The sequence below is a fragment of the Anabaena sp. FACHB-83 genome, from assembly GCF_014697485.1.
In the GTDB taxonomy this organism is placed as follows: Bacteria; Cyanobacteriota; Cyanobacteriia; order Cyanobacteriales; family Nostocaceae; genus Nostoc_B.
In genome coordinates this window covers 1-57671 of record NZ_JACJRY010000032.1, presented here as the reverse complement: position 1 = coordinate 57671, position 57671 = coordinate 1, and the positions used below count along the sequence as shown (strand labels likewise).

At 41.7% G+C, this 57671-nt stretch carries 46 protein-coding genes; 21 read left to right on the top strand and 25 right to left on the bottom strand.

The window, feature by feature from the left end:
• Positions 1–357 precede the first annotated feature (357 nt).
• The 6 genes from ccsB to H6G79_RS26545 all read right to left on the bottom strand — a co-directional run bounded on the left by ccsB (position 358) and on the right by H6G79_RS26545 (position 8732).
• Entirely contained in the window at positions 358–1413 is a 1056-nt protein-coding gene (ccsB, locus tag H6G79_RS26570; protein WP_190593037.1) for a c-type cytochrome biogenesis protein CcsB, read from the bottom strand.
• Between the two features lie 198 nt (positions 1414–1611).
• The gene (locus H6G79_RS26565; RefSeq protein ID WP_190593036.1) at positions 1612–3783 is read right to left on the bottom strand and encodes a tyrosine-protein kinase domain-containing protein; all 2172 of its coding nucleotides are present in this window, start codon (positions 3781–3783) and stop codon (positions 1612–1614) included.
• 66 nt (positions 3784–3849) lie between these two features.
• Positions 3850–5259 carry a polysaccharide biosynthesis/export family protein gene (locus tag H6G79_RS26560; RefSeq protein ID WP_190593035.1) on the bottom strand — a complete coding sequence of 470 codons (1410 nt, stop codon included), beginning with the start codon at positions 5257–5259 and terminating at the stop codon, positions 3850–3852.
• 360 nt (positions 5260–5619) lie between these two features.
• On the bottom strand, positions 5620–6357 hold the full coding sequence (locus tag H6G79_RS26555) for a cyanoexosortase B system-associated protein (protein ID WP_190593034.1): 738 nt from the start codon (positions 6355–6357) through the stop codon (positions 5620–5622).
• Positions 6358–6431: 74 nt separating this feature from the next.
• A complete protein-coding gene (gene crtB, locus H6G79_RS26550) occupies positions 6432–7331 on the bottom strand; it encodes a cyanoexosortase B (protein ID WP_190593033.1) in 900 nt (299 codons plus the stop codon).
• Positions 7332–7562: 231 nt separating this feature from the next.
• Positions 7563–8732, bottom strand: coding sequence for a DegT/DnrJ/EryC1/StrS aminotransferase family protein (locus tag H6G79_RS26545; RefSeq protein WP_190593032.1), 1170 nt, complete (start codon positions 8730–8732; stop codon positions 7563–7565).
• 667 nt (positions 8733–9399) lie between these two features.
• Between H6G79_RS26545 and H6G79_RS26540 the strand changes: the two genes are divergently transcribed.
• Both H6G79_RS26540 and H6G79_RS26535 read left to right on the top strand, forming a co-directional pair.
• On the top strand, positions 9400–10953 hold the full coding sequence (locus H6G79_RS26540; protein ID WP_190593031.1) for a GAF domain-containing sensor histidine kinase: 1554 nt from the start codon (positions 9400–9402) through the stop codon (positions 10951–10953).
• 373 nt (positions 10954–11326) lie between these two features.
• The gene (locus tag H6G79_RS26535) at positions 11327–12751 is read left to right on the top strand and encodes an IctB family putative bicarbonate transporter (RefSeq protein ID WP_190593030.1); all 1425 of its coding nucleotides are present in this window, start codon (positions 11327–11329) and stop codon (positions 12749–12751) included.
• A gap of 298 nt (positions 12752–13049) precedes the next feature.
• Here the strand turns inward: H6G79_RS26535 and H6G79_RS26530 are convergent, their stop codons facing one another.
• Together H6G79_RS26530 and smpB are read right to left on the bottom strand one after the other, a co-directional pair.
• Positions 13050–13328: a WGxxGxxG family protein gene (locus H6G79_RS26530; protein WP_190593048.1), complete on the bottom strand. Its 279-nt coding sequence runs from the start codon at positions 13326–13328 to the stop codon at positions 13050–13052.
• 248 nt (positions 13329–13576) lie between these two features.
• Positions 13577–14044 carry an SsrA-binding protein SmpB gene (smpB, locus tag H6G79_RS26525; RefSeq protein WP_190593029.1) on the bottom strand — a complete coding sequence of 156 codons (468 nt, stop codon included), beginning with the start codon at positions 14042–14044 and terminating at the stop codon, positions 13577–13579.
• Between the two features lie 477 nt (positions 14045–14521).
• Here smpB and H6G79_RS26520 point away from each other — a divergent pair, with 477 nt between their 5' ends.
• On the top strand, positions 14522–15205 hold the full coding sequence (locus tag H6G79_RS26520; RefSeq protein WP_190593028.1) for a response regulator transcription factor: 684 nt from the start codon (positions 14522–14524) through the stop codon (positions 15203–15205).
• 120 nt (positions 15206–15325) lie between these two features.
• On the opposite strand, the gene H6G79_RS26515 is transcribed toward H6G79_RS26520, so the two are convergent.
• The 4 genes from H6G79_RS26515 to murC all read right to left on the bottom strand — a co-directional run bounded on the left by H6G79_RS26515 (position 15326) and on the right by murC (position 19053).
• Positions 15326–15811: a low molecular weight protein-tyrosine-phosphatase gene (locus H6G79_RS26515; protein WP_190593027.1), complete on the bottom strand. Its 486-nt coding sequence runs from the start codon at positions 15809–15811 to the stop codon at positions 15326–15328.
• A gap of 95 nt (positions 15812–15906) precedes the next feature.
• Entirely contained in the window at positions 15907–16254 is a 348-nt protein-coding gene (locus H6G79_RS26510) for a YbaB/EbfC family nucleoid-associated protein (RefSeq protein ID WP_190593026.1), read from the bottom strand.
• Between the two features lie 199 nt (positions 16255–16453).
• A complete protein-coding gene (gene murB, locus H6G79_RS26505; RefSeq protein ID WP_190593025.1) occupies positions 16454–17503 on the bottom strand; it encodes a UDP-N-acetylmuramate dehydrogenase in 1050 nt (349 codons plus the stop codon).
• A gap of 89 nt (positions 17504–17592) precedes the next feature.
• Positions 17593–19053, bottom strand: a complete 1461-nt coding sequence (gene murC, locus H6G79_RS26500; RefSeq protein ID WP_190593024.1) for a UDP-N-acetylmuramate--L-alanine ligase — start codon at positions 19051–19053, stop codon at positions 17593–17595.
• Positions 19054–19451: 398 nt separating this feature from the next.
• Between murC and nadD the strand changes: the two genes are divergently transcribed.
• Positions 19452–20075 carry a nicotinate (nicotinamide) nucleotide adenylyltransferase gene (gene nadD / locus H6G79_RS26495; RefSeq protein ID WP_190593023.1) on the top strand — a complete coding sequence of 208 codons (624 nt, stop codon included), beginning with the start codon at positions 19452–19454 and terminating at the stop codon, positions 20073–20075.
• A gap of 116 nt (positions 20076–20191) precedes the next feature.
• Entirely contained in the window at positions 20192–21205 is a 1014-nt protein-coding gene (locus H6G79_RS26490) for a type I glyceraldehyde-3-phosphate dehydrogenase (RefSeq protein ID WP_190593022.1), read from the top strand.
• A gap of 69 nt (positions 21206–21274) precedes the next feature.
• On the opposite strand, the gene thiL is transcribed toward H6G79_RS26490, so the two are convergent.
• Positions 21275–22273 (bottom strand): thiamine-phosphate kinase, encoded by a 999-nt coding sequence (gene thiL, locus H6G79_RS26485; protein WP_190593021.1) that lies wholly within the window; start codon positions 22271–22273, stop codon positions 21275–21277.
• Positions 22274–22414: 141 nt separating this feature from the next.
• Here thiL and H6G79_RS26480 point away from each other — a divergent pair, with 141 nt between their 5' ends.
• Complete coding sequence (locus tag H6G79_RS26480) at positions 22415–22984, top strand: Uma2 family endonuclease (protein WP_190593020.1); 570 nt, start codon at positions 22415–22417, stop codon at positions 22982–22984.
• Positions 22985–23027: 43 nt separating this feature from the next.
• On the opposite strand, the gene H6G79_RS26475 is transcribed toward H6G79_RS26480, so the two are convergent.
• Positions 23028–24134: a peptidylprolyl isomerase gene (locus tag H6G79_RS26475; protein ID WP_190593019.1), complete on the bottom strand. Its 1107-nt coding sequence runs from the start codon at positions 24132–24134 to the stop codon at positions 23028–23030.
• Between the two features lie 237 nt (positions 24135–24371).
• Here H6G79_RS26475 and efp point away from each other — a divergent pair, with 237 nt between their 5' ends.
• The 3 genes from efp (at position 24372) to H6G79_RS26460 (ending at position 26075) form a co-directional block, all read left to right on the top strand.
• Entirely contained in the window at positions 24372–24929 is a 558-nt protein-coding gene (gene efp, locus H6G79_RS26470; RefSeq protein ID WP_190593018.1) for an elongation factor P, read from the top strand.
• A gap of 214 nt (positions 24930–25143) precedes the next feature.
• Positions 25144–25665, top strand: a complete 522-nt coding sequence (gene accB, locus H6G79_RS26465; RefSeq protein ID WP_190593017.1) for an acetyl-CoA carboxylase biotin carboxyl carrier protein — start codon at positions 25144–25146, stop codon at positions 25663–25665.
• Between the two features lie 62 nt (positions 25666–25727).
• Entirely contained in the window at positions 25728–26075 is a 348-nt protein-coding gene (locus tag H6G79_RS26460; RefSeq protein WP_062289993.1) for a helix-turn-helix transcriptional regulator, read from the top strand.
• 49 nt (positions 26076–26124) lie between these two features.
• On the opposite strand, the gene H6G79_RS26455 is transcribed toward H6G79_RS26460, so the two are convergent.
• Both H6G79_RS26455 and H6G79_RS26450 read right to left on the bottom strand, forming a co-directional pair.
• Complete coding sequence (locus H6G79_RS26455; protein WP_190593016.1) at positions 26125–26745, bottom strand: GerMN domain-containing protein; 621 nt, start codon at positions 26743–26745, stop codon at positions 26125–26127.
• A 539-nt stretch (positions 26746–27284) separates the two neighbouring features.
• On the bottom strand, positions 27285–29099 hold the full coding sequence (locus H6G79_RS26450; RefSeq protein ID WP_190593015.1) for a proline--tRNA ligase: 1815 nt from the start codon (positions 29097–29099) through the stop codon (positions 27285–27287).
• A gap of 203 nt (positions 29100–29302) precedes the next feature.
• On the opposite strand from H6G79_RS26450, the gene H6G79_RS26445 reads away from it, so the two are divergent.
• The gene (locus H6G79_RS26445) at positions 29303–30694 is read left to right on the top strand and encodes a 1-acyl-sn-glycerol-3-phosphate acyltransferase (protein WP_190593047.1); all 1392 of its coding nucleotides are present in this window, start codon (positions 29303–29305) and stop codon (positions 30692–30694) included.
• Between the two features lie 152 nt (positions 30695–30846).
• Here H6G79_RS26445 and H6G79_RS26440 read toward each other — a convergent pair whose 3' ends face one another.
• The 4 genes from H6G79_RS26440 to H6G79_RS26425 form a co-directional block, all read right to left on the bottom strand.
• The gene (locus tag H6G79_RS26440) at positions 30847–31548 is read right to left on the bottom strand and encodes a hypothetical protein (RefSeq protein ID WP_190593014.1); all 702 of its coding nucleotides are present in this window, start codon (positions 31546–31548) and stop codon (positions 30847–30849) included.
• Between the two features lie 23 nt (positions 31549–31571).
• Positions 31572–32150, bottom strand: a complete 579-nt coding sequence (locus H6G79_RS26435) for a Uma2 family endonuclease (RefSeq protein ID WP_190593013.1) — start codon at positions 32148–32150, stop codon at positions 31572–31574.
• Positions 32151–32186: 36 nt separating this feature from the next.
• The gene (locus tag H6G79_RS26430) at positions 32187–33398 is read right to left on the bottom strand and encodes a HEAT repeat domain-containing protein (RefSeq protein WP_190593012.1); all 1212 of its coding nucleotides are present in this window, start codon (positions 33396–33398) and stop codon (positions 32187–32189) included.
• A gap of 260 nt (positions 33399–33658) precedes the next feature.
• Positions 33659–34081 (bottom strand): ubiquinol-cytochrome c reductase iron-sulfur subunit, encoded by a 423-nt coding sequence (locus tag H6G79_RS26425; protein ID WP_190593011.1) that lies wholly within the window; start codon positions 34079–34081, stop codon positions 33659–33661.
• Between the two features lie 545 nt (positions 34082–34626).
• Here H6G79_RS26425 and H6G79_RS26420 point away from each other — a divergent pair.
• The 10 genes from H6G79_RS26420 to H6G79_RS26375 all read left to right on the top strand — a co-directional run bounded on the left by H6G79_RS26420 (position 34627) and on the right by H6G79_RS26375 (position 48420).
• Positions 34627–36186, top strand: coding sequence for a ferredoxin--nitrite reductase (locus H6G79_RS26420; protein ID WP_190593010.1), 1560 nt, complete (start codon positions 34627–34629; stop codon positions 36184–36186).
• 146 nt (positions 36187–36332) lie between these two features.
• On the top strand, positions 36333–37646 hold the full coding sequence (locus H6G79_RS26415; protein ID WP_190593046.1) for a CmpA/NrtA family ABC transporter substrate-binding protein: 1314 nt from the start codon (positions 36333–36335) through the stop codon (positions 37644–37646).
• A 63-nt stretch (positions 37647–37709) separates the two neighbouring features.
• Positions 37710–38549 carry a nitrate ABC transporter permease gene (gene ntrB, locus H6G79_RS26410; RefSeq protein WP_190593009.1) on the top strand — a complete coding sequence of 280 codons (840 nt, stop codon included), beginning with the start codon at positions 37710–37712 and terminating at the stop codon, positions 38547–38549.
• 165 nt (positions 38550–38714) lie between these two features.
• Complete coding sequence (locus H6G79_RS26405) at positions 38715–40700, top strand: nitrate ABC transporter ATP-binding protein (RefSeq protein ID WP_190593008.1); 1986 nt, start codon at positions 38715–38717, stop codon at positions 40698–40700.
• An 84-nt stretch (positions 40701–40784) separates the two neighbouring features.
• On the top strand, positions 40785–41615 hold the full coding sequence (locus H6G79_RS26400; protein ID WP_190593007.1) for a nitrate ABC transporter ATP-binding protein: 831 nt from the start codon (positions 40785–40787) through the stop codon (positions 41613–41615).
• Between the two features lie 239 nt (positions 41616–41854).
• Positions 41855–44107, top strand: coding sequence for a molybdopterin oxidoreductase family protein (locus H6G79_RS26395; RefSeq protein ID WP_190593006.1), 2253 nt, complete (start codon positions 41855–41857; stop codon positions 44105–44107).
• A 203-nt stretch (positions 44108–44310) separates the two neighbouring features.
• On the top strand, positions 44311–44769 hold the full coding sequence (locus tag H6G79_RS26390; RefSeq protein ID WP_190593005.1) for a phosphate-starvation-inducible PsiE family protein: 459 nt from the start codon (positions 44311–44313) through the stop codon (positions 44767–44769).
• A 92-nt stretch (positions 44770–44861) separates the two neighbouring features.
• Positions 44862–45314 carry a nitrate reductase associated protein gene (locus H6G79_RS26385; RefSeq protein WP_190593004.1) on the top strand — a complete coding sequence of 151 codons (453 nt, stop codon included), beginning with the start codon at positions 44862–44864 and terminating at the stop codon, positions 45312–45314.
• A 283-nt stretch (positions 45315–45597) separates the two neighbouring features.
• Positions 45598–46197, top strand: coding sequence for a DJ-1/PfpI family protein (locus H6G79_RS26380; RefSeq protein ID WP_190593003.1), 600 nt, complete (start codon positions 45598–45600; stop codon positions 46195–46197).
• Positions 46198–47043: 846 nt separating this feature from the next.
• Entirely contained in the window at positions 47044–48420 is a 1377-nt protein-coding gene (locus H6G79_RS26375) for a PrsW family glutamic-type intramembrane protease (RefSeq protein WP_190593002.1), read from the top strand.
• A 231-nt stretch (positions 48421–48651) separates the two neighbouring features.
• Here H6G79_RS26375 and H6G79_RS26370 read toward each other — a convergent pair whose 3' ends face one another.
• The 4 genes from H6G79_RS26370 to H6G79_RS26355 form a co-directional block, all read right to left on the bottom strand.
• A complete protein-coding gene (locus H6G79_RS26370; protein ID WP_190593001.1) occupies positions 48652–49299 on the bottom strand; it encodes a hypothetical protein in 648 nt (215 codons plus the stop codon).
• A gap of 174 nt (positions 49300–49473) precedes the next feature.
• Complete coding sequence (locus H6G79_RS26365; RefSeq protein WP_190593000.1) at positions 49474–51051, bottom strand: CHAT domain-containing protein; 1578 nt, start codon at positions 51049–51051, stop codon at positions 49474–49476.
• Between the two features lie 166 nt (positions 51052–51217).
• Complete coding sequence (locus H6G79_RS26360) at positions 51218–53401, bottom strand: protein phosphatase 2C domain-containing protein (protein ID WP_190592999.1); 2184 nt, start codon at positions 53399–53401, stop codon at positions 51218–51220.
• A 979-nt stretch (positions 53402–54380) separates the two neighbouring features.
• A complete protein-coding gene (locus tag H6G79_RS26355; protein WP_190592998.1) occupies positions 54381–54737 on the bottom strand; it encodes an NAD(P)H-quinone oxidoreductase subunit M in 357 nt (118 codons plus the stop codon).
• A 916-nt stretch (positions 54738–55653) separates the two neighbouring features.
• On the opposite strand from H6G79_RS26355, the gene H6G79_RS26350 reads away from it, so the two are divergent.
• Complete coding sequence (locus tag H6G79_RS26350) at positions 55654–55935, top strand: Npun_R1517 family heterocyst differentiation transcriptional regulator (RefSeq protein WP_062289935.1); 282 nt, start codon at positions 55654–55656, stop codon at positions 55933–55935.
• A 677-nt stretch (positions 55936–56612) separates the two neighbouring features.
• Here the strand turns inward: H6G79_RS26350 and H6G79_RS26345 are convergent.
• On the bottom strand, positions 56613–57308 hold the full coding sequence (locus H6G79_RS26345) for a response regulator transcription factor (protein ID WP_190592997.1): 696 nt from the start codon (positions 57306–57308) through the stop codon (positions 56613–56615).
• Between the last annotated feature and the right edge of the window lie 363 nt (positions 57309–57671).

Below are 57671 nucleotides of genomic sequence, written 5' to 3'. Positions count from 1 at the left end.
ACGCAGATAATTGATAATTTTATCCGCGTGATCTGTCTTGAAAAGTTTGCTCAAGTCGGCAGAGCCGCCCACGCAACGCCAGTGAGGGAGTCGGGGAACCCGCCCAACGCACTGGCTCAACTTTTCGCTGCGTACATCTGCGGTTTCAAAACATAGAATCTATTCACAAAATATCAAAGTATATAGCGGTAGTCAGAGATGTTAGGACAATTTCAAAGCTTGAATACAAGGAATGGTAAGACTTTTTCTCCTGCCTGATTGGTGAGCGAACTTGTACTGAGCGCAGTCGAAGTAGCCAAACCACTGCCTTCTGCTCTAATTTCACCCCTCTCCACTTATGAAGAGGGGCTAAAGCTATTAAAAAAACCAACCGTACGAATGTAAACCTTTGCCTAAAAGATTCACACCCAGATAACAAATCCAAACGACAACAAAGCCACTGGCGGCTAAAATTGCGGGGCGACGACCTTGCCAACCACGGGTAATTCTAGCGTGGAGGTAAGCTGCAAAAACTAACCAAGTAATTAACGCCCAAGTTTCTTTCGGGTCCCAACTCCAGTAAGAACCCCAAGCTTCATTCGCCCAAACTCCGCCAGCGATAATCCCAATTGTCAGCAGGGGAAAGCCTAAGCCAATGATGCGATAGCTAATATTATCTAGGGTGTCGGCAAGACTGAGACGCTGGGGTGAAAGAACTGCGGCGGTTGCTGTAGCTTCTGATGGTGCAGTTGTGACCAAGTTTAAAACGGCGGTGTTACCGTTGTTAGTATTGGTTTCAAACCGACGAGCAGAACCGTTATTTTCAGCTAGATTTGTTGCTGGTTGAGTAACTAATTCACCGGCTTTGTGTAGGCGATAACCATTACTGCGGTAGCCACCAGTACCAACAGAACTACCTTGTAACTCGATTTTTTGACCGCGTGTTACAACCAGAAAAGCGATCGCTAATATTGAACCTACCATTAATGCAGAGTAGCTCAACATCATCACACTAACGTGCATCATCAGCCAGTTAGACTTTAATGCAGGCACTAATGGTTCTGCTGCTTGCATTGTTGAGGGTAAAGTCAGGGCAGCAAAGGCAGTTATCCCCATTGCCACAGGTGTAGTAAAAACCCCCACTAAGCGGCTACGGGTGCCATTTTCCGCAATTAAATGAACTGCTGTAATTCCCCAAGTCAAAAAAAACAGTGATTCATACAAGTTACTCAGGGGAAAATAACCTGCTTCTATCCATCTTGCGCCTAAAAGGGTGGCGATACACAAATTAGCGATCGCCATTCCAGCTGTTCCTAAAGCGCCCAATGCTGGTAGCTTGGGAAAAGCTGCACCTCCCCAGTAAACCAACATGGTGAGGAATAACACCGCAAAGGAGGCATTATCTAGCCAGTTCTGGAGTCCAACCAGATTCATACAGTATTCTCCACCGTTATTGCTTAAAGTTGCGATTCTAACTATTTTGATCCTAACTTGAGTTTAATTAGAGACTCAGCGTAGATAGAATAAATTAATGTCGTAATTATTAATCAGCTCGCATAATCAAGATTACGAATTTCTGTGTCTCAATCTCCGTTCTTCACTTCGATTGGCTCTGTGACATCAGCGTATTACTTACCCTACGGAAACTTGGTCAACTTCTTCCACAATTGCTGATTCTGATGCAGAGGTTGGTAATGGTTCTTTCGTTTCTGGTAAAGCAACTTCAATATCAGCACCATTGATAATCACACCCAGTAGCCCCAATTCAGCTTCTTGTAATTGATCGATTGCTTCACCTAACAAACTTTCTTGTGTATAGTTCGGTCGGGCGACCATGACTATACCATCACTGTAGGGTTGAATCAACAAAGGATCATTGGAATAACTTAAAGGACTAGTATCTAAAATCACTAAATCATAACGCTCACGGGCATCTTCCATCAGCCGCCGCATTTCGCTAGATTCGATGATAGCTGGAGATTGACGAACAGGGCCAGGACTAGGAATAATGTATAAATTTTCTATATCTGGTACTAAGCGAATACAATCACTCAAGCTGGCATAGTAACGCAAAGGTTCAATAGTCGCGTCGGGGTCGAGATTAACTTTTAGGGATGCAGCCCGCGAAGGCGATCGCAAATCAGTTTCAATAATCAAAGTACGTTTCCCCGCACGAGCGCAAGCCACACCCAAATTGTAAGCACTCACTGTTTTGCCTTCTTGAGCGCCAGTACTAGCAATGAGGAGTATTTTTACATCTTTACCAGCCAAACGGCGTAAATTACTGCGGAATTTTTCATAAAACTCTAAATAGGGCGAATCGGGTGAAAATACTACTGGTACTGTGTCTGGAGGTAAATTCTCCACTGACATTAAAGGTATTTCGCCCAGTAACACCACCTCTCGTTGTTTGAGGCTGTCGCGGATATCTTCTTGAGTTTTGAATGTCCCTTCTAAAGCACCCAGTAAAAATATCACACCACCACCCACCAACAAGCCCAAGAAACCACCAACCCCTAGAGTAGCTGGTACGCTTTTGGCTTTCGTGGGTTCGGGAATAATCAATGGTGAGCGGGCAATAGTTAAGCTACTAACAGTTTCTGCCTCGGCGGTTTTAGAATCAGTAAGTTTGGCTTGCATTTGGTCATAAACCGCTTTTTTCAAGGCAACTTCCTGTTCTAAGCGCGATCGCTCTAATTGTTTGTTGGGTATTAAAGAATACTCCTGCCTGAGTCTGACTTCCTCGCGGATTTGCTGTGCCAACTGTTGTTGTAGAGTATCGCGTTGGGTTTGCAAAGTCACCATTTGATTCGCTAACCCTTGTCTGGCTGGGTCTAAATTACTTTGAGCGCGAATCCCCGAAATATTTCCCGCCAACGGTGCAGCCGCGCCACCGCCACCAATCACTTCATTAGCACGTTGTTGGATTAGTTGTTCAGTGGCTTCTTTTTGGCGATACAACTGAATCATCGTTGGATGTTCCGGGCGTAAATCTTTCCGCAGCAAAGCGATTTGCGATTCTGTTTGATATAGCTGTGTTCGCAAATTGGTCAAAATTGGGTCAGCACTCAAAGCTGAGGAAACATAAGCTTGATTGACATCTAAACCTAACTTGGTGCGTAAACTGAGAATTTGAGCGTCAATCCCTGCAATATTTAATTGAATTTGTCGCTGTTGATTTTGACTGTTAGTAATTGCTGCTAATAAACTACCATTTTCTGCTGATAATATTGCTGGACGCTCCCGGCGATCGTATTGTTCTAATCTTTTCTCCGCCGTTTGTAATTCTGCTTTCGCCTGGGGTATGCGTTCTTCAATTTTTTGAATAATTGCTCTTAATCGCCCTGTATTAATCTCGCCACTCAGCTTGATCATTGCTTGCATCAATTCCTGAAGCACCTCTTGAGCGCGTTTCGGATCAGTATCTTTATATTTCAGATCAATCACTGTCGATACAGCTTCTCCCGCCTTAGCAGCTTTTTCGGGTAACTTCAAAGCCACATTTGTACCAAGAGTTTTGGGCTTAACATTAACCTTGGTTGCAACTGCTTCAATAATTTGATCTGACAGTAAAGCCCCCTCACTTAAGTCTTGTCCTTGCTGCTGGATTTCATTTCCCGTCAGCGAAAATGAAACCGGTGGACGATTATAAGTCAGTGCTGCATTTGCTATGTAACTTATTGGTGGATCTGGTTGTACCGCCACCACTGTTGACCCGACAACCACTAGCCCAAAACCAGCTAGTCCAATCCACTTGTACTTCTCGAAGGCAATTAGATAGCGTTTAACAATTGGTGGGGTCATAGCAGAGACACATAGAAATAAGCGAGAGAATGGTGGTCAAGAATGATTTACCAAGCCAGAGATGTTTTAATTTGAGCCACCGCCAAAAAATTGGAAGAAGCGGATAAAACTTTGAACATCAAAGAACGGCCGAGTAATTGTACTAAAGATATTGGTGATTCTCGTAATCAAGTTGCGACCAACAACAATAACATCATTATCTTGTAACGGGACATTTTGAGATATATCACCAGAAAGTGCTTTTTTGGCATCAAGCCTTTGCGTAACTGCGCGGCCCCGTTCTGGATCGAATCGAATTAAAGCAATATCTCGGAGGTTTGCTGTATCTAAATTAATTCCCCCCAAAGCATCTACAAAAGTACTGCCATTTGGTAGGGTTTGTGTCACCAGTCCTCCAGCAGCGTAGTTTAACAACCGGACACGAATTTGTGGTACAGCTAAAGATGAACGAGCAATTAAATTGCGATCATAACCATCATCATTACCCACCTCCCGACGGGGGATAATCACTGCATCGCCATCTTGCAAGCGTAAATTCGGCACGGAAGCACCATTTTGCAATGCAGCATACAAATCAATATTTTGCGAAATCACAGAACCATCCATTAATGTCCGCCGTACTTGCACTTGACGCAGATCAGCACCCATTGTAGAACCACCAGCTATCAGTAAAGCATCAGCAACTCTTGGGGTTGCAGAGGTGACAGAATAAATACCTGGGCGAAAAACTTCACCACTAATCGTAATTTGTACAGGTCTTGTGGCAGATAGAGATACAGAAATCATCGGATCAACCATAACCCGACTTAAACTTAAGCGAATTTTTTCTTGAGCTTCTGCTAAACTCAAACCTTGTATAGATAATATTCCCACTTGTGGTACAACAATATTGCCTTCAGGACTAATTGGAGCTTGAAAACTCAAATCCGGGCGTAGAACCTTCAAAGACAAAACCACTACAGGATTAATAACATAACGATTGAATGACAAGCGAATTTTTTCTTGAGCTTCTTGTAAAGTCAAATTTTGTAGTGTTACAGTGCCGAGCAAGGGTGCGGCAATATTACCTTCTGGATTAATAGAAGCTTCAAAACTTAAATCTGGGAAGCGTTGAACTATCACACTAATAGAATCTCCCGGCCCCAAGCGATAAGCACCAGAAGGACGTTGAAACGTCACATTAATTACATCTCCCGGCCCTAAAAGGTAACGGTTGAGTTGGGGAGAAGCCGCGCCACTTTCATTGGGAAATGTACTATCAGCATTTGGAGGCGGTGCGGGAGGTTGTAGTGGTGATTCTTCTTGGGCAGGATTTTCGGGTGGTAGTACAGGTAATTGCCCTGGTGATGTTGTGGGAGATGGTAAAGATTGAGCCACAACAGGTTGAACAGAATTTGTCAGCCAAACACCTGCCTGAAAACTCACAAAACATAAAGTGCTAAATGCACGTACATAAGGATGGGAAACTATAAGCATCGGTGCGGTCAAACTGTATTGAGAATTAATTCTACCGAGTCGTTATTTTAGGTTGAAAGTAACTTGTATATTTGTTTTGAGTTGCAGAATTGATTATAGATAAGAGGCAAATTTTTAACTTGCCACTCTGGGAAATTGATGGATCAAAGATAACAGGTTTTCCACATTCTTTAGTTAAGTTCACATAGTTACAACCCAAAATACTTCTCAACTGGCTATAGCAATCCTAAATGATTGATTAACATCTCTCGGACTTGAAAGTGCTGAGTGCTGAGTGCTGAGTAAAAATGCTAGTCCCACTTTCATGCTTGGCTATGAAACAAGTTTCATCGGGACTGCCTTGTCTCTTTTGTTCATGTATCATCTAGGATTACTAGATAAAGCATTTGCCATTAATCTAGTTTGCACCGTTTCACCCAAAGATTGAGCTAGTGACTTGGTAGTTTCTATGTTACCCAAAGGCTCAATCGGTATCATTATACTCACTGCTACCCAGGGATTTCGGCGTTTCTGCAACTGTGCCAATTGATCTTTAACAAACCAGTGCAAAGGTGATGGGTTGCCACCATTGGGGAAAGCATACCACTGTAAAACAGCAAAGGTATCTTGTTGCGTGGAAACGCGGAAAAATCTCGCTTTTACCAACGCATCAGCAGTAGAACTAGCATTTTGGGACGGTTTCACTGAAAATTCCAGAGAACGTTCTTGGGCTATATCCCATTTTCCCCAGCGCAACCTACCCCAGCCGTTAATCTCCGTCCATTCCACTTCCGGTTGATCCTTCGGGCCGTTTTGTGGCAGTAATAGCAAAATCACCTGAGTGGGTGGACTTGCTTGTTTGAGAACTTGCAACGACCATTTATGTTCGCCTACTTGTTGTTCGGCTTGTTGAGTTGTTTCCCAGCCAGGAATGGTTAATCCGGTTTTACGTATTTTTTTTAATTCCTTGAGGGTGGTGACAGGTGGCGGCTGTTTCCATTCCCAGCGCCCTTTTAAGTAGCTGGGAACTGCGCCCATTGCCAAGAGCAGCAGCAACAATACCAGAGGTATTATATAAGTCACCTGTTTTTCTTTGAGAACCTTGGAAAAGGAAATCATCAGTAAAATTTGCAAGATTTACGCAAGATTTTACTGAATAATTGGTACTCTGAGTTCAGTAAAAGTAGCATTTATTAGTTCTGCTCTTCTATTGGTTCTGCAATTTCTGGATCTGCTAACAAATTGTTGTTCATCCAGTTCAGTAATGGTACGAGTAATAACAGCATACAAGCAGAATACAGATCACCGCCCCAACTATCATGCAACCATTTAAATGCGGCTTCGTTACCTGTGCCGTGAAAGTAACTGAGGAAGGTGTTCCGAATAATATTGGCGGTAACGCTAATGGCTACAGAAATACACATAAACCAAACACTAATGCGTCGGGAAACCAAAGCACCAGTCCAATACAGCAGCATTAAGCTGACGTAGAGAGTTGTAAACAACATTTTTAGCCCTGCACAATAGGGCGCTACTTCCACAATGCGTCCACCAACGTAAATATTGATTTCATCAACGGTGACTTGCATCCCAATTTGATTGAGTATGAATCCGGCTGTGCCAGCGATAAAGCTTTGTAGGGGTAAGGTGTAGGGAACTAATAAATAAGGTACAAAAGTGGGGGTTGCTAAAAATATCAATACCAACGGAAAGCCTTGTAAGCGCACACCTGCCACACCTTTAAACCACAGGCACAATCCTGTCAGAATAATTGGCAAAGATAGGTTAACCCAATCAGCAATTCCGCTTAGATAAAATACGCCGCCGATTAACAGTAAAAAAGCACCCAAGGGATGAGTGCTATCTGGTAAGCGTTGCCATTGTTTGCGGTTTAACCAACTCAAATAAGCAGCAAATGGTAGACCGATTATTCCATGACTAAAATATTCGTGTTCGATGCTGATAGTTTTGTGTAGCCAACCATCTAGCCAATGAAGCAACAAGGGTGTGTATAGCAATGCTAATACACCTAAAATTGCGATGCTCAGTATTTGTTGAGTGCTTCTAATTTGAATGTGTTGCGGAAGTGCCATGATTTTAAAGTATTGAAGAATTCAGAACTCAGGAGTCAAAAGAGCATCAGATGATAAATTTAGTCTCTGGGATGAATTTCATTATGCCCACAGACTAAAGTCTGGGGCTACACAATCGAAGTCCGCCTGCGCGGACTAACCTCAAATCAATACTTTGGAAACCGCGCAGATGGTTATTGAGCTTGCCGAAATGTGGTCACTCTCCGGCAGTAACTCCTGAATTCTTGGTTGTTAGACGGATAACAACTGTTGTTGTTCGCCACTCATAATTGATGTAATCTCTGCCATAACTTCTTGAATTTGGCTACTGCTTAAACCAGGATACATGGGTAGAGATAATATTTGTTTGGCTAGTTTTTCAGACTGGGGGAAATCTCCTGGTTGATAGCCCAAGTAGGTAAATGCTGGTTGGAGATGGCAAGGAATTGGGTAGTGAATTCCTGTTTGAATGCCGACGGCTGAGAGTTTGTCTTGAATTTGCTGGCGGCGTTCTGGTGAGGTAGGATCATCCACTTTAATGACGTAGAGGTGATAGACGTGTCCTGCGCCGCTTTGATTTTGGATGGGGATAATGCCAGCAGATGCTAAGGGGGCTAATTGAGTATCGTACTGTTGGGCGATGGCGTTGCGATCGCTATTCCATTGTTGTAAATAAGGTAATTTTGCCAGCAACACTGCTGCTTGTAAGGTATCTAGGCGACTATTTGTCCCTGGTTCCACATGCACATATTTTTGGGCTGCACCGTAATTGCGTAAGCGCACCATTTTTTGGGCAATTTCTGGATCTTTGGTAATTAACATTCCACCATCACCAAAAGCCCCTAAATTTTTACTGGGATAAAAGCTAAAAGCGGCGGCTGTCCCCACAGAACCAGCCCGATAACCTTCGCGTTCAGCTAAGTGCGCTTGGGCGGCATCTTCAAAAATTAATAGTTTGTATGTAGCGGCAAAATCTAATAATTGTTTTGGCGATACCATCTGCCCATACAAATGTACAGGAATAATGGCTTTTGTCTGGGCGGTAACTACTTTCGCTGCTGCGGCTAAATCAATTAAGGCTGTATCGGGGTCACAATCAACTAAAATTGGTTTTGCGCCAACCCGTAACACTCCAATTAATGTGGCAACAAAAGTATTGGCTGGCAAAATTACTTCATCGCCCACACCAATATTACAAGCTTGTAAACCAAGAGCGATCGCATCTGTTCCAGAGGCTACACCCACACCATATTCTGAATTAGATGCTGCGGCAAAAGCTGTCTCAAAATCTGCCAATGCCTTACCTAAAACAAAATCTCCCCGATTTAATACACTATTAATTGCTTGTTCTAATTGATTTTGAATTGGTTGATGTTGTAAATTTAAATCAACAAAAGGGACTCTCACAACCATTTTATTCATTGATAATTGCGCCTCAAACTTTAGGTGTAAAACTTGCTCGAAAATCTGTGTAAACTGATTGTTTAACCATAAACTTTAAACAAATCAGATTTGTAAAACATAAGTAAACCTTTGATAAAATTTACTCTTGAATATAATTTTTTCTGCCATAAAATCCATGAATAACAAACATAAAAGCCTGATACTAATTTTGGTTACTGACGAATTTATATTGCTGGAAAAATAGATTTTTATCATTTGTTAAATACTAGAATAATCTGTATTTTCTGCTCACAAACATCAAAATACTCCCTTAAATACGATTAAGTTAATTTAACAGTATTTATACGTAAAAAATATTTGAGATATAAACAATGTTTGCGTAAGTACGGCAGAAAACCTCATTTTTGCCCTATGTATACAATTACTACAGAGAAAATACTTTTATACCAATCTTAGAATTATATTACCCAAGTCAAGTTAAAAACTAACGTTGTCTGATATCAAAACCTTGAGTAATCGTGACATCCTCTTATTTATCCGTAATTTCCACAGTTATATAAAATTTCTATGCAATTATTGTTTGTCGAGGGCAAAATTGGGGAATGCTTAACAATAGGAAATCATAACCCGGCAACAGTGGTTATATATATTACAATATCGACGAATTATCAAGGTAGCGGTGGCAATGGTAGAGCCTGAAAATAACTTATTTGCTCTTAAGGATGGTTGGGCTTCTCAAGAAACAAGAGAACAACAGCGCCTCACCGTGCTGTCAGAACTTGGTTTGCGACAACCCGAAACAATACCAGTTTTTGAGGAAGCTACTCAAACGGCTGCCCATTTTTTGGAAGCACCAATTTCCATATTGGGATTTGTAGATCAGGAACGTCACTGGTTTAAGTCAGCAGTAGGTTTATCCAGACTGGGATTAATGAATCATTTGGCGCAAAACCGTCAGTTATTGCGCCGAGAATCTTTCTGTACCCAAGTCGTGGAAACTTGCAGAGAACTAGTCATTAACGACACTCATAAATATAGTAGTAATACTATTGTTACTAGTAAATTAGTACAAGAATATGGCATTCGCGCCTACTTGGGAGTGCCATTAATTGATTCTTCCGGTCATTGTTTGGGTGCCTTAGCCGTGATGGATTTGGTACCGCGCGAATTTAAAAACCGAGATATTGAATTTCTGCAAATCATTGCTCGTTGGAGCATGAGTGAGTTTGAACGCAACCGACTTTTGCAAAGTAGACCAGAAAAAAGCAATCAAAAGAATGGGTCTACTTTATTCATCAATGAAGAGTCTAGCAATGGCATTAAGCTCTCATCAGCGAGTTTAGAAAAAGAATCACATTCTACTAAACAGCTAAAACTAGAACTATTAGGTCAACTTACCCAAGAGTTACGTACTCCTTTAACTTCTGTGCTGGGTATGGCTAGTGTTTTAGGTAGAGAAATTTATGGGCCTTTGACAACCAAGCAAAGAGAGTACCTCGAAATTATCCAACATAGTGGTCGTTACTTACTTTCTCTCGTTAACGAGATCACTGAATTAGGTACTGTAGAGGACAATTCCCAGAGTCTCAACCTAGCTCCAGTAGACATCGAAATGTTATGCCAACAAGCTATTAATAGCTTAGAAGAGCCAGCTAACCGTCGGGAGCAAGATATTCGCCTATCAATAGAACCAGGGCGTGGTCGCATTTGGCCTTTGGATAAAGACAAAGTGCGGCAAATTCTTTATCACATGGTGTTTAGCGTAATTCAGTTATCCGCTACAGGTAGTATTGTGCGGATTCATGTCTCTTACAAGGAAAATACCCTGAATATTACTGTTTGGGTTTCACACCCTTGGTTGGGAGATGGAATTACTGAAGTTGATCCTTATTTTCGGCTTCATCCCTTATCTTTATTGGAATTGACCAATGAAGCAGTATCATACAGTGCTTATGCCGCAAACCCAGATGAATTAGGAGGTTTGACAATAGCACTAGAACAATCACCCAACTTAAATGATTCTTACTCAGATTTATTGATCGCTAATCCTGAGATGGAATTAGTTAAGAGTAATAATGGTTTATCTCGTGAAAGCTTAGGTTTGTTGCTCAGTTGTCAGCTGGCGGAATTGCATGGTGGACAAATTTCGATTCAAGGTTCAGCAGAATCTGGACACCGTTATGTACTGTCTTTACCACTACAAACGGCTAATACGAGCGAAGCTGTTAACGAAATTTAATCACAAGCTAATTCTTTTGAATCTACCCAACTACTAATTTTTTCCCATCAATCAGCATCATCAAATCAATCAACACTCGTCTTCAGAGACATCAGAGGCTGAGATTAAAAAATATTTCGTTATTCAAGGATAAGGAGGACAGAAGTATTGTGGAGTAAACAAATGAGATGATTTATTTGTGGGATTACCTTAAGTAAAAAGATTAAAATCTTAAATTTCGATTTCTGTCCAATTTTTAGATGTGATATTCCGATTTTCGCCCAAATGCAATATTAACTTGCGATCGCTGTTGTTCTCTGTTTATAATCACCCGCATTATCATTGAGGGCAAGTTCTGTCTGTGCAGTTCGGCTCATTAAATGCAGCGTGTCTTATGAATTTAGTCTGGCAACGATTGACTTTATCTGATTTACCACTCAAAGAATACCTGGCAACGAGCTATTTACGTCGTTGTTCGATTGGTTTGCTGAACTCCTGGCGGCAAAGTAGCATTTTGCTTCAGTGGGGAGACATAATTGCAGCTGCTTTAATCAGCTTAATTTATGTTCTTGCGCCTTTTGTATCGAGTACATTGATTGGAGTACTGCTGATAGCATGTGTAGGTTTTTGGCTGTTGTTGACTTTATCTGATGAACCAATACCAGTCAACGCACCATTAGTCACGCCGATTCACTTGTTGGTATTGCTTTATTGGGGAATTGCTGTGGTAGCTACAGCATTATCACCAGTGAAAAAGGCTGCTTTAAATGACTTGGCAACTTTAACACTATATTTGTTGCTGTTTGCTCTTTGTGCTAGGGTACTCAGGTCGCCACGACTCCGGTCTTGGATTATTACGTTATATCTACATATATCGCTAATTGTTAGTGTATATGGATTAAGGCAATGGTTTTTTGGTGCTGCCCAATTAGCTACATGGGTAGATCCAGAATCACCTTTGTCTAAAACAACTAGGGTTTATAGTTATTTGGGTAATCCTAACTTGTTGGCTGGTTATTTAATGCCAGCTGTCGTTTTGAGTTTAGTGGCAATTTTTGTTTGGCAAGGTTGGGTCAAAAAAGCTTTAGCGTTGACAATGGTAGTTGTGAATGCGGCTTGCTTAGTTTTGACTTTTAGCCGTGGTGGCTGGATTGGCCTAGTAGTAGGAGTTTTAACAGCGATCGCATTATTAGTTTATTGGCAGAGTTTACAGCTACCTCCTTTTTGGCGTACTTGGTCACTGCCGATCATTATGGGCGGTTTGCTGGGATTATTGATACTGGCAGTCATCTTTGTTGAGCCTGTACGTTTGCGAGTTTTTAGTATTTTTGCCGATCGCCAAGATAGTAGTAACAATTATCGCCGCAATGTTTGGGATGCTGTTTTTGAAATGATCCGCGATCGGCCTATTATTGGTATTGGCCCCGGTCACAACGCTTTTAATAAAGTTTACCCACTTTATCAACGTCCTCGTTATAGTGCTTTAAGCGCCTACTCAATTCTGCTAGAGGTGGCTGTGGAAACTGGCTTTGTTGGTTTGGCTTGTTTCCTGTGGTTGATAGTAGTCACCTTCAACTCAGCATTTATGCAACTGCGGAGATTGCGCGAATCTGGAAATGTTCAAGGTTTTTGGCTAATTGGTGCTTGTGCAACTTTACTGGGAATGTTAGCCCACGGTACTGTAGATACAATTTGGTTCCGGCCGGAAGTAAATACACTTTGGTGGTTGATGGTGGCTATCATTGCAAGTTACTGGCGGCCACTACATCAAGATAGTAACCAAGCCATTAATTCATCTAATCCAGAGTCTGCTAGTTAACATTGACAGGACTTAAGCCGTAGGATGCAAAATCAAGGTTTAGGAAAAGGTGTAGGTGTTCAAAACCCTTACATCCTTAAACCCATCCTCAACAGACAACCTTTGTGCGTAATTCCTGACTGATACCATTTTGGATTTTAGATTTTAGATTTTGGATTGGGTAAGGGTTGATCGGTAAGCTTTTGAGCCATCAATCTGTCGCAATCATTTTTTAATTTGGTATGAGATAAATGGGCAAGTTTCCACTGCAAACTTGCCCATTTCTGTTGTTGATGTTGCCGCATTTTATTTTGTGGTGCTAGTCCCTGTAGCTAGTAGCACCAGGGGCATTAGGATCACGATAGCGGGTAGGTTCATCGTTATGCTTTCTACCAGCTAAACCTGCTAAACCAATGAGACCTAATAATCCCAACCAACCCCAATCAAAATCATTGCGAGCGTAAGTTGTTGTTCTGGGCGCATCACCAGTAGTTGTAGTAGTGTTGTCTTGAGCTTGCACAGGCAATGTTAAAGGCATAATTGCCATACCTAATGTTAATACTCCAGCACTAACAGCTTGAGTCAAGTTGAGTTTCATGGTGAGGTTCCTTGTTGGTTCCATAGTTACTCACCACTGTATCGACTCCTAGGGAAACCAGAATCAATCTGTAGCCATAAACTAGGCTGTTTATCAACTCACGCTGAGGGTATATAAAGAAAAAGTGTGAAGTCTGAATTTTGAAGTCTGAAATATTTTCCTTATACTTTCTTGATTAAAAGTGATGAGTAAAAATACTAGCCCCTAGCCTCTAGTCTCCAGCCTCTCTCCTAACTATTAACCATTGACTAATAATTTTTCATCGCCCTTTGAATATCCCGTTGATCCTGACGACGTTTGAGGTCTTCTCGCTTGTCATGGAGTTTTTTACCTTTACCAAGGGCAATGCTGATTTTTACCCAGCCTCGCTTGAGATACATTTTTAAAGGTACTAGTGTCAAACCCTGCTGTTCTACTTTGCCAATCAACTTCCGAATTTCCTGGCGATGCAGCAATAACTTGCGTGTGCGTCGGGGTTCATGGTTAAAATATTGCCCACTCGCAGTATATGGAGAAATATGCACATTAATTAGCCATATTTCTCCATCACGAATCAAAGCATAACCATCTTGGAGATTCACCTTGCCAGCACGAATGGATTTCACCTCCGTTCCAGTCAACTGCACACCAGCTTCATAAGTTTCCAAGATTTCATACAAATAACGGGCTTGACGGTTGTCGCTAATGACTTTGTAACTTTCGCTTTTTTCACTCATTGATATTTTTATAAGTTTAAATGTGTTGCCAAAATCCTTGAGATTGGCAGGTGAATTTATAGAGGCATATTAAACCACTATAAATTAATTATTCTCGGAATATCAGTGTTATTCTATTAATCTAGCTTTTGACAACTATCAAGTAAAATGTTTTTTGCCTCACAAGTTGCTGCATTATGATTTATAAAGTCAATATGATTTACGGTATGGTGAGTTATTACTCTGAGTTAATTGCAATTTGTGAAGAATTACAAAAGTCTCTATGTCTAGCAAGCACTAGCTATACAACCTACGTTAAACTGCTTGAGTCACTCCTAATGATTTAAGATTTTCTTTATAATTTATCTATTCGGGCAGTCATTAGCTGGTAATCCTGTCATAGTATGAAACATAAGAACACTATTATTAGCTGTGTTCACTGAAAAAGCGCGTAGAAGCAAATTTCCAAATAATAAAAATGCTAGGGGTGTACTGTCCATGCCCTTGACGATCCTTGTGGTGGATGACGACCTGGGCACTCGTCTGTCTATTAGCGATTATCTTGAACTGTCTGGCTACTCGGTGATCACGGCTAATGACGGTCAAGAAGCTTTGGCAATGGTAGAAGAATACTGTCCTGATTTAATTGTCACTGATATAGTCATGCCAAGGATGAATGGTTATGAACTGGTACGCCGAGTGCGCCAACAACCAGGATTCCGTTTGTTGCCTGTAATTTTATTAACAGCACGTACCAAGACCCAAGAGAGAATTTTGGGCTATCAGTCGGGTTGTGATTTATACTTACCCAAGCCGTTTGAGTTAGAGGAATTAGCGGCGGCTATTCGCAATTTATTGGAGCGATCGCAAATCATTCAATCACAATACCGCGTTTCTCATAAAGAAAATCTGACTAATTCGACTCCAGCAACAGCTGTAGAAGCTCAGAACTCTGTCTTTACTCACCTAGACAAACCAGAGTTTTTCTCTTCCCTGACTTCCAGAGAACAAGAAGTTTTAGAACTGCTGACTCATGGTTTGTCAAATGTGGAAATGGGTCAACAATTACACCTGAGTCCCAGAACGGTAGAAAAGTACGTTAGTAGTTTATTAAGAAAAACCGCTACCAGTAACCGAGCTGAACTGGTACGGTTTGCAATGAAACATGGTCTAGTCGAATAACTATCGAACTTACCCATTGATACAAAAAATTAAGGCTTTGGAAGAGGGTGTAGGGATACCCCTACACCCATTTTTCAAAAATAACCTTTGTGCGTAAGTTATAAACTATTTGTGCATCAATCAAGCTTGTAATTCTTGCTGCGTAATCTCCTGAAGTAGACCTTCACAAGCATCCACCAGTAAATCGATGACTTGATTAAATCCCTCCACTCCCCCGTAGTAGGGATCGGGAACTTCTTTCAGGTTATGTTGAGTGCAAGAATCACACATTAAGCGCACTTTGTGGTGATATTTGCCAGTGGGATCAAGAGCAAGAATATCATCGTAATTGTCTCGATCCATTGCCAAAATCAAATCAAACTCCTGAAAATCTGACTTGGCAAATTGTCTGGCTCGACCACGCAGTTGAATTCCTAATTTAGCAGCCGCCGCCGCACTCATCCGGCGGTCAGGCGGACTACCAATGTGATAGCTAGATGTACCAGCAGAATCACAGATAATGCTGTTACTTAATCCAGCCTGATCGACGAGATGATTCATGATGTTTTCTGCCGATGGCGAACGACAGATGTTTCCCAGGCAGACAAACAACAGTTTGTAGGGCATAGGTATTTTTTGTACTTTATCCTTTGTCCTGTGTCACTTGTCATTTGCCATTTGTACAAACTAATGACTAATGACTCATGACTAATGACTCATGACTAAAATCCAGGCAATTCCAGTCCACTGGTCAATTCTTCCATCCGTTCCCGCATTGTGGCTGTGGATTTGGTGTAAGCATCTTTCATCGCTGCTGTTACAAGGTCGGAAAGTAATTCTGCACCTTGTGCTAAGGCATCAGGAGAAATTTCTACTCGTTTGGGTTCTTGGTTGCCACTGACAATGACCTTGACCAAACCACCACCAGCTTCTCCTTGAATTTCCATTTGCTCCAATTCTTCTTGGAGTCGCTTTGCACCTTCTTGAACTTGCTGCGCTTTTTTGAAGGCTTCGGCAAGTTCTTTCATTTTGCCTAAGCCAAAGCCGAATCCTTGTCCTTTACCTGTCATAATTGATTGTCCGCGTGTGCTTTCAATAACAAATCACATTCAATTATAGATGCGGGTGGTAATTTGCCACTTTTATTACTAATAATTAATGGTGGGGAATAGGGAATAGGGAATAAGGGCTAGGAAAGAGAAGATTAAATATCGCTGGCTATGAATCAAATTCCTCACTAGCCTCTAACCTCTAACCCCTAGCCTCTCCTTAGCCACAAGCTGCTTGAAACTCACCCATCATTTTGACTTCTGGCTCTAACAAAATCGACCAGCGTTCTTGCACTTGTTCTTGGATGTGACGAATCAGGCAGAAAATATCACTGGCTTTAGCTCCACCGCGATTCACAATAAAATTGGCATGGAGTTGAGCTACCTGTGCGCCACCGATTTGATAGCCTTTGAGTCCGGTTTGTTCAATTAACCAACCTGCTGCATAGGGTTTGGGGTTACGGAAGACGCTACCGCAACTGGGGAAGTTATAAGGTTGGGTGGAGAGTCGATGTTGTTTGTGTTGTTTAGTCACAGCTAAAACTGTGGCGGGGTCGGCTCCTGGTTGCAGTTGGAAGGTTGCTTGGGTGACGATGCGTTGGCAACGCCTCTCCGTTCGCGCAGCGTCTCCGCCAGGAGAAGGAGACTCGCTACCTTGGAGTAATGAAGTTCGATAGCTGTAACCCATTTGTTCAGGACTGAAAGTTTCGAGTGTGCCATCAGGAGATAGAACTTCGGCACTAACCAAGATATCTGCGATGCAGCTATTATGTGCGCCAGCATTCATCACGACAGCACCACCCACAGTACCAGGAATACCAACAGCCCACTCTAAACCTTGCCATCCTAGTTGTGCTGCTTCCCATGCTAGGCTGGGAATCGGTTCTCCCGCAGCAACTGTTAATAAACCTGTTTCTGGGTCAAAGTGGGTGTGGCGTAGGTGGCGTGTGGCAACCACTAGTCCAGGTAAACCGCGATCGCTTACTAGCAGGTTAGAACCTGCACCTAATGTTGTTACAGTTAAGTTATGTTCTTTTGCATAATTCAAGCTGGCTTGCAGTGCTTCTAAGTTCCGAGGCGCAACGTACCATTCTGCTGCTCCGCCAACTCTGTAAGAAGTAAACGCAGACAACGCAGCCTGAGACCTGATCATGCAATCTGTACCTGGTAAATAAATTATTTTGTTATCTGATGATTTATCTGTTTCCTGTTTCTGTGTAGGTGTAGCAGAAACTGTGCAGATGTTTCCAGCTGCCTGGGAGATTTTCATTTTGACATCAATTTTGTGAAATTTTTACATTTTTCTGCCGCAAAAATACAGCAAGGGATATGAATTAATGGTGCCGTTACTCAACGGTCTTAAGAGGTGGCTGTAGCAGCCTCACAAAGTGTAGTAATTAATTCTGGTATGACTTGATTGAGATTTCCTGCACCAAGGAACAAAGCTAAGTCGCCGGGGCGTAGCGTTTTGAGTAAAAACTCGCGCACTAGGGGTAAAGTTGGTTGATACACTACCTGGGGATGAAACTTACCAACTTCTGCTGCTAACTGTTCCCCACTGATTTGCCCTAAGTTGGGTTCCCCTGCACTGTAAATATCAGTCAAGACAACCAAATCAGCATGAGCAAAGGACTGAGAAAATTCTTCTAAAAATGTCAGTGTGCGACTGTAACGGTGGGGTTGGAAGATCGCCACCACTCTTTGTCCTGGTCTAGCCTGGAGACGCGCCGCCGCAAGGGTAGCCCGCAGTTCGCTGGGGTGATGGGCATAATCATCAATAAATGTAATACCATCAACTTCTCCACGAAACTCAAAGCGTCGTCTTGCACCTTCAAAAGTGGCAATAGCTTTGGCAATTTCACCGAATTCTAAATTTAAAATGCGACCAACAGCCACTGCGGCTAAAGCATTGCTCAGGTTATGCCGACCGAGTAAGCGTAATTTTAATACACCTAAAGCTTTACCACGTTCCCAAACTAAAGCTGTGGTGCCATCGTGACGATAGTCAATATTGGTCACGCTATAGTCAGCATTTGTATCTTGATGTAGACTGTAGCTGATTGTCGGTTTTAGGCGATCGCGTACTGTTTCACAATCAATACTGCCGATTAAGGTCTTGCAACCTTGGGCAAATTTTTGGAAAGTATCAACCACCTCATCTAATGTGTCGTAGTGGTCAGGGTGGTCTAGTTCAATATTAGTGATAATGCCAATCTCCGGCGCGTGTTTCACCAAAGAACCATCAGATTCATCTGCTTCTGCTACTAGATATTGGCTTTCTCCTAAGCGAGCATTGCCTTCCCAAGCATTGACTTCACCGCCTACCAAAATGGTGGGATCTAAACCAGCTTGTAAGAGCATGTAACCAATCATGCTACTGGTTGTAGTTTTGCCATGCGTACCTGCGACAGCAATACTCTTATAATCAGCAATCAAAGCAGCAAGTACATCTGAACGATGTAATATCGGACAGCCTAATTCTAAAGCAGCTTTATATTCTAAATTGTTAGTGTTAATTGCAGTGGAACAAATTACTTGAGGTAGTGAGGACTCAATAGCAGCTGATAATTCCTGTGAACTTAATGCTGCTGCATTCGTCATCACCTTGGGGCGAAAGAATTCAAGATTACTTGCTTCTTGCTTGCCAAAAATATGTGTACCGATAGATTCTAACTTGTGCGTAATATGATTTGGCCGAACATCTGAACCTGATACTGGCAATTGACGCTTTGCCAGTACATAAGCTAGAGCCGACATTCCTATGCCACCAATTCCAATAAAATGGAATGGTCTACCGCCGAAATCCACAGCATTATTCATTGATTACTCCTCTTACACCACACCATATTCACAAATGACACGCGTATCATAACAGGAATTTGTTTTTTACCGTAAATTTTTCTACACCTTTTTTATGCTGGCTGTCGGAGAGCTTTTCCGCTTTCGTTATGTGGATCGAGAATGATTTTACCTTTGTAGGAGGTTTTTGCTATTTCTGAACTGTTTTTAAGATTATTCTGAAAATTTCCACTGCATCGGGAAAGAAATTCTTGTAAGGAGAAATACATACTTTTTAGATTCCTGACTAGTAAGGGCTACGATAATACATTCCTAGCCAAATGAGTTTTAAATTTCATCAAGCTAAGGCATGAATTGAGTACAATAATACATTGACAGTGAAATTGTGTTTCAAATGTAGAAAGCCTGGGTAAGAGCAGATGCAACATCTGGCAATTTTCGGTGGCACATTTGATCCAATTCATTGGGGACACTTACTCATCGCCGAAATGGCTTTGTCTCAAGCACCCCTAGATCAAATAATTTGGGTACCATCGTTCAATCCTCCACACAAAAAAGCAGCACGATTTGAGCATCGAGCAAAGATGCTGGAAATAACTACAAGAGACAACCCAGCTTTTACTGTCTCCTTGGTGGAGTCAAATCGCTCTGGAACCTCTTACGCTATCAACACGTTGATTGACCTATCGGCTGTTTATTCAAATACTCATTGGTACTGGATTTTGGGTTTGGATACTTTCCAAACCTTACCTCGGTGGTACCGTAGACAAGAGTTAGTACAAATGTGTGACTGGTTGATTGCGCCCCGACAATTAGATGGTGATCAAGCTAAAAGCAACATTATCTGCCAGCAAGTTGAGCAACAACTACAACAGCAGTCACTTACCATTCACTGGCAATTCTTGAATATACCCTTAGTGGGAGTTTCGTCAAGTCTTATTCGCAAACTTTCTTGCCAAAATCAATCTATTAAGTATTTAGTTCCAGAGCCGGTTAGATTCTACATCACGACCAATAACCTCTATTCAGAAAAATCTGAATAAAATATATATTTTTTTTTGGATCTAACACTTTATAGTTATTAATACTCCCCCCCTTTGCGATATGATTGGGTTCAAAGATATCAACTTATAGGCATAAATACAGAGGGCAAGACACTGTGATTAGAGTCGCAATCAACGGTTTCGGGCGCATCGGGCGTAACTTTGCACGTTGTTGGCTAGGTCGGCAAAATAGCAATATCGACCTTGTAGCTGTCAATGACACATCAGATCCTAGAACAAATGCTCACCTCCTGAAGTATGACTCAATGCTTGGGAAGTTAAAGGATGTTGACATTACCGCCGATGATAACTCTATCATCGTTAACGGTAAAACCATTAAATGCGTATCTGATCGCAATCCAGAAAACTTGCCCTGGAGAGAATGGGGAATTGACCTGATTATTGAAGCAACTGGGGTATTTACTAGCAAAGAGGGAGCTTTAAAGCACGTAAATGCTGGAGCCAAAAAGGTTCTGATTACTGCTCCTGGGAAAAATGAAGATGGTACTTTCGTTATCGGCGTGAATCATCACGATTACGATCACAATGTACACCACATTATTAGTAATGCCAGCTGCACTACCAACTGTTTGGCTCCTATTGCCAAGGTGCTGAATGATAAATTCGGTATCATTAAAGGCACAATGACCACCACCCACAGCTACACCGGAGACCAGCGTTTGCTAGATGCTTCTCACCGCGATGTACGTCGGGCAAGAGCAGCAGCCATCAACATTGTTCCCACCTCTACAGGTGCAGCAAAAGCAGTGGCGCTAGTAATTCCAGAACTCAAAGGTAAGCTGAATGGTGTTGCCTTACGTGTACCAACCCCGAACGTCTCAATGGTAGATTTCGTTGTTCAGGTTGAGAAGCGTACTATTACGGAAGAAGTCAACCAAGCCCTCAAGGATGCCTCAGAAGGTTCACTCAAAGGTATTCTAGACTACAGTGAGCTTCAGTTGGTATCCTCAGACTACCAAGGTACTGATGCTTCTTCTATTGTTGATGCCAGCTTGACTTTAGTAATGGGCAGTGACTTAGTAAAAGTTATGGCTTGGTATGACAATGAGTGGGGTTATAGCCAACGTGTTCTAGATTTGGCTGAACTAGTAGCCCAGAAGTGGCAATAATTTGTCAATGGTCATTTGTCATTTGTCATTGGTCTTGGAACTCATGACAAAGGACTAAGGACAAACTCACTATTGACCAAAATGTTGAAATCCCTGACTAAGACTAAGAACTTGGTCAGGGATTTGTTGATGTTGGTCACGTAATAACACTTGTGAACCAGATGTAATAGTACCGATAATTGCTGCGTCTTGGTTGAGTTGCTGTACTAGGGCATTTGCTTGTGTGGGTGGTAAGCAAAGTACTAATTCAAAGTCTTCACCACCGTAGAGGGCGTATTCTATTGCTTGTTCTGGTTTGAGCCAATTGGTAAAGATAGCTGGAAAAGGGATTTTTTGGCGGTCGATAACTGCACCTACATTACTGGCGCGACAAATTTGTAAAACTGCATCTGCTAAACCATCACTACTATCCATTCCGGCTACGGGGAGTGGTGAAGTGAAAATTTCCCAGAGTATGGGTAAGACATCTAAACGGGGTTGAGGGCGTTGGTGAGCTTTGATAAGGGTGGTCTTTTCTACTGGAGAGAGGTTCTGCCCTAATTGGGGACGCAAGAGCAGTTGTAAGCCCGCGTGGGAGGCTCCATGAACACCTGTAACCACGATCGCCATTCCCACTTTAGCAGCAGAACGGCGGATAATTCGCTGGGGATCAACTTGACCAAAGGCGGTAATGGAGATGGTTGCAGTTGGCGATCGCACTACATCACCACCGACAATTGGGGTATGGTATTTTTGCAAGCATTCTGTCATTCCTTGGTACAGTCGCTCTACCCAACTTACCTGTAAATCACCAGGTAGCCCCAAACCAACAGTAATACCTAAAGGAGTAGCCCCCATTGCAGCTAAATCTGATAAATTCGCGGCTGCGGCTCGCCAACCAGCATCCTCTGGGGAAGTAGTAGCATCACTGAAGTGTACGCCATCAACTAAAACATCGGTAGTTACTACTAGTGATGTTCCTGGCGGTGTTTCTAGAACTGCTGCATCGTCTCCGATAATTTCTGGGGGGCAGAAGCTTTGTAATTTTGCTAATAGTCCTTGTTCGCCAATGTCTTTAACTTTGGTCATTGGTCATTTGTCATTATTCCATAGTCAATTGTCCTTTGTTTTGTCCCTTCTCCTTGTCTTACCTACACCCTTGCACCTTTACCTCCCCTACTTTCTACTCCCTCAAGTTACGATAATGGTATAGTTTAGGAGACTGTGGGGATGGTCGCTACACCAGTAATAAAGCTCACATTTGAAGAGTATTTAACCTATGATGATGGCAGTGGTTTTCACTACGAGTTAGTGGATGGCAGGCTGGAATTAATGAACCCTCCTACAATTGAACATTTTTTAATTGTCGAATTTTTAGCTACCGTATTAAAACTAGAAATCGCACGTTTAAGTTTACCTTGGCTAACTTTTCGGGAAACTGGGACGAGAACAGGAAGAAATAAGTCTAGGTTAACTGATTTGTGTGTGGTAACACAGGAGCAAGCCAGAGATTTACTAAAGGCTTCAGCTGTGTTTGAGACAACACCATTACTGGTTGTAGAAGTAGTCAGTCCAGATTCTATCAAGCGGGACTATCGCCATAAGCGGTCTGAGTATGCGGCGGTTGGTGTGCCGGAATATTGGATTGTAGACCCGTTAGAATTAAAAGTTACTGTATTGCTGCTGGAAGAAGGATTTTACGAAGAGACAGTGTTTACGGCTGACCAGAAAATTGTATCGCAGACGTTTCCCGAATTAGCGATCGCTCCTCATCAAATATTCGCGGCGGGAAATGTGTGAAGTAGGAAGTATGAAATTTAACACTTCATACTTCCTACTTGATTTAGGCTGCTTGGGGTTGGACTAGATTCTCTATGCCTTGAGTTACTGTTGCAGATTCGATTTTGTCACCAGCTTTGAGTTTATCTAAAACATCTCTGCCTTCTGTGAGATAACCAAATACTGAGTAACGACCATCCAGCAAGTTACGTCCGGCGGGGGTGAGTTCTGGTTCAAACAAGAAAAAGAACACTTGCGAAGAACCACCATTTACTTCGCTTTCGGGACGTGCCATTGCTAATGCACCAAAGGAAGAGAACGGTAAAACTGGCATATCCAAATAACGACCAGCATCTTCTAAGGTAATGCCATAAGTTGGTGCTTTATCTCCTTCGACTAGAATTTCTAAAGGAATTGCCCGATATTTGCCTGTTTTGGGGTCAATAAAACCTTGTTCTTTACCTGGGGGGTCGCCTGTTTGCAAGACGTAGGATTCTTCAGAGCGAGTAAATTCTAACCCGTTATAAAAACCCCTTTGGACTAAATCTACAAAGTTACCAGCCGTCACAGGTGCGCTATAACCATCTACAACAACGGTTAAATCGCCTTTATTGGTTTTAATTGCAATGGTCGCACGTCCTTTGAGTTGGGCTAAATTACTGTATTCTTCTGGGACTTCAAAGGGAAATTGCTGCACCATTGACTCTTCTAGCAAAGAAACTAAACTCAGCAATTTGTTTCGCCCTTGCAGAATTTTTTCTTTATCTTTGGATTGTGTCAATTCTTGCAGTTTAATTACGCCAGATTTTAATTCTTCAAGCCATGCTGTGGCTTGGGGTTGGCGTTCTTCGGGGACGCTTGCTAAGATTTGTGAAGGCTTATCAAGCACGCGAGATGCTTTACTCAGGTCTTTGGAGACAGCACCCCAGCGTCGATTAGCTCGCAACTGAGTTGATATGTCTTCTAGACTGGCTTGCAGTTGCCTGACTGGTTCATTTTTGATTGGGAGTGCATAACGCAACAAAGCTTTGCCGTCGGTAATTGCATTGCCAGAGGGCAAGGCGGCATTACTGGAGGGAGTCCAGCCAGCTGTATTGATGCCTAAAAATATAACTACCAACAGTATTGTTACTAGGCTGGACTTTAGCCAGGATTTTATTAACTTAAACATGAGTATGGCTCAAATGCAGCATGAATATTGTTGACTGGGCGGAACCCATCAATAATCTTCCCATAGTTAGGAGTGCTGAGTGAGTTGGGAGTTGGGAGTGGAGAGTTGGGGTGCAGAGGAGAATCACAAATGACCAATGACCAAGGACGAAGGACAATTGACTCTTGACTAATTAACCAATTACTCCGCTAGAAGGGTACAATAAATGCCGATTGTCTTCCAACATTTGAAAGCTTCATGATCTCTAGTAACGACTTTCGACCCGGTGTATCAATTGTATTAGACGGGTCTGTATGGCGGGTGGTTGATTTTCTCCACGTTAAACCCGGTAAAGGTTCGGCGTTTGTCCGCACCACGCTGAAAAACGTTCAAAGTGGCAAAGTTCTTGAAAGAACTTTCCGGGCTGGGGAAACTGTGCCGCAAGCAACTTTGGAAAAAAGCACAATGCAGCATACCTATAAAGAGGGCGATGAGTTCGTCTTTATGGATATGGAAAGTTATGACGAAGGACGACTCAGTGCCGCACAAATTGGCGATCGCGTCAAATACCTCAAGGAAGGTATGGAAGTGAACGTGATTCGTTGGGACGATGTAGTTCTAGAAGTGGAATTACCTAACTCTGTGGTGCTAGAAGTTATCGAAACTGATCCTGGTGTCAAGGGTGATACGGCCACAGGTGGTACTAAACCAGCCAAAGTAGAAACTGGTGCAACTGTAATGGTTCCCTTGTTTATTTCTCAAGGAGAACGGATTCGGATTGATACTCGTGAAGATAAATATTTAGGCAGGGAATAAATTTTCTCTTAAATTTTAGAGTTAATTGTGATTTAAATCCCTATATAGGGTTTAAATCCCTGCCCTAATACCATATTGGATTTGCGATTTTAGATTTTTGGGTTGGAAATAACTGTCTGTGTTTTAGTTGTATCTATCCATCAGTCTCAATCATTTATTCAATTGGTATCACATAAAATAATCATTTTACGGACAGGTTGAGGTAATAAAAGCTGTGCCATTGGACTTTAATGAAATCCGTCAACTGCTGGTAACTATTGCACAAACAGATATTGCAGAAGTAACTCTCAAAAGTGATGACTTTGAGCTATCGGTACGTAAAGCTGGCAGCATAAACAATCACGCTGTACCGCAAGCTGGTATTGGTGGTGTGGCGACAGTAACAACGATTGCAGCCGGAGGAGTAGCACCAACGCTATCTCCAGAGAGAATTTTAGATACTGCTGGTGCAGGTGTACAGGTGACAGGAAATGCACCTTCAGCGATAGATCAAAGATTAGTAGAAGTTGCTTCGCCAATGGTAGGGACTTTTTATCGCGCCCCTGCACCAGGGGAAGCACCATTTGTGGAAGTAGGCGATCGCGTCCGTCAGGGTCAAAGTGTGTGTATCATTGAAGCTATGAAGCTGATGAACGAAATCGAAGCCGAAATATCAGGGCAAGTTATGGAAATTCTGGTTCAAAATGGAGAACCTGTAGAATATGGTCAACCTTTGATGCGAATTAACCCTGATTAAGTATTAATGTATATATGAAATGAGTGATTGTTAACCTTGTCTGTTTTTACGGATCATTCCTGATGAAACAAGCGTTGCCTGTACCGCCGGAAGTGGTGCAACAAGTAGCCGAATATTTCAGCCTGTTAAGTGAGCCGATGCGTCTACGGCTACTGCACTTACTACGGGATGAAGAAAAATGTGTACAAGAATTGGTAGAGGCAACACAAACTTCCCAGGCGAATGTCTCCAAACACCTGAAAGTAATGTGGCAAGCCGGAATCCTCAGCCGTCGCAGTGAAGGCACTTGCGCTTACTATCGGGTGGAAGACGAAATGATTTTTGAGTTGTGTAATCAGGTGTGCGATCGCATCGCTACAAGGTTAGAACAGCAAGCTCGTAACTTTCGCGTTCTGAATACAAAACTTTAGGTCAGGTGTCATTTGTCATTTGTGTTTACTAATGACCAATGACCAATGACTAAAGTGGATAATTCTTGTCAAAGCTTTCACGGGTGAGGGGTTGTTCCAACTCTACGCCTTCGCCACCTAACACATCTAAAGGTTTACCGTTGACATCAATGTAAACTTTGGCTTTGGGGTTCAGGCTGGAGGCTGTGTACACAACTTGGCCGACACGCGCCACCATTGAGGTACTACCGCCACCACTGGTAAAGCTATCAGATAAATTGACGTGGACTTCCTCACCTTCGACTTTTAGGCTTAGTAGCTTAGTACCTTTGGGAATGGTGGTTGAGTCTGTCGCGTCACTTGGCCCTTCTAATAAAGCCTGAAAAGCTCTTTCTAAGGCTTGGTTAGGCTGAGTTGCGGCTACTTCTACTGATTTAGGCACTAAAGCAATATTTTTGTCTTTGGGTTTTAGCCAATAAACTTGAGCAGTTTTTTCGTCTTGCTGGGTGGTTGAGGGCTGTGTGGGCTGTTGTTGAAGACTTTGGTTGGGGTTGGCGGGGTTAGTTGTGACAGGTGCTTTTTGGGTCTGGGTAGTTAACCAAGCTACACCACCACTAACAGCAATTACGGCTGCGGAAACGGCTGCAACTACGCCCGAAGATATGCGATTAGATTTTTGTTCATCATTCATATTAAAAACCTTCCTGACTGACTAAGGGCTGAAATAATTTTGGTGTGAAGAGCAGCCTGGTTATGGACGATACTTATAAGTTGAGAGTTTCCAGAGATTTCGTGAATAGCTCGATACGCTAAAATCAGGCGATCGCTAAATCTAAATAGTCCTGATCTAATTCTAGAATTTGTACTTTAAATCCGTCATCTACCAAATTCTATAAATCTCATTATTTCGTAAGATTTAGGAAATTATTAAGAATTAGGGAACAGGGAACAGAATTTTTATCTATAACCTGTATTGTCAAAAGTTATAAGTACATAATTAGAAGACGCATTTCGACTCCCTTCTCCTTCGGAGACGCTAACGCGAACGACTACGCTCAGGGCGAGTCGCTCAATGCTCATTAAGCTGACTACAAGAGGGTTGAGTTTCGACTTCGCTCAACTCCCACGAAGCGATGCACTGAGCTTGTCGAAGTATCGAAACCCGCTAATCGCAAGTTATTACATTTCACTGCAAATAACTCGCAGGAGCTTGGCGCTAAATTCGTTGGGTTAATTTTTACCTTCTATTGCTGCTGTAACCCATTGTTTTAGTGTAGTAATAACTTCATCAATGGCAATTTCTTGAGATTGACGAGTGGCTCTTTCTACTACTTCAACTTTGCCGTTAGCAATTGCACGTCCGGTAACAATTCTATAAGGTATACCGATTAAATCAGCGTCTTTAAATTTAACTCCGGCGCGTTCATCACGGTCATCTAATAATGTTTCAATTCCGGCTTGATTGAGCTCAGTGTAAAGTTTTTCGGCTATTTGCACTTGTTGGGCATCATTAATGTTAGGAATTGTGACGATCGCGTGATAAGGTGCGATCGCTACAGGCCAAATAATGCCATCTTTATCGTAAGATTGCTCAACTGCTGACTGTGCCAAGCGGGAAACACCCACACCATAGCATCCCATCACCAAGGGTTTTTCTTCACCTTGTTCATTGGTATAAGTTGCACCCAAGGTTTGGGAATATTTTGTGCCTAATTGGAAGATATGACCAACTTCAATTCCCCTAGCACTGTTTAGAGTTTGTTCGGGGTTGTGAATGGCGCGATCGCCTGGTCTAGCTTTACGCAAATCTACTATACTTTCTGGTAGCTTAAATTGCTCATTCCAATTTGCCCCAACGACGTGATAACCAGTTTCATTTGCACCAGTCACAAAGTTTTTCAAATCAACGGCTGTTTTATCCACCAACCGCACAAATTTGGCATGGACTTGTTTATTACCTGCAATATATTCATCACTAATATCTGGTGCAATGTAACCTAAAGGTAGAGATTTCGCCGCCCAGGTTTGTTGGGTTTCTGCACTGGGTACATTTAAGGCGATAATTGCTTTCGCACCGTAGTTAGTTGCTAACCGCGTCAATTCATTCTGTAATTTAACTTCGTTGACTTCCTGATCTCCACGAATACTTACCAATACCAACACAGTCACGCCATTATCGTAGACTGTTTGATACAAAACGTTTTTTACAACTTGAGTCGGAGAACATTTGAAGAATTTACAGAGTTTTTCAATCGTATCAGTTCCTGGTGTTTCCCGTTTTTCATAACTAGTAAACGGTGAAGTTTCCGCATCCGCAGGTAAAGACACGGCTTTTTCGACGTTGGCGGCGTATTTACCATCTTCGGTGTAGAGAACTTCGTCTTCGCCAGCTTCCGCCAACACCATGAATTCGGTAGAACCGGAACCACCAATTGCACCAGAGTCAGCCTCTACAGGACGGAAAGCTAAACCAGCACGCCGCAGCATATTGCTGTAGGCTTGGTACATATCTTGGTAAGTTTTTTTCAAACTTTCTTCATCGACGTGGAAGGAGTAGCCATCTTTCATGATGAATTCTCGTCCGCGCATTAAACCAAAGCGGGGGCGAATTTCGTCACGGAACTTGGTTTGCAGTTGGTAGAGATGTAGCGGTAACTGACGATAAGAGCGAATCATATCACGAGCGATCGCTGTGATCACTTCTTCATGAGTCGGCCCTAATCCTAATTGTTGCTCACGGCGATCGATTAGGGAAAACATAATTCCCTCAGCTTTGGTGTAAGTATCCCAACGTCCTGATTCCTTCCACAAATCAGCAGGCTGTAATTGGGGTAACAAACATTCTTGTGCGCCTGTGGCGTTCATTTCTTCGCGCACAATTTGAGAAACCTTTTGCAACACCCGCCACATAAACGGGAGATAAGCATAAATACCGCTACCGATGCGACGAATATACCCTGCACGGAGTAATAACTTATGGCTGGGAATTTCCGCATCAGCAGGATCATCCCGGAGTGTAACGAATAACATTTGTGACAGTCGCATCGTTTAATCCCTTTCCAAATTCCAAATCTTCTCAAGTATGAAGTATAAAGTGGTTAGTCAATGGTCAATAGTCATTGGTCATTTGTCCTTTGTTATTTTTCCCTACTCCCGACTCCCGGTTGGTGAGCGAACTTGTACTGAGCGCAGTCGAAGTAGCCGAACCACCACTCCCTACTCACTCAATACTTCAGGAGAAACTTACCTTGTCAGACGTAATTTATCAAGCGCAGCCACCTTTAGAATTTATTCCGCCAGCGTTTAATCCTTTATTTTTGCGAGTTGTTCACACGGTTCTACCTAGTTGGATACAATGGCAAACGTCTATTTCCCAGATAGAAGCTGACAACGTAGAAATTTTGGCGGATCTTTATCGTCAGTTTCAAGAAGGTAAGGTGCGCTTTTTGTTGGCGTTTCGTCATCCTAAAACAGATGATCCCTTTTGTTTGGTTTACTTGCTGTCTCAACTTGTGCCGAGGATAGCACGACAACAGGGTATAGCATTACAATCGACCATTCATGCTCATTTTATCTACGATCGCGGCATTCCTCTCTGGGCGGGTAACTATGTCGGCTGGATGGCTTCACGGTTGGGTGGAACGCCTATTCAACGGGGTAAGGCTGACTGGACAGGGTTACGTTCGGCGCGTGATTTGTTCGCCAATGGTAAATTCCCGATGGCTGCTGCGCCAGAAGGTGCAACAAATGGACTATCAGAAATTGTGAGTCCATTAGAACCCGGTATTGCTCAGTTAGGCTTTTGGTGTGCGGAAGACTTACAAAAAGCCGGACGCTCGGAACAGGTTTTAATTGTACCAGTTGGACTTAAATATAGTTATACTGCTGCGCCTTGGAGTGCGATCGCGCAATTATTGAGTGATTTAGAAGCGGCGAGTGGTTTGCCTGTGAATGCGGGAAAAACCGATAATATTGCTTCGATGGAGTTACTGTATCCGCGATTATTAGCTTTAGCCGAACATTTATTATCTTTGATGGAGCAATTTTACACGCGGTTTTATCATCAAAAGTTAGCAGATGCTCAAGCTGTCGCGGAAATTAAAGATAGAAATGAAGCTTTAGCATTTCGATTACAAGCATTATTAAATGCTGCCTTGCAAATCTCTGAACAGTATTTTAATTTACCAGCCAAAGGCACTTTAACAGACCGTTGTCGGAAAGTAGAACAAGCTGGTTGGAATTATATATTTAGGGAAGATTTTAAGGATATCAACGCATTATCTTCTGTGGAGATAGCTTTAGGCGATCGCATTGCGGAAGAAGCAACTGCGAGAATGTGGCACATGCGCTTAGTAGAAAGTTTTGTGGCGGTTTCTGGTAATTATATTAAAGAGAAACCATCAGTTGAAAGATTTGCGGAAACGACTTTAATTTTATCGCAGATGATTGCCAAAATTCAAGGTGATAAATATTTTCAGCGTCCACAGTTGGGTAAGCAAAAAGTTAAGATTAATATCGGTCAACCGTTATCTATATCTGAGCATTATTCTGCATATAAAGAAAGTCGTGCAGGTGCAAAGCAAGCGGTTAGTGATTTTACAAATGATTTACAACAGGCGATGCAAAGTTTGATTTTATGAGGAGAAGATTGTTTCACGCAGAGACGCATACTTCGACTTACCTCGACTTCTCCTGACGGATATGCTGCGCGAACGCTCGGTACTAGTCGCTCAGTAACCAGAGGCGCGGGGAGTTATTGAGTGAGTATAATCTCATTAATATAACAGGTCAATTAATAATTTTCTGGAAATGGCATCATACCGATGTGTGGATGGCTCAAGGCTAGAAGCCCATTTCCTTCCTGTAAAACAGTATGAAAACAGGACAGAATGATTGATTGAAGGGTTTCTGCATCATCTTCATTACAGTTTCCTCTAAATCCGATTGACTTTGCTCCTTGAATAAATTCATCAGTACTTATTTCTGCAAAAACTTCTTCTATGATTGCTAAAACATTTGCTATATTTTCTGGTGTTACAAACATATTTCCTAAGTAACCAGGAAGTTTATTTGCACGTTGCCAACCTAAACCACCCCATAACATTTCTGTGGCACATACACGATTAGTTATGATTAATTCTAGTTGGACTTGGCTCATTCTTTGGGAAATAATTGGAGTATTACCTAAAAATAGAGTATCAAAAATTTCTACAAATGCTTTTGGGAAAAAAATATGGTATGTTTGATGTAAATCTTCCCAGTCAAACACATCAGAATTTTTTTGTCTTTGAATCAGACAATCAGGAAAATAAATATTAGATTCATTTAATGTTCGGAAAGGTAGCTGATTCAGAATTTCCGTTCTGATTTTAAGATAGTCTTGTAGGTGATATGCAATTTGCGATCGCTCCACAGCTTGATTAAAAGCTTGAGATACATTGAGTACATCTGAAGGCTCTATTCTAAACAAGCACCAAACTGGATCAGCACTCATAATTTATTGAAATTTCAAATAAATTACACACCTGGGAAGACTTTAGATAAATCTAAAACTAAATCATTAAAGTATGGTAGATTGACTGATTCATTTGGTAGAAATATGAGTTTGCGACGATAACCAAATTGTCTGTGTGAGCTTTGATAAGGTTCGCTGTAACACTCCAAAAAATTATCTACTAAATTAAATATCCAATAATCGGGAATACCCGCTTCAGCATAGATAGATAATTTTGTTTCTTGGTCGTATTTTAAAGAGGAATCAGACACCTCAATCAGCAGTAAAATATCAGATGGGATAGGATGAGCAGAAAGATAATCATCATCTACATTACGAACAATTACTAAATCTGGTTCAGGTTCACTGTAATCACTTATGATGATAGGCTGCTGACCTCTTATCAAAGCATTTTCATCTATAAGTTTAATCAACTCCCTGAATAAAAGAGTTCCACAAACAGAGTGTGGTGTACCTTTCGCAGCCATTTCAATAATTTCTCCTTTGATTAACTCAACGCGGTCATTTTCTGCAAAAAAGCCGAGTTCAGTTAAACGGTGATATTCAAATATTGTGAAGCGTTTAGCAGTTGAGATACTCATAAAAACTATATAAAAGTATGATTACTTTAATTGTAATCAATACTGGATGGGGAGAATTTCTGGTGAGAGTTTTTTCAGTGCAGCGATCGCGTGTAATTTTACCTGTTCATTCGAGTCTTGTAATAAAGTAGTTAATGAGGGGATAGCTTGCTGATTGCCTAACTGTCCTAAAGATAATGCGATCGCACTTTTGATATAGGCAATTTCTTTCGCTGAATTATGTGAGTTTAATAATTCTAATAAAATTTCTGTGGCTTTTGCAGTTAACTGTGGTTTTTCAACTCGTCCTAAAACTGTGACAATTTCTTGACACAATATTTCTGATTTAGTTTGGTTTAACGCCTGCTGTAAATATTCCAAACCCGAAATTGTCCCTACCCAAACTAAAGCGCGAATAATTTCGAGTTGTAAGGTTATGGGTGTGTGGGGTGACATCAGCACGGAAAATAAATGTTGGGTAGCCTCATCACCACCAAGCCGAGAAAGGGCGATTGCTGTAGCATTACAAACATCTATATTGAAGTCATAAAGCTTGGGTTGGAGTTTGGCGACTAAATCTAATTCTCCAGTTAAATCGGGGCGGAAACTTAAACCGAGTACGGCGATGCGTCTAATTGTCGCCACCACATCATCTAAAGCTGTGATGAGTACAGGCGGTACACGTTCATCATGAAAGCTGCTGAGGGCTTCTAGGGCGGTGGCGCGGACTGCAACTTCAGTATCTTGTACTACAGTCAATAAGGGTGCAATGGTTTCTGGAGTGCGAATATAAGCCAGCGATCGCACCGCCAAAAGTCTGGTATCATCTTGCTTTAACAGTTGGGAGAGTTGGGTAATTGCTAAACTCCCCATTTGTCCTAGTGATGTAGCTGCGATCGCTTTTAATTCTTCATCATTACTAGTTTTGAGCAATTCTACCAAAGGTGCGATCGCCTCTGGATGTTGAAACTCGCCTAAAGTTCGCGCCGCATACCAATGCAATTCTTCCTCTGCTTCTTCGTCTTCTAAAATCTCAATCAGTGGTGGAATGGCAATATTTCCCAAGCGAAGTAAAACCTTGGTAATTTCCCAACGCTGCTGAAAATCGCCCATTTCTAAAACAGGCAGTGCTAATTTCAGTAAATCTTCTGAATATTGCTCATTTTCCACCACAATCAACTGTTGCAGGTATTGAATCAGCACTGACCAATCACCAGTATTATATGCTGACTGTGCCTGTATTAAAAGCTGGTTGGTATTGCCTTGCATAAGCTAGGGAGTGGGAGACAAGGGGGATAAGGAAGATAAGGGATAAGATACCGATATGCAATTTATTTTTATGACCCCTCTCCAAACCTCTCCCCGTTTCGGGGAGAAGCTTTAAATCTTACTCCCCTTCCCTACAAGGGAAGGGGTTGGGGGTTAGGTTTGAGAGAAAGTTGTACACGGCGTAAATATAGCAATTGGCAAAGTAGTCGGGACATCAGCAAGACAACAAAAGACTTTGTAATTCTGTCACCTGTTGCCTATTAACTCTTCACCAAAACTGAATCGCCCTCAATTTTGGCGGTGTAGGTTTTTAATGGTTTTTCGGCCGGGCCTTTTTGTACTTGACCATCAGTGCCATATTCTGCACGGTGACAGGGACAGGCGAATTTTTTTGCATCGGCTTTCCAGTCTACGGTGCAGCCTTTATGAGTACAGGTAGGGTCAACAGCAACCAGATTACCAGCTTGAGATGTACCCACTACCAGAACATTTCCAACAGGGGAATTTTTGACCAACAGTTGACCTTTTTGGTCTAGGTCTTTAGTAGTGCCGACTTTTTGCCAACTTCCAGCAGCTTCAGATGTTGGTGTATTTGTCTGGGAAGTACAGGCCGCAATAGCCACTGGTAGGTTACTTGCTATTAAACCTAAACCAACCCAATTGATAAAATCACGACGTTTCATAGTTGTGGAAATTATTTGTAATTAGATTAACAGCGATCGCTTGCTCTACGGTTAGCAGTTTCTCCAGACTTGAGCATCAACATCATACTGGTGTGAGTTAGCGACGCTTTTAGATCACTCATCTGCTCAGTGTAATGCAGAAAACGCATTTTTATGATGCAAAATTAGAAATTTTACTAATATTTTGTAGCTAATTATACGATTTTAGCAGAAATCTGACTTTAACCTTAAAAGTGTCGAAATTGTTACATAAACAATTGCCCTGTTTACTCGCTAAATCTTCCCTATGTAAAAGATGAGAAATTGTCTCCCAAAGCTTACGAAGTCGCGTTCAGTTTAAACTTGAAATCAATCTCAAATTCTGAGTCAATTCATCAGTAGATAAATTATTTCAGAACGCACTTAAAACTTAAAAATTAGCAATAAATAAATATTCAATTTAAAGCCTCCAAACTCGTAGAAACAACATCCAAACTACGGGTTGATTGATATTGGCTCAAGAAACCTGAAGTTCTCACTGGATTAGTAATAATGAGAGTTAACTCATGACAGATACAGGAACCACTACCAAAACCAGCGTCAATAAATTCGAGAAATTCAAAGCAGAAAAAGACGGACTCGCAGTTAAAGCCGAAATCGCCAAATTTGCCACCCTCGGATGGGAAGCAATGGACGAAACCGACCGAGATCATCGACTCAAATGGGTAGGCGTATTTTTCCGCCCAGTTACCCCAGGCAAATTTATGATGCGGATGCGGATGCCGAATGGTATTCTTACCAGTGACCAAATGCGAGTTTTGGCGGAAGTATTGCAGCGTTACGGTGATGATGGTAGTGCTGACATTACCACTCGGCAGAATATTCAATTGCGGGGAATCAGAATTGAAGATTTACCCGATATCTTCAATAAATTTCACGCCGTCGGTTTAACCAGTGTGCAGTCTGGGATGGACAACGTTCGCAACATCACAGGCGATCCCGTCGCGGGACTCGATGCAGATGAATTGTTTGATACGCGAGATTTGGTGCAGCAAATTCAAGATATGCTCACCAACAAAGGACAAGGCAACCCAGAGTTTACCAACCTCCCCCGCAAATTTAATATCGCCATCACAGGTGGAAGAGACAATTCAGTTCACGCCGAAATCAACGATTTAGCTTTCGTTCCCGCCTTTCACTCAGCACTCCAATTCGGGTTTAACATCTTGGTTGGTGGCTTTTTCTCCGCAAAACGCTGTGATGCGGCAATTCCTCTGAATGCTTGGGTTGCGCCAGAAGATGTGGTGGCGGTATGTAGAGCAGTTTTAGAAGTATTTCGGGATAATGGCTCACGGGCTAACCGCCTGAAATCACGCTTAATGTGGTTAATTGATGAATGGGGTATAGATAAGTTTCGCGCCGAAGTCGAACAGCGTTTAGGTAAATCATTGTTACCTGCTGCGCCCAAAGACGAAATTGATTGGGAAAAACGCGACCATATTGGCGTATACCAACAAAAACAACCAGGATTTAACTATGTAGGCTTTCATGTTCCCGTTGGGCGGTTGTATGCCGAAGATATGTATGAAATTGCGCGACTTGCAGAAGTGTATGGTAATGGTGAAATTCGACTAACAGTTGAACAAAACATCATCATTCCGAATGTTTCTGATGGTAGTCTGGCAACATTTTTAGCAGAACCCCTCTTAACAAGATTTTCCATCAATCCGGGGGCATTAGAGCGATCGCTTGTTTCCTGCACAGGCGCACAATTTTGTAACTTCGCCCTCATCGAAACCAAAAACCGCGCCCTAGCCACCATTCAAGCCTTAGAAGCAGACTTAACCTTCACCCAACCAGTCCGCATTCACTGGACGGGTTGTCCCAACTCCTGCGGACAGCCACAAGTTGCAGACATCGGCTTAATGGGTACAAAAGCCCGCAAAAATGGCAAAGCCGTAGAAGGCGTAGACATCTATATGGGTGGCAAAGTCGGCAAAGACGCGCATTTAGGAACCTGTGCCATCAAAGGTGTACCCTGCGAAGACTTGCAACCAGTCTTACAAGACCTACTCATCAAGCACTTCGGCGCAAAACTCAAACAAGAAGCCTTGGTTGAAGTGTGAAGTCTGAAGTCTGAAGTCTGAAGTCTGAAGTCTGAAATTTTAGACTTCTACTTATGTTTATGCAAAACCTCTCTCAAACTCTCATTCCTCTGCGAACTCTGCGCCTTGGCGGTTCGTAACTCCTACAAATGACAAAGGACAAATTAATGACCAATCTTTCCCGCAGAAAATTTATTTTTACTACTGGTGCAGCCGCCGCCGCTTCTATTGTTGCTCATGGTTGTTCCAGCAATACAGCCTCCAATGGTGGTAACAACCCATCCGCCGCACCAGTCGCTAACGTCACCTCTGCAAATGCGCCCAAAGTTGAGACAACCAAAGCCAAACTCGGATTTATTGCCCTTACTGATTCTGCACCGCTCATTATTGCTAAAGAAAAAGGTTTATTTGCGAAATATGGGATGACAGATGTCGAAGTTATCAAGCAAAAATCTTGGCCTGTCACCCGCGATAACTTAAAAATTGGTTCGGCTGGCGGTGGTATTGATGGCGCACATATCCTCAGCCCTATGCCATATCTGATGACCATTAACGATAAAGTGCCGATGTATCTCTTGGCGCGTTTGAATACAAATGGTCAGGCTATCTCCGTCGCTAATAAATTCAAAGAACTCAAAGTCAACCTGGAAAGTAAAGCACTCAAAGAAGCCGCAACTAAAGCCAAAGCTGATAAAAAATCCTTAAAAGCTGGAATTACTTTTCCCGGTGGTACTCACGATTTATGGATGCGTTATTGGTTAGCTGCTGGCGGGATTAATCCAGACCAAGATATGGTTTTAGAACCTGTACCACCACCACAAATGGTTGCCAATATGAAAGTGAATACAATTGATGCTTTTTGTGTTGGTGAACCTTGGAATGCTCAATTGGTCAGTCAAAAATTAGGTTATTCCGCCTTAGTTACAGGTGAATTATGGAAAGACCATCCAGAAAAAGCCTTTGCTATGCGCCAAGATTGGGTTGATAAAAATCCCAACGCTGCCCAAGCAATATTGATGGCAATTCTAGAAGCGCAACAATGGTGCGATAAGGCAGAAAACAAAGAAGAAATGTGCAAAATCTGTGCTGACCGCAAATACTTTAATGTTGCAGCCGCAGATATTATCGAGAGGGCTAAAGGTAATATTGACTTTGGCGATGGACGTACAGAAAAAGAATTTCCCTATCGGATGAAATTCTGGGCTGATAATGCTTCTTATCCTTATAAGAGTCACGATATTTGGTTTTTAACTGAAGATATTCGCTGGGGTTATTTGCCAAAAGATACCAAAGTTAAAGAAATCGTTGATCAAGTAAATAAAGAAGACCTCTGGAAGAAAGCTGCTAAGGCTATTGGTGTACCTGATTCTCAAATTCCTACTAGTAGTTCTCGTGGTGTAGAAACTTTCTTTGATGGAGTGAAATTCGACCCAGAAAAACCAGAAGAATATTTGCAAGCTTTGAAAATTAAGAAAGTCTAGTGCAGAAAGTAAAAAGTCAAAAATAAAAAACAAGAATTGATTTTCTAGAGGATAAATAAGATAATGGCAGCTGTTGTTGGAAATCGCACATTTAGAAAAAAGCCGCAAAAGGCTATTAATAAATTTATTTTTCAGAAAGTTATACCACCATTAGTAGCACTAGGAATTTTTCTAGTTATTTGGCAACTACTTTGTTTAAATCCTAATTTTAAATTGCCAGGGCCAATAGAAACATTTACCGAAACTTTTGACCCGTTTATTATTCACCCATTTTTTGATAATGGTGAAAGCGATAAGGGTTTAGGCTGGCAGCTACTTAGTAGTTTAGGCAGGGTTGCTTTAGGTTTTTCTTTGGCAACAATTGTCGGTATTACATTAGGGATTTTAATTGGTGCTAATCAATTTATATATAACGCTGTAGATCCCATATTTCAAGTGTTAAGAACTGTCCCGCCACTGGCATGGCTACCAATTTCTTTAGCAGCATTTCAACAAGCTAATCCTTCAGCAATTTTCGTGATTTTTATTACGTCAATTTGGCCGATTATTATTAACACTACAGTGGGTGTACAGCAAATTCCCCAAGACTATGTGAATGTAGCTAGAGTTTTAAAACTCAAAGGGCCAAAGTATTTCTTTAAAATTGTATTTCCGGCGACTGTGCCTTATATTTTTACAGGGTTACGGATTGGGATTGGGTTATCTTGGTTAGCAATTGTGGCGGCGGAAATGTTGGTAGGTGGTGTGGGTATTGGCTCGTTTATTTGGGATGCTTACAACACGACTACAGAAACTAATTTGAGTGAGATTATTTTGGCGTTGATTTATGTTGGTTTGGTGGGGTTGATATTGGATAGATTGGTTGGTTTTATTGCGAGTAAGGTTGTGGCTGAACAGAAGTAGTCAAGAGTTCATAATTCTCTGTTAAACGAACCGCAAAGGGCGCGAAGAGCGCGAAGAAGAAGTTTAGAGAGAAAAGGTACGAGAAATATTTGACCAATACTTCGGCTTCTTTCGACTTCGCTCAAGGCAAGTCGCTCAGTACAAGTGACAAAGGACAAATGACAAATGACTACTTTTGTTGAAGTTGACCACGTTGATAGAATATTTGATTTACCGAATGGTGGTAAATACATTGCACTGAAGAATATTGAGTTGAAAATCCGCCAAGGGGAATTTGTTTCTTTAATTGGACATTCTGGTTGTGGAAAGTCTACTTTACTTAATATTATTGCGGGTTTAGATAGAGCCAGTATTGGTGGTGTGACTTTGGAAGGTAAGGAGATTAGAGAACCGAGTCCAGACAGAATGGTGGTGTTTCAAAATTATTCGCTGCTCCCCTGGTTAAATGTGCGGGAAAATATAGCCTTGGCAGTGGATGAGGTTTATCAAAATAAGTCGAAAAGCGATCGCACCCGCATCATCGAAGAACATATCGATATGGTGGGCTTGCGTCTAGCAGCTAAGAAGCGTCCCAGTGAGTTATCTGGCGGGATGAAACAACGGGTAGCAATAGCCCGTGCTTTGGCAATTCGTCCGAAGTTGTTATTGTTAGATGAGCCTTTTGGTGCTTTAGATGCGCTCACACGGGGTAGTTTGCAAGAACAATTGATGAAAATCTGCAATGAGCATAATGTTACTTGTGTGATGGTAACTCATGATGTGGATGAAGCATTATTGTTGAGCGATCGCATCGTTATGCTCACCAATGGCCCAGAAGCGCACATTGGGCAAATCCTGGAAGTACCCATCCCTCGCCCCCGTCAGCGTTTGGAAGTCGTCAATCATCCCAGTTACTACAATCTGCGGAATGAGATGATTTACTTCCTCAATCAACAAAAGCAAGCCAAGAAACGCCAAGCGCAAAAAGCAGCTGCACCTGTGGCGGTATCCCCAAGAGGGTTGGAAAAGGTCAACTTAGAAATCGGCTTTTTACCTTTAACTGACACTGCACCTTTAATCGTCGCCCAAGAAAAAGGCTTCTTTGCTGAATATGGTTTAGAAGTCACCCTCAACCGTGCAAGCAATTGGAATGAAATTGCCAAAGGTGTGGCGACAGGTAAATTAGATGCAGCCCAAATGCTTGCAGGAATGCCCTTAGCACTAACTTTAGGCGCAGGTGGTAAAACACCAATTCCGGTTGTCAACGCGCTGAATCTTTCCCGCAACGCTAACGCTATCACCTTAAGCAAAAGACTGTATAGCGAAGGTGTGAGAAATCTAAGCGACCTCAAAACAGCCATTAACGCTGCTCCTGACAGAATTTTGACCTTGGGTGTAGTTCATCCCACATCCATGCAGAACTTAATTCTGCGTTATTGGTTAGCGGCTGGCGGGATTAATCCTGATACAGATGTTAGCTTAACTGCGATCGCACCTACAGAAATGGTCGCTCAACTCAAAGCCGGAACCATCGACGGTTACTGTGCTGGCGAACCTTGGAATTATATGGCGGTTCATGATGATGTCGGTTTTGTTGCAGCCACCGCCCTAGAAATTTGGTCAGGACAACCCAAAAAAGTATTAGGTGTGCGCGAAGACTGGGCGCAGCAATATCCCGAAACTTATCTCGCCCTAATCAAAGCCCTGTTAGAAGCGTGCAAATATTGTGATGACCTCCGCAACCGCGAAGAAATTCTCAAATTAATCTGTCGTCCTGAATACCTCAACCTCAACCCAGCCTACGCCCGTCCTGGCTTCATTGACCCTTACGATCGCGGCGACGGTACTCAACCCCAATCACTCACCGCCTATAACCAGTTTTACCTCAACAAAACCAACTACCCCAACCGCACCGAAATCTTGTGGATGGTCACTCAACTAGCACGCTGGGGCTTAACACCCTTCCCCAAAAACTGGCTAGAAATTATCGAAAGAGTCTGTCGCGCAGATATATTTGGTGCAGCTGCCCGTGACCTCGGCTTACTCGATACCGGCTACGACGACCCAATTCACCTATTTGACGGTAAAGTTTTTAACCCCTCAGAACCCCTAGAATACCTCAAAAGTCTAGAAATCAAACGAGACATCCGTATAGAAGAAGTATTTATTTAGTCATTAGTCATTAGTCATTCGTCCTTTGTAACTCTCCGCGCCTCTGCGCCTCTGCGTGAAAAAATAATAAATTCGGAAAATATCATGCAAATCATAAACAAAACTCTCCAACAACCACAAACCAAAGCAGATAACTTCCTCGTCATCGAAGGCGTAAGCAAAATCTACCCCACCCCCGAAGGCCCCTACACCGTCCTTGATGGGATTGACCTCAAAGTTCGTGAAGGCGAATTTGTCTGCTTAATTGGTCACTCTGGCTGCGGTAAATCCACTCTCCTCAATATGGTGTCTGGCTTCAACACACCCACTGATGGCGTTGTCATGCTACAAGACCAACCCATCACCGAACCAGGCCCAGACCGGATGATGGTATTTCAAAACTATTGCTTACTACCTTGGCTGAGTGTCTTTGAAAACGTTTATCTGGCTGTAGATTCTGTATTTCCCAAAAAGCCCCAAGCCGAAAAACGCGCCATTGTTAGAGAACACTTAGCAATGGTGGGATTGACAGAAGCCACAGATAAGAAACCGCATCAAATTTCTGGCGGGATGAAACAGCGAGTGGCGATCGCTCGCGCTCTTTCCATCCGTCCCCAAGTCTTGATTCTTGATGAACCCTTTGGTGCATTAGACGCAATCACCAAAGAAGAACTACAAGAAGAACTACTGCAAATCTGGAGTGACCATCAAGTTACCGTCTTGATGATTACCCACGATATTGATGAGGCGCTGTTCTTAGCCGACAGAGTAGTAATGATGACCAATGGCCCAGCCGCTCAAATCGGTGAAGTGTTAGAAATTCCCTTTTCCCGTCCCCGCAACCGCCGCCGCATCATGGAAGACCCAGAATACTACAACTTGCGGAACTATGCTCTAGATTTCCTCTATCGTCGGTTTGCTCATGATGAGGAGTAAGATTTTTTCTCACGCAAAGACGCAGAGGCGCAAAGAAGAGTGAGAAACTTAGGACTTACGCAAGAACTCTCTCAAACTCTTATAACTTCGTGTCCTTTGCGCCCTTTGCGGTTCGTTTTTTCATAATTTTGCGTAAGTTCTGAAAGTAAGGAATTTCGAGATAAATGGGAATATAGGGATGCTGTTGGTTCATAAAAAATCAACCAGCCAATAAGCACCGATAAATTGGGTGTAGCTAGATGAGTGAATTTACTAAAACTGTTTGTCCTTATTGTGGTGTTGGCTGTGGTTTAGAAGTGTCGCCACCAGCCCAACTTAATAAAGCAACTAACCGAGATAGTCAAGGAAATCCGACTTGGCGAGTCAGGGGTGATAAATCTCACCCATCAAGCCAAGGTATGGTGTGTGTTAAAGGTGCAACGATCGCCGAATCTTTAGATAAAAATAGACTACATTACCCAATGGTGCGGGATTCTTTAGATCAAGAGTTCCGCCAAGTTAGTTGGGATGAAGCTTTTGATCTGATCATCAACCGCATTCAAACTGTACGCTTCACTCAAGGAACAGAAGCTATATGTATGTACGGTTCTGGTCAATTCCAAACTGAGGACTATTACATCGCCCAAAAACTCTTAAAAGGCTGTTTAGGAACTAATAATTTTGATGCGAACTCACGCTTATGTATGTCCAGTGCTGTGTCTGGATATATTCAAAGTTTTGGTGCTGATGGCCCGCCCTGTTGTTACGAAGATTTAGAGTTAACTGACTGTGCATTTTTAATTGGGACTAACACCGCAGAATGTCATCCCATTATTTTTAACCGACTGGCTAAATACCACAAAAAAAACCGCAAAGTAAAAATGGTGGTGGTTGACCCCCGTCTCACACCCACCGCCGAAGCCGCAGATTTACATTTAGCAATTCGTCCCGGTACAGATATCGATTTGTTAAATGGTATCGCCCATTTATTAATGCGTTGGAACTACATCGATGTTGGCTTTATCGATGACTGTACCAGCAATTTTTCAGCTTATGCAGAAGTCATCCGTCACTATTCTCCAGAAGTAACAGCGCGTCAATGTGGTATCAGCATTGAAGATTTAGAAACAGCCGCCCGTTATTGGGGTCAAGCGCAAAAGGTATTGTCTTTGTGGTCGATGGGTGTGAACCAATCAAGTGAAGGGACAGCCAAGGTGAGGACTATTATTAACCTCCACTTGATGACAGGACAAGTTGGTAAGCCAGGGGCGGGGCCGTTTTCTTTAACTGGTCAACCGAATGCGATGGGAGGTAGAGAAGCTGGAGGTTTAGCGCATTTATTACCTGGTTATCGCTTGGTGAAAAATGACCAGCATCGCGCCGAAGTAGAAGATTTTTGGGGACTGAAGCGCGGACAAATTTCTTCTGTTCCTGGTTTAACGGCTTGGGATATGATTACAGGCTTAGAAACTGGCGATGTAGGTTTACTGTGGATTGCAGCTACTAACCCAGCTGTCAGTATGCCAGATTTGGAACGGACAAAAAAAGCCTTATTGCGATCGCCTTTCACCATTTACCAAGACGCATATTACCCCACCGAAACCGCCGCTTATGCTCATGTGCTGTTACCTGCTGCCCAATGGGGTGAAAAAACAGGCGTAATGACCAACTCCGAACGCCGCGTTAGTTTATGTCAAGCATTCCGCCAACCACCAAGAGAAGCCAAAGCCGACTGGGAAATTTTCGCGGAAGTTGGACGAAGGTTAGGTTTTGCCGATAAGTTTAACTTTGCCAACTCTGCCCAAGTTTACGCCGAATTTACCCAACTCACCAAAAATCGCCCATGCGATATGTCAGGAATTAGTCATGAACAATTACAAAAACAAGGCCCAACCCACTGGCCGCATCCAGAAACGGGGAGTGGGGAATGGGGAGTGGGGAATGGGGATAAAACATCTTCTTCCCCTACACCCTACACCCTACACCCTACACCCTCCAACTCAAAAAGACTCTACACAGACCTACACTTCCACACCCCCGACGGTCGGGCGCGGTTCGGGGCCTATTACTCCAAAGGTTTAGCCGAACCACCAGACCCCGATTATCCTTTTATATTAACTACAGGACGACTTTACGGACATTGGCACACGCAAACGCGCACAGGTCGCATTGAAAAAATTCGCTCAATGCACCCAGAACCATTCATTGAAATTCATCCCCGTGATGCGGCGAAGTTGGAAATTAGTGATAATCAAGTAATCGAAGTGCGATCGCGGCGTGGTCAAGCTCATTTTCCCGCAAAAGTGACTAAGGCGATCGCACCCGGTACAGTTTTTGTGCCGATGCACTGGGGCGCACTGTGGGCAAATCAAGCTGAAGCCAACGCCCTCACCCATTCCGAAGCTTGTCCAGATTCTCTGCAACCAGAATTAAAAGCTTGTGCAGTCCAACTAGCACCAATTTCTGTGGAAGTCACCAGCAAAAATTATCAACTCCAATCGTCACAATGGTGATCTGCTTGGTATATCCTTAAACAATAAATTGGTAATTGAGTCATTAAATCAATAGATATTAGTCAATGGTGAGGATTTACAAAACTCATCCTTAAATCTTGATTACAGCAGACATCAAGATATTATGTCGTAATTCTTGATATTGACTGACTATATCTACATTATTACCAATTACTTGTTGAACTAAAACCAGGATGCAGCAGATGAAAAAACTATTCAAAAACATCTTCGGAGTATTTACCGATGAAGGCTTCATGCACGTTATCGAGAATGTCGAGGTAATAGTTTCTAAGGTTTTATCTGTGTTAATGGTGCTAGTAATATTAGTAGCGATCGGAGATTTAGGAATTTTTTTGATTAAAGAGTTATTTGATACTCCCTATGGTAAATTCAATACAACATTATTTAAAATATTTGGCTTGTTCTTAAATATCCTAATTGCCTTAGAAATTCTCGAAAATATCACAGCTTATCTACGCAAACACGTATTCCAAGTAGAATTAGTTATTGTCACTTCTTTAATTGCTGTTGCTCGTAAAATTATTATTCTTGACTTAGAGAAAGTTACAGGAATTGATATAATTGGCTTAGGAATTGCCATTTTAGCTTTATCTATCAGTTATTTAATCATTCGTTCTAGTAATTCCAAACAATCTCATTAGATAATTTACATTTAAAAGTAATTTATATAAAAATTTTTATTATAATCAGCAGATGAAATACTCTTACATATATATTTTTTATTAGTTGAAACATGACAACCTTTTTTAATTTTGAAGCAGATTTTGTAAATTCTCTACGTTGCATACCAATGCAAGTGAGATATAAATTAGATACTTGCGGAATTAAACTCAAGCTATCAGATTGGTTACAAATGACGCAAGATGAGCGTGAAGCTGTACTAGAATTACCTTGCACTACACAAACAGAGATTGACGCTTACAAAGAATATCTGCAACAACTAATTTTAGAAAAAACAGGTACACCTGTAGGACAACTACCTGTAGATGCTTATCCTGCTTGGATGGACTCTAGTACCATCCCCACCAACTTACAAGAAAAAGCTCAAGAATTAGGGGTCAACTTGAGTCTAGAACAGTGGGTGGCTTTAACCCCCTTGCAAAGATTTGCCTTAATTAAACTCAGCCGTCCCAGCCATGAAAATAAAAATTTTCCCCATGCTATAGAAGAATTTCATCTGCTTTAATAAATTTGTAGTTCGCACTTTATATTTAGGGACGAGGTGGACAAGGTAGACAAGGTAGATTAGAACTTACGCAACTGGTATATTTTTTCTGTAGGGTGCGTGACTCAATGAGAAGATTTGAACGTAGTCATCAGATTTATAGCGTCACGCACCAACCACCAATTGTGACACTTACGTAATTCCTATAGATATAAGTTTTGTTGAGTAAATAAATTAAATCATTTATTTTTTAAAGTACCGTTAACAAATAAAAAATGACCATTGACGAAAAGGATAACAAAATATGGCAGCTAAAAAAATCTTGATGCTGGTGGGCGATTTTGTGGAAGATTATGAAGTGATGGTTCCTTTCCAAGCTTTGCAAATGGTAGGACACACTGTTCATGCTGTTTGTCCAGACAAAAAAGCTGGTGAAAAAGTCAGAACCGCAGTTCATGATTTTGAAGGCGACCAAACTTATACTGAAAAACCTGGACACAACTTTACTTTAAACGCTACTTTTGCCGAAGTAAATGTTAATACTTATGACGCGCTCGTTATACCTGGAGGACGCGCACCAGAATATATTCGTTTAAATCAACAGGTATTAGACATTACTCGTCATTTTGCTCAAACCAATAAACCAGTTGCTGCTATTTGTCATGGCTTACAGTTGTTAGCTGCGGCTGATGTGTTGCAAGGTAAAAATTGTACAGCTTATCCAGCTTGTAGTCCAGATGTGCGTGCATCTGGTGGTAATTATGTCCAAATTCCAGTTGATGAAGCGATAGTAGACGGAAATTTAGTCACTGCACCAGCTTGGCCTGCACATTCCCGTTGGTTGGCAGAGTTTCTCAAAGTACTTGGTACTAAAATTGAACATCCAGAAGTTGCCCAAGTTTAAGAATATAGCAGGACGTACGCGCAAAGATTGTCTATGAAGATTGGGTGTAAGGGTGTAAGGGTCTTAGATACATATACCCCTGCACTCCTACCTGACAGGTGTAGGTTTTTTACGTTATGCCCCAAAAACCTTGATTTAGGGTGTAGGGGTGTAAGGGTGTGAGGGGGGTGGAACTCTCATTAAATCGTGATTTTTAGAGTCGCTACTCATCACTCTGTTAAAAACCTACACTTGTGAGTGCACTCCTACACCCTCCCCAAAACCCTTGATTTTTCGTTTTTATGCGTAAGTCCTATACAGTTAAGATAAGAAAACTTAATTACAATAAAACCAACAAATGATGACTCGACAACAAATGAAAAAATGATTTTGGAGGGGGTCTGAGGGACGCAACCGTCACCCAACCGGGGCGTGGGGGATTCTCCCCCAAATCTTGCTCATTATTTGATAGGTAGAGCAGAAATTGAGAAATCAACTCTCATTACCTTAACTGAACCGTATTGCCTTTTAAAGAACGAGATTGCTATAAATGCCTCAATATGTTGTCAACACTACTAAAAATTTCAACCATTACTGCACATTTTTTGGTGGTGGGCTTTGCATAACAGAAAATCTATGTATTAGGAGAAATATTTACCAACAAACAGGTACATAAGACACTAAAAATAGCCATAATGCTTGTCAATATGAAGTTAGATAATTTTAAATTTTGCATGAGAAAATTTTGAATTTCTGAGCAGAAACTAAAGCTATAGTGGATTTAGTAATTCTGCTGTCGGTATGGCTAAGGTTAAGTCATCCTACCAGAATATTTTATGAATTAGTTTGGGAAGACACTCTAACTCGATGACAGGCAAAAACGCAAGACATAACGCTTTTCTGCGGCTGGTGTCTGGTAATGCAGCAGCTTTTGGTTCAGAATCTCGTTACCCGCTACACGCAAGTAAAGAGATGGTAATTGGACGTGACCCCAGCTGTCAGGTTGTCTTGGATGCCATGATGTATCGAATGGTATCTCGTCGTCATGCTGCGGTTCGCCCTCTCTCTTCATCTCCAGACAATAAATTTACTTGGGTAATTTGCGATTTAAACAGTGCTAATGGTACTTATCTCAATGGTCAACGTTTTTATGGATGTCAAGAATTACAATCAGGCGATCGCATTGGTTTAGGTAGTGATGGGCCACAATTTATTTTTGAGTATGACTTGATACCTCAACCAACAATGATGACGAAACAAAACGCATCATTGCCTTCTGCTGCTAACTTTCAAAACCACACCCAAATCAAACAACCTGATTCAGTTAGCTTTACACAACTTTTTCCGATTATTTCTACTGGTAAGGATTTAACTCGTAAGGCTTACCTTGTTCCCGGAATACTTACAGTAGTTTTTGTAGTGCTGATGTTTGCTACTGTTGGTAGACCCCAGGCTAACCAAGTTATTGTGGCTAGTTACATTGGCTTTGTGGTTTACTACTTTGTTTATCAACTTTGTGGTAAGCCTAAGCCTTGGTGGGTTCTCATTGGTACGGCGCTGACTACAGCTTTAATCTTGCTGAGTCCAATTTTAGATTTATTTATCTTTATTTTTCGTGTAGTCTTGCCAGGGAACTTAGCCGCCGCTCAAGATGCTACGATTACAGAACTTTTCATCAGGATGTTCTTTGGTGCAGGGTTGATGGAAGAACTGCTCAAGGCGTTGCCAATCTTAGGCGCATATTTTATCGGTAGTAAATTACCTTCACCTTGGCGCGAACATATTGGTGTGTGGGAACCTTTGGATGGTATTCTTCTCGGCACAGCTTCGGCTTTGGGTTTCACACTTTTAGAAACTCTGGGACAGTATGTACCAGATATCACTCAAAATGTGAGTCAACAGGTTGGTATTGGTGCGGCTGGTCAATTAGCCGGGTTACAATTGCTGATTCCCCGTGTTTTAGGCTCGGTTGCGGGTCACATGGCTTACAGTGGCTATCTGGGATATTTTATTGGGTTGGCTGTTCTCAAACCCAGTCAGGGTTGGCAAATTCTTTCTATCGGCTACTTAAGTGCATCTGTACTTCATGCTTTATGGAACGCGCTGGGTTCGATTAACGCTTTTTTATTGGTGGTGGTTGGAGTTTTAGCTTACGCTGTGTTGATGGCAGCAATTTTAAAGGCGAGGGCATTATCACCAACGCGATCGCAAAATTTTGCAACTCGCTTTCTCGGCCCTAAATAAATATCTCGCAAACCTAACCGATCAGGGTAGAAGTCATAAATTTGCTTTCTGCCCAGTTTTTTCTATCTCAAGATAGATTGCTTTGTTGGGAAGATTGTCTTAACTTGACTTTATTCTGGAAGTATTTTATCTAAAGTTAAGTTCATATCGAAACTTTAGCATTAGCAGCATTCACACTATCGACAGAAATTGAATCTTAGTTCATAGATAGAAAGTCTGAAAAAGTTCTGATTAAGCTTCTGTCTCTAACTTATCTATTTGTCTGAGTGCATAGTAAGCGATCGCCACACTCACTTTAGCTTGCTCGATTTCTGATAAAGTTGCCCAATCTCGATTTTTAATTTTATTCATAACTGATGTCAGGCTTTGTTTGTCGCTACTACGCATCGCATAAGCATAAGGACGAGCAAAAATTTCTATATCGTCGGTTTCCCATGCAGGTAATACTGTTTGAACACATTGCACTAGTTGTTCGCTGATTGATTGCTGCATAGCTGTCACTTCTGTGGCTTTTTGGGCGATCGCATTTAACCAGCCTGTGGGTACGCCAGCCGCAAAGGCACTATGTAAAGTTTCACAAAGACTGTCAAAAATGCTGACTTTTGTATTACATTTGTAATCAGCACAGTTTGTCACCTGAGACCATAACCCATCTAGCTTGGCGTAAAAAGATTGGGATCTAGTATGTAGTTCTTCTTCTAGGACATCTTGCATCGCAAACTGCTGTTCTAATTCATCAAAATATGCTTCAGCTTGCTCATCGGCAGGATTCCAAGGATAAGTCCCATCTTCGGGTTTTAGCAGTAGTTCGAGGAATTCTAATTCAGTTTGAGTGGGCGACGATGGGATATTGTTGGAATTGTCGAATTTGTTAATCATTGTTTTGACTCCTGATGAATTATTTAGCAGTACTGACTGCTACAAGTTGGAAATTAGAATTTCCGCAAAAATGAACCTGATTTTTATTTAGTAATTGAATCGGAAAAAATTTCATAAAGTAAGCGTGAAGCGTGAAGTATACAGTTCACAGTAATTTTTATTCTGAAAGAAGGCTTAATTTTCAATAATAAACTCCCAAGTTTCACTGCCAGAATTGCCAAACTTTAACTTAGCTCCAGGTTGTAATAGTACTTCTTCCCGGAGAATTTGTTGCCAGCCATTAGCACTCAGACACCAAGTTGTACCGTAAGTTGAGAGATCCTGTAAATAATAAGTTTGTACTGGAGTGTTACCAGTATAAGTATTACGACATAAAATTTCGGCATGACGCTTAGAAACTGATGGTTCAGGAATTATAATATCGTTGTCTTGAGTGCGACCAATGCGAGTTACACCGACACGTAAAAACCAAGTTCTACCTCCTGGGGAGAGCGATCGCAAACAAGCTCTAGAACTAGCACGATTTACATTAATAATTGAGATATCTGGTAACTCTGTAATTCCCTCATCAATGCTTTTAACAAGTTCGCCATTGAAATCTGGATGTAAATACAGAACTGGTAAAGTCCAAGCAGGTTGGTTGAACTTATACAGTGTTAACATTTCTTGGCGAGCTTCTGCCACAGCTTCATCGATGGGTTTGCGCGATCGCAAAGCCTCAGCAAAAGCTTGAATAAAACTGTGGCTTTCATGGTCAGCAATCACATCCCGCATTCCTAAAACTGCTGGTACACCATGCCGAATGAGTACTTCTGCTAAACTACTGGCGGGAATTGCTTGGTGATTGACTGCTGCTGGTTGCGCTCCCCAACAAGCATTAAAAACGGCTAATTTTAAACCACTCCGAGTTAAGACTTGCGCCAATTCTATGCCATTGAGCGTCTTATTGGGACGCAAAAATAACAATCCTCCATCTGGCCCAGGCAAGCCATGACCAGCGTAAAAAAATATATTGTAAGCTTTCGTTTCTAATTCTTGAATCAACTCTTGGGGTGTTGGTTGAATCAGCGTTTTAACCATACAAGGCGCAAACCCAGAATAATTGCGGTTGATTGGCGGCTGATTTTCCAAGATTTGTTGCAAAATTTTTGCTTCTTGTTCTAGTGCCAAGTTTTCATCATGACCTAATACCAGCAAGATATTTAAGGCCTGATCCGTGCGTAAAAATGGCAGTGGTTCAACTTCACTAGTGGTACGACTAAACAGTAAATCCTGGGAAAGCGAAATCGCGGCTTGTCCGGGTTGACGCTGCATAATTTCCCAAGGTAAAGCAATCAAATCTGGGTCACGAATTTCGATTTGAAAGCGTAAACGTGTGTCCTGTCCCATCGCAATTCCACAACTGCGTTCGAGACTGCTGAGAATTGGCCCGTCAAATACCCAGCGCCACAAATACAGACCTAAGTATTGCATCAGACGACCACTATAACCAGGCATGTGACCGGAATTAGTGGTACCTAAATTCAACGCGAGTGGGTTAGCAGGTTGAGGTGCTGTGTTGGCTATAACATTTAAACCACTGTGTCCAGCAAACATTTGCTGCCACTCTTGCCAAACTTGATTCAGATCAGCAGGCCATACACAGTCACGCAGAACATAGCCACTAGGGTAGGGAGCTTTGACCACCCAAATGGCAAAGCTATCTGTGCCAGTATTGATGAGACGGGCGATCGCTAAGTTCAGGGATGGCATGGGTTCTTTAAATTAAAAGGTAGAAACCAAGGACTTGCGATAATAATTTTCCATGAGGAAAACTCTTCGCCTGGAAATTTTAAATCTAGTGATTAAATGTATTATTCCAGGCTTTTACAAGTTTATCGAGTATTTGTTGCATTTTCACCTTGGTAAATACAGGAGTTTAACTATCTGGCAATTGGGATAAGTTATTGCAACTACTGGTTTCGTTGGCTTGGAGTACAGAAATGCCTTGACGTTGCAGTTGGGCTAACTTAACACGCAGTGGTTTGTTAGGTTGAGGAGATGAGGTATTTTCAGCAGAGCAAAGTCGCAATTGAATCACAGATTCCTGAGCATTGGGTGTATCTCCCGGTTCGACTTCAACCACTTGCAGAAAACTACCAGTTTCTAACTTCTGATCATCCAAAGTGATTGCTTGACTATTTGTAATTACCCAACCCGGAGCAAGGTTATTGAGCGATCGCTCATTTGTAGCAGTAGGAGTTGGCTGTACAGTAGGGCTAGGATCTGTAGTTAAGAACGGTGGTGACATAAACAGTCCACGCACCAGTAGTCCTAAAGAACCTGCGGCGATCGCAATAATCATTGGCACAATCAAATGCAGTGGCAGTTGTTGAAGAGAAGTAGATTTATGTTTGGGGATTAAAGTTTTCTGCTCAGAAATATCTTCTAGTAAAGTTGGTTGTAAAGGCTTCGGTGCAACTTTAGCGGTTGTGGTACTAGGACGTTCAACAATCACCGCTTTTAAGGTAAGTTCTGGCTCAACATATTTAACTTGATAATGAACTAAAGCGATCGTTACATTATCGTGACCATTCTTAGTGTTGGCAATTTCCAGTAATTTATCAGCAACTGTGACTAAATCTGTTTCTTCTGTCAAAATTGGTAAAATTTCTGTTTCCCAGTATTCTTCCACACGGTCAAAGTCACTTAAGCCATCAGATGTCAACAGAAACACAGCATCTTCATCCAAAATAAACCTCTGTGCTGTTGGATGTAATGCTGTACTAGAACTCATCCCTAATGCCTGAACCAAGGAACCCGAACCACTCTGTTGCACCGCTTCCCGGTAAATAGCATATCCCAAGCGTACTTCCCTAGAAGCAACATCATCGTCCAAAGTAACTTGGTAGCAACCATCCCGTGTAATCCAATAAGCGCGACTATCGCCAACATGGGTAATATACATCTCATGGGCTACTGGCAATGCCATCACCAAGGTTGTACCCATACGTTTTCTCCCCTGGCGATTTTCACTGTCATTGCGCTGGCTAATTTTATCATTAGCAACTGCCACAGCTTGCTCTAAGTCTGCCAGCAGCAGTGAGGGGTCTATATGGTTGTAAGGAACTTTGGTGAGTTGTTGAACTTGTTGCTGAATAGTATCAATTGCTAAATTAGATGCGACATTACCGCCTTCATGTCCACCAATGCCATCACAGACAATAGCCAATGCTGTAGCTTGCGGCGGTTTACTCAACATTGTGCCACTTGGGGGATAACAGGCATCTTCGTTGCGTTGGCGTTTTGGGCCAGTGTCCGTTTTGGTGATAATTTTAATTTTCGGCGATTGCAATTCCCCTAATTCTGCTAATCCCTGGTCTAAAACTGAGATTAGCACTTCCGCCGAATTGATTTCTCCGTGAATCAGATAATTACTAACTTGGTTAACAAATTCGGCAATGACTGGTTTGGTGTCTGGTAATAACTGCTGCCAAAATTCTCCTAAGTCAGATAATGTTGGTGTTGCAGTGTCAACACGCAATTCTAACAAGCGAACTAACGGCCCTTCCACCCTTAACAAGTGAGCTTCCAGCAAGCTAGAAGCCACACCTTCACTCGCCAAAGGCTGCCAGAGATGGGCTAATTGCCAGAGCCAATTCAGTTGACGTATAGATGTCGCATTGCGCCACGCCGTAGTTAACTGCGGACACAATCTTAATTGAGAGTCTGTCGTCGGCTCTGTGAATAAAGGCGGTTTTTCTAAAAGTAAAATTTCTTTACGAGAGCGTCCGTCTTTGAAAGACAATACTCCATACACCTGGGGTATATGTAAGCGGTAGGGAATTAATCTCAAATAAGCTCTAATTGTTTCTAAGTTTTCTGTTTCTAATCCGTGAGGGAGTAAGCCAGGCTTAGTATCTAAAACAACAGATTTATTCAGGACTAAATAGCGATCGGCTAATATTTCTCCAGGACTACCCACATTTAGAACATCACCCACAACCCAGAGATATCGTTTGGGTAGGGGTGTAGAACATCGTTGACAAAACTTATGCGTCAGGGGGTTGGCAGCCTGACAAAGTTCATTTGGGCAGTAGAGGGTTGCCGCATCATTTTCCATAGTGTTCGCACTGATTAGCGATTGGCAATTTCTTCAAAACCATAGGCAGTGAGCAGTATTAGGCTGCTCTTGTTCTTGCAAACAGACAGACATATCCCACTGGGGATCATGATTCTAGCTGGGAAACACCAGTCAATGCTAATACTTGATTGAAAGAATTTATGCAAATATCACACTCCTTGGCCAATTCTACAGCCTCATCATAACTTTTCTTGTTCTGTGACTTTCCGTTGCCAGTGCAACTAACTTTCAGTCTGTCAACAAAGCTTAACCTTTACTTATCTGTAATTGGGTGCTTTGAGTTAATTAGAGCATTAGAAAGCCATACATAATACAACTATTTCTTTAATTTATAAGTCAATATGGTTTAGTTAAAGTTAAAAATCTCCAAATTTACCCAGAAATCTGGGTGATAAACTTCTTTGATGTGCTTTACTGAAATAGATGGGCTGCTCAGTTACAAACTGTAAATTAATTTTATTTAAGAATTGAAAAGTTAGTTGTTAAACTAGCTAAATTGCAGTTATTAATCTGCTAAAGCCAGGATACGAAAAATTTTTGTTTTATTACCCAGAATCCAAGTAGTCAGAATAGTTACCAGAAGCAGAAAAAATTGTGAAATTCCTTCCACATTCTGACTTATGGCTCTTGGTTTCGGAATTCTGATGATTTTGTCTTCTATGAGACGATGTAATTTTGCTAACTGTTAAAAAAGTAAAAATTTTGATTTTCTCAGAGATGGTTTTCAAACATAGCTTGATGAATATATATCGATTATAAGATGGTATATAGCAGCAACAACTGGACATTTCTAAAGAGATAGGAGTGAGAATACACATCACTCCTATCTCTTGACTATTGAATAATCAAACTTATGCACTAACCAGAGCTGATCGGACAACTTTTATTCTGGTTGCTGAGGATGCAAAGTCTTCATTACTATTGATTTGTAGCTCTGTGCTTGCTGTACAGGTTGCTACTACTTATTGTCTACAGCCACTTGGGGAACTCCCATACTGTAATTTGTAACGCGAGCAGATAGGTTGTAGCTGATTTCGCCTTTTTGGAGGAGCGATCGCAGGTAATGCTCCAAATCTGAACCAATGCGGCGTAAGTTGTAGTCTGTCAGGTCTGCACCACTAGAAGATTCTACCAATTCGTCAAATTTACGATAAATTTTTTGTAGAGCATCTTCATTCCAATTAAATTCGTTGTCTGGGTCAACATCCAACGTTAAAACTTGATTACTGGGAACTAATTCGCCATCCCGGTCAATTTCTGCCGCAAAAATGCGGATATGGCGGGTTGTGGACTTGAGCAGCATTGGGTTGTCCATAGAATGGTGTAAAGGTTTCAGTTGATTACACTGAAATCATTGTAGACGGTTGCCCAGCCCTAAAATCTGCTCTATCCATAAGCTTTCATTAATTCATCAGTAGTTAATTATTATTCTCACCATACATCTGCCTCTTCCTATCTCATTTTTGGGTGAGATTTTTGAGTGTGGCTATAGCTAGTACTGCCAAACTCGTTTTGTGTGCAAATAAATCATTTATACCTACATACCATTACTTAAGCTGCTAATTTTTGATTTTTATACGTAAGCTTTGACTGAATTGTTGACTATGGCTGTTTCACTGCCGCATTTTTCGCTTGTACAATGCAAAAGTTTCAGGTTTTTGATGCAGATGAATTCTGACTTTTGTACTTAAAATAAGTATTCCAACAGTGTATATTTCTCTACCCCGACTCAACATTTTACTCTTAATAAATTTATTCATCAAAATCTCCTGAAATTATTGATGAAAAAAACTAACATCAAGTGTTTTCACGTAATGATGGTGAAGTTTCCTCTAGGGTTAATTAAATTGAAAAAATACAGCGATTTTACTTACGTATAATTACCAAAAAGTCAGTAAAAACTCGAACTGTTATTGACGTTAAGATGAAGTTGATGTAAAAACCTTTAAAAAGGTAGAACAACTTCTTACAGAAACTTTATTGTATAGAATCTTAAAAACTGAATAATAGTGATGGTTTACCTAAACCAGTTCTGGTGGCAGAAGATTACAACTTCAGGTGTGCAAGACTAGTGAGAAAAAACATAGGAGATAAAAATGAACCCCAGAATGAGATGAGTTGAAAATCTTAAATTACATCGGTATAGATTCAAAAAAAAAGATAAAGGATGTTTGCTGGGGATAATAGTTCCTCAATTTCATAGCTACCACGTCAAAAAATCCGCAAAACTTATGAACTCGAAAGCATTACCACGCCAAATAAATAATATTGAAGTCGGTGTTTATGAATGCGAAATTCATCTCAAATTCCGATTGATTGAGGAAAAGAGTCTCCTGGGCGATCGCGAGCAACTGCTGCAAGTACTACTAGACGCTTTAACTGAAGGTTCTGATGACTTTTTAGAAACGCTGCAAGCCTCTGTGAAAGCGCAGGAAGTTTCAGAATTTAAGGCTTCACCCCAAATGCGTCGTCAACTGATGCGTTTACGGAATGCGGCTGATAACACTCAATAGTTGGTTCTTAAACTCTCCAGCAATTGAATGGCGATAGTTGATGAATGAAGCATAATTAAGGTAATTTTTGCTGTTCGCTCATTCCCTGTGTTATGTCATATCATCATAAAGTTGGTTTTAACCTCACTACCAAGCTGCAAGCTTAAATTTGTGTTGTCTTACAAAAACTTCATCAAGCATCTAAAATTCGCTCCAATCCTGTAGCTAATCAATAATTTGATGCTTACAGTTGAGGAAGATTTATCTACCTGTAAAATTTTTCTACCCAGGGTGTCGCTTTGTCCAGAGATAGCATTCAGAATGAATCTATCTATATGTTGTTGACTATCTCAACAGTCCAAAATATCTGGCAGATATTTATTGTGATGTCTAATGTATTTGAATAATTTGGGTAGGATGGTAGGCTCAAAACTTGACACCAACTTGGAAAATGACTACGAGAGCTAGATTACGGAAAAGCTAACCGATCAACCCTTCCAAAATCTAGAATCTCAAGTTCACAATGGTATTACCTTTCCAGGTTGGCAAAATACTTGTTTACTACAGTATTAAAAATGTATTCTTATAGACTTTTCAACCAGGAGTTTACTGATTATCAAAGCTCCTGGTTGCCTTATGCTTAAGCGTAAGTTAGTAGTGCTGAGTAGCTGAAAAATCCCAAAATTACTCCGAAATTTTCACTTAGCCAGACCGTGTTCTAGCGCAAATCGAACTAATTCTGTACGGCTATTGGTACCAGTTTTGCTGAACAAGCGGCTCACATATTTTTCTACATTCCGAACACTTGTCTCTAAGCGACGAGCAATTTCTTTATTCATCAGCCCTTCAGCTACTAGATTTAAAACACTTTGCTCTCTTGGTGTCAAATCGATTTTGAAGGGAGCCGGAGATTGAGCGATCGCACTTCTTTGTGTTAAAAGAGCTTTGATTTGCGCGATTTGATTGGCTAATTCGGCAATATCCGGGGTTTCACTGTCTTCACCTGTAAATGCAGGCTTAACAAGACGACGAGCCAGCAAGTTTTCTACTATTGCTACTAACTCATCTGGATCAAAAGGCTTTGGTAGATATGCGTCAACACCTGCTTGATAGCCTTGAATGCGATCGCCTGTCATACCCTTCGCAGTTAAAAAGACAACAGGTAGTGTTTGAAAGCGTGGGTCTTCTCTTAATTGTTTCAGAAACTGATAGCCATCCACTTGAGGCATCATAATATCAGAAATCACCAAGTCAGGCCTATTCTGTTCCATCAAATCCCAGCCTTCACGGGCATTACTGGCAACTTGAACACTAAAGCCGCTTTCTTGTAAGTAATCCTTCACAGCTTCTCTCAATCCTGGTTCATCATCTACCAGTAACAGTTGTGCTGACATTTAACACTTCCTTAAGTCTACCTTTTTCCAATTTAGCGAAAGTTGGCAACCAATGGTCACAGAGTTAGTCATTAATAGTCTTTGTTGAACTAGCTCACAACTGATCCTGATGCTTTGCCATGACCAACGGTCTACATGATCTAGTATGTGAGTCTGCCATACAACATTATTTTATAAATTGCCCTATGCCCGGCACAATGGACTGTTTACCTAGAAAGTGTAGAGGTATGGAGAGGAGAGAGAAAAATTTTTTTAGAGAAGAGGTTGACAGTGAGGGGAAGGTTAGTTATATTGGATAAGTGCCTGAGAGAGGGGGCGCTGCAAAGCGAAGCTCGCTCGAAGGGAACCGAACCATGAAAAGAT

What these genes read in the sequence shown, in the direction of transcription:
- ccsB (WP_190593037.1), bottom strand. Translation starts at nt 1,413, where the DNA reads ATGAATCTGGTTGGACTCCAGAACTGGCTAGATAATGCCTCCTTTGCG.
- H6G79_RS26565 (WP_190593036.1), bottom strand. Translation starts at nt 3,783, where the DNA reads ATGACCCCACCAATTGTTAAACGCTATCTAATTGCCTTCGAGAAGTAC.
- H6G79_RS26560 (WP_190593035.1), bottom strand. Translation starts at nt 5,259, where the DNA reads ATGCTTATAGTTTCCCATCCTTATGTACGTGCATTTAGCACTTTATGT.
- H6G79_RS26555 (WP_190593034.1), bottom strand. Translation starts at nt 6,357, where the DNA reads ATGATTTCCTTTTCCAAGGTTCTCAAAGAAAAACAGGTGACTTATATA.
- crtB (WP_190593033.1), bottom strand. Translation starts at nt 7,331, where the DNA reads ATGGCACTTCCGCAACACATTCAAATTAGAAGCACTCAACAAATACTG.
- H6G79_RS26545 (WP_190593032.1), bottom strand. Translation starts at nt 8,732, where the DNA reads ATGAATAAAATGGTTGTGAGAGTCCCTTTTGTTGATTTAAATTTACAA.
- H6G79_RS26540 (WP_190593031.1), top strand. Translation starts at nt 9,400, where the DNA reads ATGGTAGAGCCTGAAAATAACTTATTTGCTCTTAAGGATGGTTGGGCT.
- H6G79_RS26535 (WP_190593030.1), top strand. Translation starts at nt 11,327, where the DNA reads ATGAATTTAGTCTGGCAACGATTGACTTTATCTGATTTACCACTCAAA.
- H6G79_RS26530 (WP_190593048.1), bottom strand. Translation starts at nt 13,328, where the DNA reads ATGAAACTCAACTTGACTCAAGCTGTTAGTGCTGGAGTATTAACATTA.
- smpB (WP_190593029.1), bottom strand. Translation starts at nt 14,044, where the DNA reads ATGAGTGAAAAAAGCGAAAGTTACAAAGTCATTAGCGACAACCGTCAA.
- H6G79_RS26520 (WP_190593028.1), top strand. Translation starts at nt 14,522, where the DNA reads ATGCCCTTGACGATCCTTGTGGTGGATGACGACCTGGGCACTCGTCTG.
- H6G79_RS26515 (WP_190593027.1), bottom strand. Translation starts at nt 15,811, where the DNA reads ATGCCCTACAAACTGTTGTTTGTCTGCCTGGGAAACATCTGTCGTTCG.
- H6G79_RS26510 (WP_190593026.1), bottom strand. Translation starts at nt 16,254, where the DNA reads ATGACAGGTAAAGGACAAGGATTCGGCTTTGGCTTAGGCAAAATGAAA.
- murB (WP_190593025.1), bottom strand. Translation starts at nt 17,503, where the DNA reads ATGAAAATCTCCCAGGCAGCTGGAAACATCTGCACAGTTTCTGCTACA.
- murC (WP_190593024.1), bottom strand. Translation starts at nt 19,053, where the DNA reads ATGAATAATGCTGTGGATTTCGGCGGTAGACCATTCCATTTTATTGGA.
- nadD (WP_190593023.1), top strand. Translation starts at nt 19,452, where the DNA reads ATGCAACATCTGGCAATTTTCGGTGGCACATTTGATCCAATTCATTGG.
- thiL (WP_190593021.1), bottom strand. Translation starts at nt 22,273, where the DNA reads ATGACCAAAGTTAAAGACATTGGCGAACAAGGACTATTAGCAAAATTA.
- H6G79_RS26480 (WP_190593020.1), top strand. Translation starts at nt 22,415, where the DNA reads ATGGTCGCTACACCAGTAATAAAGCTCACATTTGAAGAGTATTTAACC.
- H6G79_RS26475 (WP_190593019.1), bottom strand. Translation starts at nt 24,134, where the DNA reads ATGTTTAAGTTAATAAAATCCTGGCTAAAGTCCAGCCTAGTAACAATA.
- efp (WP_190593018.1), top strand. Translation starts at nt 24,372, where the DNA reads ATGATCTCTAGTAACGACTTTCGACCCGGTGTATCAATTGTATTAGAC.
- H6G79_RS26460 (WP_062289993.1), top strand. Translation starts at nt 25,728, where the DNA reads ATGAAACAAGCGTTGCCTGTACCGCCGGAAGTGGTGCAACAAGTAGCC.
- H6G79_RS26455 (WP_190593016.1), bottom strand. Translation starts at nt 26,745, where the DNA reads ATGAATGATGAACAAAAATCTAATCGCATATCTTCGGGCGTAGTTGCA.
- H6G79_RS26450 (WP_190593015.1), bottom strand. Translation starts at nt 29,099, where the DNA reads ATGCGACTGTCACAAATGTTATTCGTTACACTCCGGGATGATCCTGCT.
- H6G79_RS26440 (WP_190593014.1), bottom strand. Translation starts at nt 31,548, where the DNA reads ATGAGTGCTGATCCAGTTTGGTGCTTGTTTAGAATAGAGCCTTCAGAT.
- H6G79_RS26435 (WP_190593013.1), bottom strand. Translation starts at nt 32,150, where the DNA reads ATGAGTATCTCAACTGCTAAACGCTTCACAATATTTGAATATCACCGT.
- H6G79_RS26430 (WP_190593012.1), bottom strand. Translation starts at nt 33,398, where the DNA reads ATGCAAGGCAATACCAACCAGCTTTTAATACAGGCACAGTCAGCATAT.
- H6G79_RS26425 (WP_190593011.1), bottom strand. Translation starts at nt 34,081, where the DNA reads ATGAAACGTCGTGATTTTATCAATTGGGTTGGTTTAGGTTTAATAGCA.
- H6G79_RS26420 (WP_190593010.1), top strand. Translation starts at nt 34,627, where the DNA reads ATGACAGATACAGGAACCACTACCAAAACCAGCGTCAATAAATTCGAG.
- H6G79_RS26415 (WP_190593046.1), top strand. Translation starts at nt 36,333, where the DNA reads ATGACCAATCTTTCCCGCAGAAAATTTATTTTTACTACTGGTGCAGCC.
- ntrB (WP_190593009.1), top strand. Translation starts at nt 37,710, where the DNA reads ATGGCAGCTGTTGTTGGAAATCGCACATTTAGAAAAAAGCCGCAAAAG.
- H6G79_RS26405 (WP_190593008.1), top strand. Translation starts at nt 38,715, where the DNA reads ATGACTACTTTTGTTGAAGTTGACCACGTTGATAGAATATTTGATTTA.
- H6G79_RS26400 (WP_190593007.1), top strand. Translation starts at nt 40,785, where the DNA reads ATGCAAATCATAAACAAAACTCTCCAACAACCACAAACCAAAGCAGAT.
- H6G79_RS26395 (WP_190593006.1), top strand. Translation starts at nt 41,855, where the DNA reads ATGAGTGAATTTACTAAAACTGTTTGTCCTTATTGTGGTGTTGGCTGT.
- H6G79_RS26390 (WP_190593005.1), top strand. Translation starts at nt 44,311, where the DNA reads ATGAAAAAACTATTCAAAAACATCTTCGGAGTATTTACCGATGAAGGC.
- H6G79_RS26385 (WP_190593004.1), top strand. Translation starts at nt 44,862, where the DNA reads ATGACAACCTTTTTTAATTTTGAAGCAGATTTTGTAAATTCTCTACGT.
- H6G79_RS26380 (WP_190593003.1), top strand. Translation starts at nt 45,598, where the DNA reads ATGGCAGCTAAAAAAATCTTGATGCTGGTGGGCGATTTTGTGGAAGAT.
- H6G79_RS26375 (WP_190593002.1), top strand. Translation starts at nt 47,044, where the DNA reads ATGACAGGCAAAAACGCAAGACATAACGCTTTTCTGCGGCTGGTGTCT.
- H6G79_RS26370 (WP_190593001.1), bottom strand. Translation starts at nt 49,299, where the DNA reads ATGATTAACAAATTCGACAATTCCAACAATATCCCATCGTCGCCCACT.
- H6G79_RS26365 (WP_190593000.1), bottom strand. Translation starts at nt 51,051, where the DNA reads ATGCCATCCCTGAACTTAGCGATCGCCCGTCTCATCAATACTGGCACA.
- H6G79_RS26360 (WP_190592999.1), bottom strand. Translation starts at nt 53,401, where the DNA reads ATGGAAAATGATGCGGCAACCCTCTACTGCCCAAATGAACTTTGTCAG.
- H6G79_RS26355 (WP_190592998.1), bottom strand. Translation starts at nt 54,737, where the DNA reads ATGGACAACCCAATGCTGCTCAAGTCCACAACCCGCCATATCCGCATT.
- H6G79_RS26350 (WP_062289935.1), top strand. Translation starts at nt 55,654, where the DNA reads ATGAACTCGAAAGCATTACCACGCCAAATAAATAATATTGAAGTCGGT.
- H6G79_RS26345 (WP_190592997.1), bottom strand. Translation starts at nt 57,308, where the DNA reads ATGTCAGCACAACTGTTACTGGTAGATGATGAACCAGGATTGAGAGAA.